Annotated in this window: 63 protein-coding genes and 1 pseudogene; 34 read left to right on the top strand and 30 right to left on the bottom strand. The window is 67.4% G+C overall.

All coding sequences use genetic code 11. The features are described from left to right. The 3 genes from L7N97_RS29595 to L7N97_RS29585 all read left to right on the top strand — a co-directional run. Nucleotides 1–851: family 8 glycosyl hydrolase (locus tag L7N97_RS29595; RefSeq protein WP_237483030.1), on the top strand; the 851-nt coding region annotated here is incomplete at its 5' end. After that, the gene (locus L7N97_RS29590) at nt 842–2,731 is read left to right on the top strand and encodes a tetratricopeptide repeat protein (protein WP_237483027.1); all 1,890 of its coding nucleotides are present in this window, start codon (nt 842–844) and stop codon (nt 2,729–2,731) included. The genes L7N97_RS29595 and L7N97_RS29590, both read left to right, overlap by 10 nt. A 418-nt stretch (nt 2,732–3,149) precedes the next feature. Then, nucleotides 3,150–3,725 carry a recombinase family protein gene (locus L7N97_RS29585; protein WP_237483025.1) on the top strand — a complete coding sequence of 192 codons (576 nt, stop codon included), beginning with the start codon at nt 3,150–3,152 and terminating at the stop codon, nt 3,723–3,725. A gap of 476 nt (nt 3,726–4,201) precedes the next feature. Here the strand turns inward: L7N97_RS29585 and L7N97_RS29580 are convergent, their stop codons facing one another. Together L7N97_RS29580 and L7N97_RS29575 are read right to left on the bottom strand one after the other, a co-directional pair. Beyond that, nucleotides 4,202–4,855, bottom strand: a complete 654-nt coding sequence (locus tag L7N97_RS29580) for a recombinase family protein (RefSeq protein WP_237482854.1) — start codon at nt 4,853–4,855, stop codon at nt 4,202–4,204. Nucleotides 4,856–5,029: 174 nt separating this feature from the next. Beyond that, a pseudogene (locus tag L7N97_RS29575) lies at nt 5,030–5,984 on the bottom strand (IS630 family transposase). Between the two features lie 218 nt (nt 5,985–6,202). Between L7N97_RS29575 and L7N97_RS29570 the strand changes: the two are divergent. Next, nucleotides 6,203–6,925, top strand: coding sequence for a Crp/Fnr family transcriptional regulator (locus L7N97_RS29570; RefSeq protein ID WP_237483023.1), 723 nt, complete (start codon nt 6,203–6,205; stop codon nt 6,923–6,925). A gap of 135 nt (nt 6,926–7,060) precedes the next feature. Further along, complete coding sequence (locus L7N97_RS29565) at nt 7,061–7,327, top strand: DUF6894 family protein (protein WP_237483021.1); 267 nt, start codon at nt 7,061–7,063, stop codon at nt 7,325–7,327. Between the two features lie 638 nt (nt 7,328–7,965). Here the strand turns inward: L7N97_RS29565 and L7N97_RS30425 are convergent. The 6 genes from L7N97_RS30425 to L7N97_RS29535 form a co-directional block, all read right to left on the bottom strand. Continuing rightward, nucleotides 7,966–9,183, bottom strand: a complete 1,218-nt coding sequence (locus L7N97_RS30425; RefSeq protein ID WP_237483019.1) for a sensor domain-containing diguanylate cyclase — start codon at nt 9,181–9,183, stop codon at nt 7,966–7,968. 226 nt (nt 9,184–9,409) lie between these two features. Further along, entirely contained in the window at nt 9,410–10,108 is a 699-nt protein-coding gene (locus L7N97_RS29555) for an HGGxSTG domain-containing protein (RefSeq protein ID WP_237483016.1), read from the bottom strand. 258 nt (nt 10,109–10,366) lie between these two features. Continuing rightward, complete coding sequence (gene tnpC / locus L7N97_RS29550; RefSeq protein ID WP_237483035.1) at nt 10,367–11,848, bottom strand: IS66 family transposase; 1,482 nt, start codon at nt 11,846–11,848, stop codon at nt 10,367–10,369. 105 nt (nt 11,849–11,953) lie between these two features. Beyond that, complete coding sequence (tnpB, locus tag L7N97_RS29545) at nt 11,954–12,310, bottom strand: IS66 family insertion sequence element accessory protein TnpB (protein ID WP_237480697.1); 357 nt, start codon at nt 12,308–12,310, stop codon at nt 11,954–11,956. Beyond that, nucleotides 12,307–12,756, bottom strand: a complete 450-nt coding sequence (tnpA, locus tag L7N97_RS29540; protein ID WP_237480698.1) for an IS66-like element accessory protein TnpA — start codon at nt 12,754–12,756, stop codon at nt 12,307–12,309. The genes tnpB and tnpA overlap by 4 nt, the downstream gene beginning before the upstream one ends. Before the next feature lie 144 nt (nt 12,757–12,900). Beyond that, complete coding sequence (locus tag L7N97_RS29535; protein WP_237483014.1) at nt 12,901–13,101, bottom strand: hypothetical protein; 201 nt, start codon at nt 13,099–13,101, stop codon at nt 12,901–12,903. An 874-nt stretch (nt 13,102–13,975) separates the two neighbouring features. Between L7N97_RS29535 and L7N97_RS29530 the strand changes: the two genes are divergently transcribed. Both L7N97_RS29530 and L7N97_RS29525 read left to right on the top strand, forming a co-directional pair. Further along, nucleotides 13,976–14,185, top strand: coding sequence for a cold-shock protein (locus tag L7N97_RS29530; protein ID WP_237483034.1), 210 nt, complete (start codon nt 13,976–13,978; stop codon nt 14,183–14,185). A 108-nt stretch (nt 14,186–14,293) separates the two neighbouring features. Next, a complete protein-coding gene (locus L7N97_RS29525) occupies nt 14,294–14,542 on the top strand; it encodes a hypothetical protein (protein ID WP_237483013.1) in 249 nt (82 codons plus the stop codon). Between the two features lie 201 nt (nt 14,543–14,743). Here L7N97_RS29525 and L7N97_RS29520 read toward each other — a convergent pair whose 3' ends face one another. Next, nucleotides 14,744–14,920: a hypothetical protein gene (locus L7N97_RS29520; RefSeq protein WP_237483011.1), complete on the bottom strand. Its 177-nt coding sequence runs from the start codon at nt 14,918–14,920 to the stop codon at nt 14,744–14,746. A gap of 429 nt (nt 14,921–15,349) precedes the next feature. On the opposite strand from L7N97_RS29520, the gene L7N97_RS29515 reads away from it, so the two are divergent. From L7N97_RS29515 to L7N97_RS29445, 15 genes are all read left to right on the top strand, one after another. Further along, on the top strand, nt 15,350–15,577 hold the full coding sequence (locus L7N97_RS29515) for a hypothetical protein (RefSeq protein WP_237483010.1): 228 nt from the start codon (nt 15,350–15,352) through the stop codon (nt 15,575–15,577). A gap of 203 nt (nt 15,578–15,780) precedes the next feature. Then, nucleotides 15,781–16,164 (top strand): hypothetical protein, encoded by a 384-nt coding sequence (locus tag L7N97_RS29510; RefSeq protein ID WP_237483008.1) that lies wholly within the window; start codon nt 15,781–15,783, stop codon nt 16,162–16,164. Beyond that, on the top strand, nt 16,161–16,364 hold the full coding sequence (locus tag L7N97_RS29505) for a hypothetical protein (protein WP_237483007.1): 204 nt from the start codon (nt 16,161–16,163) through the stop codon (nt 16,362–16,364). The genes L7N97_RS29510 and L7N97_RS29505 overlap by 4 nt, the downstream gene beginning before the upstream one ends. Further along, nucleotides 16,361–16,762 (top strand): hypothetical protein, encoded by a 402-nt coding sequence (locus L7N97_RS29500; RefSeq protein ID WP_237483006.1) that lies wholly within the window; start codon nt 16,361–16,363, stop codon nt 16,760–16,762. The genes L7N97_RS29505 and L7N97_RS29500 overlap by 4 nt, the downstream gene beginning before the upstream one ends. Before the next feature lie 44 nt (nt 16,763–16,806). Then, nucleotides 16,807–17,217 (top strand): hypothetical protein, encoded by a 411-nt coding sequence (locus L7N97_RS29495; protein WP_237483003.1) that lies wholly within the window; start codon nt 16,807–16,809, stop codon nt 17,215–17,217. Beyond that, complete coding sequence (locus tag L7N97_RS29490) at nt 17,214–18,443, top strand: hypothetical protein (protein ID WP_237483000.1); 1,230 nt, start codon at nt 17,214–17,216, stop codon at nt 18,441–18,443. The genes L7N97_RS29495 and L7N97_RS29490 overlap by 4 nt, the downstream gene beginning before the upstream one ends. A gap of 181 nt (nt 18,444–18,624) precedes the next feature. Beyond that, entirely contained in the window at nt 18,625–19,089 is a 465-nt protein-coding gene (locus L7N97_RS29485) for a helix-turn-helix domain-containing protein (RefSeq protein ID WP_237482998.1), read from the top strand. A 2-nt stretch (nt 19,090–19,091) separates the two neighbouring features. Continuing rightward, nucleotides 19,092–19,325, top strand: a complete 234-nt coding sequence (locus L7N97_RS29480; RefSeq protein WP_237482996.1) for a hypothetical protein — start codon at nt 19,092–19,094, stop codon at nt 19,323–19,325. Nucleotides 19,326–19,431: 106 nt separating this feature from the next. Further along, nucleotides 19,432–20,037 carry a helix-turn-helix domain-containing protein gene (locus L7N97_RS29475; protein WP_237482995.1) on the top strand — a complete coding sequence of 202 codons (606 nt, stop codon included), beginning with the start codon at nt 19,432–19,434 and terminating at the stop codon, nt 20,035–20,037. After that, nucleotides 20,034–20,291: a helix-turn-helix domain-containing protein gene (locus L7N97_RS29470; RefSeq protein WP_237482993.1), complete on the top strand. Its 258-nt coding sequence runs from the start codon at nt 20,034–20,036 to the stop codon at nt 20,289–20,291. The genes L7N97_RS29475 and L7N97_RS29470 overlap by 4 nt, the downstream gene beginning before the upstream one ends. A gap of 134 nt (nt 20,292–20,425) precedes the next feature. Continuing rightward, the gene (locus L7N97_RS29465; protein ID WP_237482990.1) at nt 20,426–20,743 is read left to right on the top strand and encodes a hypothetical protein; all 318 of its coding nucleotides are present in this window, start codon (nt 20,426–20,428) and stop codon (nt 20,741–20,743) included. After that, the gene (locus L7N97_RS29460; protein WP_237482989.1) at nt 20,740–20,970 is read left to right on the top strand and encodes a hypothetical protein; all 231 of its coding nucleotides are present in this window, start codon (nt 20,740–20,742) and stop codon (nt 20,968–20,970) included. Before L7N97_RS29465 ends, L7N97_RS29460 begins: the two co-directional genes overlap by 4 nt. A gap of 100 nt (nt 20,971–21,070) precedes the next feature. Beyond that, complete coding sequence (locus L7N97_RS29455) at nt 21,071–21,295, top strand: helix-turn-helix domain-containing protein (protein WP_237482986.1); 225 nt, start codon at nt 21,071–21,073, stop codon at nt 21,293–21,295. Between the two features lie 31 nt (nt 21,296–21,326). Further along, nucleotides 21,327–21,590, top strand: coding sequence for a hypothetical protein (locus L7N97_RS29450; protein ID WP_237482984.1), 264 nt, complete (start codon nt 21,327–21,329; stop codon nt 21,588–21,590). A gap of 92 nt (nt 21,591–21,682) precedes the next feature. Continuing rightward, a complete protein-coding gene (locus L7N97_RS29445) occupies nt 21,683–21,964 on the top strand; it encodes an SWIB/MDM2 domain-containing protein (protein ID WP_237482982.1) in 282 nt (93 codons plus the stop codon). Nucleotides 21,965–22,008: 44 nt separating this feature from the next. On the opposite strand, the gene L7N97_RS29440 is transcribed toward L7N97_RS29445, so the two are convergent. The 8 genes from L7N97_RS29440 to L7N97_RS29405 form a co-directional block, all read right to left on the bottom strand. Continuing rightward, the gene (locus L7N97_RS29440; protein WP_237482980.1) at nt 22,009–22,296 is read right to left on the bottom strand and encodes a ribbon-helix-helix domain-containing protein; all 288 of its coding nucleotides are present in this window, start codon (nt 22,294–22,296) and stop codon (nt 22,009–22,011) included. After that, a complete protein-coding gene (locus tag L7N97_RS29435) occupies nt 22,293–22,958 on the bottom strand; it encodes a ParA family protein (RefSeq protein WP_237482978.1) in 666 nt (221 codons plus the stop codon). The genes L7N97_RS29440 and L7N97_RS29435 overlap by 4 nt, the downstream gene beginning before the upstream one ends. Before the next feature lie 277 nt (nt 22,959–23,235). Continuing rightward, nucleotides 23,236–23,433, bottom strand: coding sequence for a hypothetical protein (locus tag L7N97_RS29430; RefSeq protein ID WP_237482976.1), 198 nt, complete (start codon nt 23,431–23,433; stop codon nt 23,236–23,238). Nucleotides 23,434–23,509: 76 nt separating this feature from the next. After that, the gene (locus L7N97_RS29425) at nt 23,510–23,758 is read right to left on the bottom strand and encodes a DUF6894 family protein (RefSeq protein ID WP_237482974.1); all 249 of its coding nucleotides are present in this window, start codon (nt 23,756–23,758) and stop codon (nt 23,510–23,512) included. Nucleotides 23,759–23,959: 201 nt separating this feature from the next. After that, nucleotides 23,960–24,169, bottom strand: coding sequence for a hypothetical protein (locus L7N97_RS29420; protein ID WP_237482972.1), 210 nt, complete (start codon nt 24,167–24,169; stop codon nt 23,960–23,962). A 60-nt stretch (nt 24,170–24,229) separates the two neighbouring features. Continuing rightward, nucleotides 24,230–24,451, bottom strand: coding sequence for a hypothetical protein (locus L7N97_RS29415; RefSeq protein WP_237482970.1), 222 nt, complete (start codon nt 24,449–24,451; stop codon nt 24,230–24,232). Continuing rightward, the gene (locus L7N97_RS29410; RefSeq protein WP_237482968.1) at nt 24,451–24,681 is read right to left on the bottom strand and encodes a hypothetical protein; all 231 of its coding nucleotides are present in this window, start codon (nt 24,679–24,681) and stop codon (nt 24,451–24,453) included. Before L7N97_RS29410 ends, L7N97_RS29415 begins: the two co-directional genes overlap by 1 nt. After that, on the bottom strand, nt 24,681–24,902 hold the full coding sequence (locus L7N97_RS29405; RefSeq protein ID WP_237482966.1) for a hypothetical protein: 222 nt from the start codon (nt 24,900–24,902) through the stop codon (nt 24,681–24,683). Before L7N97_RS29405 ends, L7N97_RS29410 begins: the two co-directional genes overlap by 1 nt. Before the next feature lie 385 nt (nt 24,903–25,287). Between L7N97_RS29405 and L7N97_RS29400 the strand changes: the two genes are divergently transcribed. The 3 genes from L7N97_RS29400 (at nt 25,288) to L7N97_RS29390 (ending at nt 26,977) form a co-directional block, all read left to right on the top strand. Further along, nucleotides 25,288–26,037: a hypothetical protein gene (locus L7N97_RS29400; protein ID WP_237482965.1), complete on the top strand. Its 750-nt coding sequence runs from the start codon at nt 25,288–25,290 to the stop codon at nt 26,035–26,037. A gap of 369 nt (nt 26,038–26,406) precedes the next feature. After that, the gene (locus L7N97_RS29395; protein WP_237482963.1) at nt 26,407–26,682 is read left to right on the top strand and encodes a BrnT family toxin; all 276 of its coding nucleotides are present in this window, start codon (nt 26,407–26,409) and stop codon (nt 26,680–26,682) included. Beyond that, the gene (locus L7N97_RS29390; protein WP_237482962.1) at nt 26,669–26,977 is read left to right on the top strand and encodes a BrnA antitoxin family protein; all 309 of its coding nucleotides are present in this window, start codon (nt 26,669–26,671) and stop codon (nt 26,975–26,977) included. Before L7N97_RS29395 ends, L7N97_RS29390 begins: the two co-directional genes overlap by 14 nt. A gap of 113 nt (nt 26,978–27,090) precedes the next feature. On the opposite strand, the gene L7N97_RS29385 is transcribed toward L7N97_RS29390, so the two are convergent. Both L7N97_RS29385 and L7N97_RS29380 read right to left on the bottom strand, forming a co-directional pair. Then, nucleotides 27,091–29,406, bottom strand: a complete 2,316-nt coding sequence (locus tag L7N97_RS29385; RefSeq protein ID WP_237482960.1) for an HWE histidine kinase domain-containing protein — start codon at nt 29,404–29,406, stop codon at nt 27,091–27,093. 240 nt (nt 29,407–29,646) lie between these two features. After that, on the bottom strand, nt 29,647–30,039 hold the full coding sequence (locus L7N97_RS29380; RefSeq protein WP_237482958.1) for a hypothetical protein: 393 nt from the start codon (nt 30,037–30,039) through the stop codon (nt 29,647–29,649). A 466-nt stretch (nt 30,040–30,505) separates the two neighbouring features. Here L7N97_RS29380 and L7N97_RS29375 point away from each other — a divergent pair, with 466 nt between their 5' ends. After that, the gene (locus L7N97_RS29375) at nt 30,506–30,817 is read left to right on the top strand and encodes a hypothetical protein (RefSeq protein WP_237482956.1); all 312 of its coding nucleotides are present in this window, start codon (nt 30,506–30,508) and stop codon (nt 30,815–30,817) included. A gap of 63 nt (nt 30,818–30,880) precedes the next feature. Here the strand turns inward: L7N97_RS29375 and istB are convergent, their stop codons facing one another. Beyond that, on the bottom strand, nt 30,881–31,624 hold the full coding sequence (gene istB / locus L7N97_RS29370; protein WP_237478215.1) for an IS21-like element helper ATPase IstB: 744 nt from the start codon (nt 31,622–31,624) through the stop codon (nt 30,881–30,883). Nucleotides 31,625–31,638: 14 nt separating this feature from the next. After that, nucleotides 31,639–33,153, bottom strand: a complete 1,515-nt coding sequence (gene istA / locus L7N97_RS29365; RefSeq protein ID WP_237480714.1) for an IS21 family transposase — start codon at nt 33,151–33,153, stop codon at nt 31,639–31,641. Nucleotides 33,154–33,563: 410 nt separating this feature from the next. Here istA and L7N97_RS29360 point away from each other — a divergent pair, with 410 nt between their 5' ends. Further along, a complete protein-coding gene (locus tag L7N97_RS29360; protein ID WP_237482558.1) occupies nt 33,564–33,776 on the top strand; it encodes a hypothetical protein in 213 nt (70 codons plus the stop codon). A 20-nt stretch (nt 33,777–33,796) separates the two neighbouring features. Next, nucleotides 33,797–33,991: a hypothetical protein gene (locus L7N97_RS29355; protein WP_237482954.1), complete on the top strand. Its 195-nt coding sequence runs from the start codon at nt 33,797–33,799 to the stop codon at nt 33,989–33,991. A 70-nt stretch (nt 33,992–34,061) separates the two neighbouring features. Here L7N97_RS29355 and L7N97_RS29350 read toward each other — a convergent pair whose 3' ends face one another. From L7N97_RS29350 to L7N97_RS29310, 9 genes are all read right to left on the bottom strand, one after another. Next, nucleotides 34,062–34,307: a helix-turn-helix domain-containing protein gene (locus tag L7N97_RS29350; protein WP_237482952.1), complete on the bottom strand. Its 246-nt coding sequence runs from the start codon at nt 34,305–34,307 to the stop codon at nt 34,062–34,064. A gap of 88 nt (nt 34,308–34,395) precedes the next feature. After that, on the bottom strand, nt 34,396–34,950 hold the full coding sequence (locus tag L7N97_RS29345) for a fasciclin domain-containing protein (protein ID WP_237483032.1): 555 nt from the start codon (nt 34,948–34,950) through the stop codon (nt 34,396–34,398). 179 nt (nt 34,951–35,129) lie between these two features. Beyond that, entirely contained in the window at nt 35,130–35,582 is a 453-nt protein-coding gene (locus L7N97_RS29340) for a hypothetical protein (protein WP_237482950.1), read from the bottom strand. A 66-nt stretch (nt 35,583–35,648) separates the two neighbouring features. Then, a complete protein-coding gene (locus tag L7N97_RS29335; protein ID WP_237482948.1) occupies nt 35,649–37,172 on the bottom strand; it encodes a hypothetical protein in 1,524 nt (507 codons plus the stop codon). Between the two features lie 78 nt (nt 37,173–37,250). Then, nucleotides 37,251–37,838: a hypothetical protein gene (locus L7N97_RS29330; protein ID WP_237482947.1), complete on the bottom strand. Its 588-nt coding sequence runs from the start codon at nt 37,836–37,838 to the stop codon at nt 37,251–37,253. Between the two features lie 268 nt (nt 37,839–38,106). Further along, entirely contained in the window at nt 38,107–39,495 is a 1,389-nt protein-coding gene (locus tag L7N97_RS29325; RefSeq protein ID WP_237482945.1) for an HD-GYP domain-containing protein, read from the bottom strand. A gap of 157 nt (nt 39,496–39,652) precedes the next feature. Next, nucleotides 39,653–40,060, bottom strand: coding sequence for a hypothetical protein (locus L7N97_RS29320; protein WP_237482943.1), 408 nt, complete (start codon nt 40,058–40,060; stop codon nt 39,653–39,655). Between the two features lie 784 nt (nt 40,061–40,844). After that, nucleotides 40,845–41,978, bottom strand: coding sequence for an IS5 family transposase (locus L7N97_RS29315; protein WP_237478193.1), 1,134 nt, complete (start codon nt 41,976–41,978; stop codon nt 40,845–40,847). A gap of 202 nt (nt 41,979–42,180) precedes the next feature. Next, the gene (locus L7N97_RS29310; protein ID WP_237482942.1) at nt 42,181–42,510 is read right to left on the bottom strand and encodes a four-helix bundle copper-binding protein; all 330 of its coding nucleotides are present in this window, start codon (nt 42,508–42,510) and stop codon (nt 42,181–42,183) included. A gap of 820 nt (nt 42,511–43,330) precedes the next feature. Between L7N97_RS29310 and L7N97_RS29305 the strand changes: the two genes are divergently transcribed. From L7N97_RS29305 to L7N97_RS29285, 6 genes are all read left to right on the top strand, one after another. After that, a complete protein-coding gene (locus L7N97_RS29305) occupies nt 43,331–43,783 on the top strand; it encodes a hypothetical protein (protein ID WP_237482940.1) in 453 nt (150 codons plus the stop codon). Nucleotides 43,784–44,728: 945 nt separating this feature from the next. Further along, complete coding sequence (locus L7N97_RS29300; RefSeq protein WP_237482112.1) at nt 44,729–45,793, top strand: IS630 family transposase; 1,065 nt, start codon at nt 44,729–44,731, stop codon at nt 45,791–45,793. A 79-nt stretch (nt 45,794–45,872) separates the two neighbouring features. After that, complete coding sequence (locus L7N97_RS30655) at nt 45,873–46,127, top strand: DUF6894 family protein (protein ID WP_428981074.1); 255 nt, start codon at nt 45,873–45,875, stop codon at nt 46,125–46,127. Between the two features lie 157 nt (nt 46,128–46,284). Beyond that, a complete protein-coding gene (locus L7N97_RS29295; protein WP_237482939.1) occupies nt 46,285–46,968 on the top strand; it encodes a recombinase family protein in 684 nt (227 codons plus the stop codon). Between the two features lie 314 nt (nt 46,969–47,282). Next, nucleotides 47,283–49,466, top strand: coding sequence for a UDP-forming cellulose synthase catalytic subunit (gene bcsA / locus L7N97_RS29290; protein ID WP_237482938.1), 2,184 nt, complete (start codon nt 47,283–47,285; stop codon nt 49,464–49,466). 40 nt (nt 49,467–49,506) lie between these two features. After that, nucleotides 49,507–51,780 carry a cellulose biosynthesis cyclic di-GMP-binding regulatory protein BcsB gene (locus L7N97_RS29285; RefSeq protein WP_237482936.1) on the top strand — a complete coding sequence of 758 codons (2,274 nt, stop codon included), beginning with the start codon at nt 49,507–49,509 and terminating at the stop codon, nt 51,778–51,780. The last annotated feature ends 324 nt before the right edge of the window (nt 51,781–52,104 follow it).

Genomic DNA, 52,104 nt, shown 5'->3' with positions numbered 1-52,104 from the left:
GCCTCCTCCTCGCGCTCGCGGCCGACGATCCGGACTGCTTCGCGCTGATCTGGCGCTGGACCTCGGATCATCTCGGGGTTCGCCACGACGGCCTGTTCGCCTGGAAGTGGGAGCCGGGGCGGGCCGTCGTCGCTGACCGGAACGACGCCACGGACGGCGACGTCCTCATCGCCTGGGCGCTGGCCGAGGCGGCGCAACGTTTCAACCGTGCGGACTACGGGGTCGAAGCGCGCCGCATCGCCGATGCCGTCGCGGCTGCGGCCGTTCGTCCGAACGCGCTCGGACCGGTCCTCCTGCCCGCCGCCGCGGGCTTCGGTCCCGCGGACCAGCCCGGCGGTCCGGTCGTCAACCTGTCCTACTGGATCTTTCCGGCGTTCCGCGACTTCGCGGCCCTGTGGCCGAAAAGCCCCTGGGGTGGGCTGCGCGCGAGCGGCTTCAAGCTCCTCGACGTCGCTCGGTTCGGGCCGCTCGGCCTGCCGGCCGACTGGGTGTCGGTCGCCGGCGCGATGCCGGCGCCCGCGCACGGCTTCCCGGCAACCTTCGGCTACGACGCGATCCGGATCCCGCTCTACCTCGCCTGGGATGGTGACGCGCCCCCGCCCCTGCTGTCCGCCTTCGCCCGCTTCTCCCCGGCCTCCGATCCGAGCGTGATCGAAGTGTCGACGGGGGCCTCGGGCTCGTCGATGGGCGGCGTCGGGTACCGCGCGATCTTCGCCCTCGCCCGCTGCGCGGCGCGGGGCGAAACGGTGCCGCCCGATCTCATGACGGCGCGTGACACCCTCTACTATCCCGAAACGCTCCGCCTCCTGTCCCTCTCCATCATCCAGGAAAGGTACCCGCGATGCCTGTGAAGACGACCCTCCTCCTGACCTGTGCAGCGGTCGCCCTGACGGTCGTGGTGCGCACGGAGGCGGGCTACGCCTCCGTCGGGAACGACGCCGCGCCCGCCCCGATCTTCGAGGACGCCCGTCCGGCCGAGCCGAAGCCGCTCCGCGCTGCCGTCCCGACCAGGGTCGCACCGACATCGGCACCGGCCGTCGCCCCCTTCGTCCTCGACGCACCGAAACCCGCCGCACCCACCGAGGCGACGGCGCCCCGCAAGGATGCGATCGACCTCGACGCCCTGCGCTATTTTGCGGCGCAGAACGACCTCGGGCGGGTGTCGGCCGAGATCAGGCTGATCCGCTCGAAGCACCCCGATTGGGAGCCCCCGCAGGACCTGTTCTCGGAAGTCGGGAGCGGTATCGACGAGCAGCCGCTGTGGGATCTTCTCGCCCGCCGCGACTTCGCCGCACTGCGGGCGAAGATGGACGACATCCGCCGCGACAAGCCGGAGTGGCAGCCGACGAGCGACCTCGCCAACAAGATCGCGCTCGGCGAGGCCCGCGCGACGGTGATCGCGGCGTCGGACGGGCATCGGTGGACCGACGTGATCGCGACGGCGTCGACGAACCCGTCGCTTCTCACCTGCGACGATGTCGATGCCCTGTGGCGGACCGCAGAGGCCTTGGTGCGCACGGGCGATGAGGCCCGCGCGGTCGCGGCCTACCGCTACGTCCTCACCACCTGCGCGGCGGCCGACGTTCGGCTCGCGACGGTGCAGAAGGCGAGCCTGCTGCTGACCGCGCCGGGGGGCCTCGATGGTCTCATCGCACTCGGGCGTCGCTCGGCCGACGGGCGCGGCGAATTCGATCAGGTGCGGCTCGACCTCATGCGCAAGACGATCGGCGCGGCGACCGCCGGCACCGTGCCGACTCAGCCGACCCCGGACGAGATCGCGGCCGTGACGGCCAGCGCGGCGAGCCCCGGCGGCCGGGCGGATGCCGCGCTGCTCGGCTGGTACGCCCGGTCGCGCAAGGATTACGACGGCGCGATCCGGTGGTTCCGCGCCGCGCTGGCGACCGGCCCTGACGCCAAGGCCGCCGAGGGGCTCGTGCTCGCGCTGCGCGACGCGGGCCAGATCCCCGAGGCGACCAGGCTGGCCTTCCAGTATGCGGATCTCGATCCACTCAATCGTAAGCTGATGGTGGAGGTCGCGGCGCTCGCCATGTCGGACCCGAAGGCCACGCCCCTCACCCGCGACGAGGTGAGCGCCGCTATGGCGGCCACGGACACCCTGAAATCGTCCGATGGCGCCCAGGCGCTCGGCTGGTATAGCTACAAGAGCGGCGACGTCGCCAAGGCCGAGGGCTGGTTCCGCAAGTCCGCGGACTGGCAGGCGAACGAGTCGGCCGCGATCGGGCTCGTCGTGTCGGCCCACCGCTTGCGCCACGACCGCGACTACGCCGCGCGCATCGAACAATACCGCGAGACCTACCCCAGCATCGCGGAGCTCGAAAGCCTGATGCGACCACGACAGGCCTCGCACCCGGCTGCGCGCGTCGCCGTGCAGGCGCACCGCGGATCCGGCAAGCGCGTTGCGGTCGCGAGGGCGAGTGCCCGCCGGGCAGCGCCGAAGGGCGACGGATGGGACCGCAGCGCCGACGACATCGTCAAGGTCTACAACGCGGGCCAGTACGACCAGGCCGTCGCGCTGCTCGAGCAGCGCCGGCAGAAACGCGCCGAGCCGCGCGGGCTGACTGTCGTCCGGGGCTGGGCCATGTACAACAAGGGAGACTGGGAAGGGGCCAAGCAGGTGTTCTCCGGGCTCGACGCCGGCAGCTACTCCCAAGAGCGGATGGAGGGCCTCCGCGTGATCCAGCAGGCCTATACCCCACCGCATCTGCGCTGAGACGGCGCGGCCCTGCCCGACGCGCGCGTCGAATCGGTCGAGCTTCATGGCTCATCCAATCCATAGGGCGTGATTACGATCGGCGATCCGGAGAAGGCGTCCAGCGAGGCGGACATGCACTGCGTCGAATGCCCTCCTGCGGGCCGACACGACCAATCGGCTGTGAGGGGATCTGGTCAGAGCAGGCCTTGATCGGCGTCATATACCTACATGGGTCGACCCCGGCCGGCTCTGGTGGTTCGGGACTGAACGTACCTCCCGTCTCTGTCGCACATCTCCTAAGTTCTGCGACACTACCCCGAGCCGGGTCCACGTCGAGGAGAGAACATGTCGCAAAAGTTTGTCGCAGAATGTTTTCGTTCTGCGATAAGTTTTGCGACATGCGCCGGCCTCTCCGGCCCTCGACCGGGGTGGACACATGCTGACCGGCTACGCCCGCGTCTCGACCGATGACCAGGACCTCACGCTCCAGCGCGCGGCGTTGAAGGATGCAGGGTGCAAGCGCACCTTCGAGGAGAAGGCGTCGGGGGCCAAGCGCGACCGGCCGGAGCTCGCCCGCATGCTGGAGCAGCTCCGGGATGGTGATGTGGTCGTGGTGACCCGCCTCGACCGTCTGGCGCGCTCGACCCGCGACCTCCTCGACATCGCCGAGCGGCTCCAGAATGCCGGAGCTGGATTGCGCTCAATCGCCGAGCCCTGGGCCGACACCACCTCGCCCGCTGGCCGCATGGTACTGACCGTGTTCGCCGGCATTGCCGAGTTCGAGCGTTCCTTGATTGGCGAGCGGACCAGCTCGGGACGGAAGGCCGCTCAAGATCGCGGCGTGCGCTTCGGGCGTCCCGCGGCGCTGACGCCGGAGCAGGTCTCACTCGGGCGGCGGCTGATCGACGAGGGTAAGAGCGCACGCGAGGTGGCGCGCGTCATCCTGAAGTGCCATCCAGCGACGCTCTACCGGGAACTCGCCAGGGTGCCGGTTTCAGCCACTCCATCCTGAACAGGGGCGGCTTACCAAGAAGAGGGGTAGTCCTGTCGCATCGAGCTGCTTGCTTCCGCGGCGACCGATTTCAAGCCACGGGTAAGGCTTCCTTGATCAGGGCCACAAGAGGCCACCGAGGGCCACTGAAAGGCCACAAGGGAGGGGAGGTCACACCTTACGCACTGAAGGTGCCGGGACGTCGCGAAACGCTTCGGATCGCTACGAAATGCTGCGGTTTGTTGCGGTCACACCTGTGCACCTCCGATGCGGGAAGCGGGAACCTGCCGATGACGAGCCCTGTCAACCCCGCCAGTACCGGCCTTGCGGGGCGAACAGGCCGCCCCTGGTCCGGTTGACGCCGCCCGGGCAGCGTCAGGCGCCACATCCTGAAAGGTGGTTCCATATGCAGAGGTTACGCGAACGGCATCGGCGGCAGACATCTGCGACGCCTCCCGTCCTCGACGCGGACCCGGCTCGGGGCGGTGTCGCAGAACTTAGGAATTGTGCGACACATCGGCGGCAGGCCGGTCCTCCATGGTGGCGTTCAGGCGCTTCCTCACCTTCGCGATCGTGCCCTTGCTGCAGCGGAAGGTGTCCTGGATCTGCTGCCAGGATGAGCCAGTCCGCAGCATGGTGGCGATGCCCTCGTTTCGGGCCGCATTCTCGCGCCGGCCCTTGTAGGTGCCGGCCGCCTTCGCCTTGGCGGTACCCTCGGTGTGCCGCCGGCGGCGGTCCTCGTAGTCCTTGCGCGCGACCGCGGCCAGGACGTCGAGCAGCATGGCGTTCACGGCGGCTAGCATGCGGGCCGTGAAGTGGTCGGCCGGGGCGGTGACGGTCCACGACGTCGGCAGGTCGAGGGCGACGATGCGGAGCTGCTTGGCTTCGATCTCGGCCCGCAGCTGGCGCCAGTCGGGCTCGGTGAGGCGCGACAGCCGGTCGACCTGCTCGATCAGGAGCACGTCGCCGGGATGGCAGTCGGCCAGCAGGCGGAACAGCTCCGGCCGCGCCAGCTTCGCCCCGTTCTCGTTCTCGACGTAGCGAGTCGCGATGGCCAGACCGTGGTCCTCCGCAAAGGCATCGAGGCAGGCCCGGGCGCGATGCGCATCCTGCTCGGCGGTCGAGGCTCGGAGGTAAGCGCGCACGAACATGGACCACCGCTCCATTTAAGGTGGTCTACTATGAAAAGTCTGTTTTGGTTTGTCAAGCGCCGGTATGGTAGACTCACGCCGAAACGGTTCGCTTGAGGCATACCTAAACGGAGCCATCTCACAGTTGAATTCCTTATTTTCTGGGTTCGGTGCAGCGCCTAGAGCTGTTGCCGCTCAGGTTGGGTCATAGGCATCGTAGCCTGCTGCAGCGAGATAGTTTCGGCACTCATCGGGTCTGAAGCGCGTGAAGGCGTCGCGGATGGCAGCCCACAGGTCGGGGACAGTGCGGGCCGCCGCGGTGCGCAGCAGGGCCTTCAGCTTTGCGAAGGCTTGCTCGATCGGGTTGAAGTCCGGGCTGTAGGCCGGAAGGTAGAGCAGCTTCGCCCCCGCCGCTTTGATGGCCTGCCGGACGCCGGTCACCTTGTGGGCCGCGAGGTTGTCCATGACGACCGTGTCACCTGGTTTGAGCGCGGGCACGAGCGTGCCGGTGACGTAGCATAGGAACCGCGTCCCGTTTGTGGCCCCGTCCATGAGGTCGATCGCGAAGGGACCGCTCGCCCGCAGGGCGGCCGTGACGGTGGTGGTCTTGTAGTGGCCGTGGGGCACCGCGATGCGGCAGCGCTCGCCCCGCGGAGCCCGCCCGTAACGCCGCTCCATGTTGGTGGCGGTGGCGGTCTCGTCCAGGAACACGACGCGATCAGGGTCGATGTCGAGTTGCCCTCGAACCAGGCCTCGCGTGCCTCCATCACGTCGGGCCTGTCCTGTTCGGCGGCGTGCAGATCCCCTTTTTACGGGTGATGCCGTGACGCCGGAAGAAGCGGGACAGCCCGCTCAGGCTTGCCGTGGCGCCGCTTTCCCCCAGCACGTCCCTCACCTCGCGCAGATAGATCTGCGGGCGCGCCTCGTAGGCCTTCAGGATGGCGGCCGAATGGGCCTCAGTTCGGTGGGAGTGCCGGTCCCCACCCATCGGCTTGGCCGCGATCTCGCCCTCGGCCCGGAAGCGTGCGCGCCACCGGATGGCCGTCGCCACCCCGACGCTGAAGCGCTCCGCCGCCTCGCGGCAGGACGCGCCCTCCTCGATGGCGGCAATCACCCGCTCGCGCAGGTCCAGCGACAAAGCTCGGGGCATCGGTCTTCTCCGTGATCCGGCCACCACCGAATCACAGCACCGCCCCCTGCGCTACCTCGCCCGAGCCAACCTGAGCGGCAGCAGCTCTAAATAGGTGTCATAGATTTTTGCCGGCCGCATGCTGACCGCAGTACGAGCGTGACGGGTTGATCCACATAAACTGAAGATATTATCGTGCGGCAATATCAGGAGCAAAGGTTGCCGTGTAGAACCGTACCATGGTGAACCGTTTCGTGGCCAAGCTTCGTGAGTTCGTCGAACTCACCGACAAAGAATGCAAGACGCTTGCGCGGGTGACCAGCAATCCTCGCGACTACAAACCGCGTCAGGATCTCATCCGCGAGGGCGATCAGCCCGGCCCTGTGTTCGTCATGCTGGAGGGGTGGGCTTTTCGCTACAAGGTGCTCCCTAACGGATCGCGTCAGATCATGGCCTTCATGATGCCGGGCGATGCCTGCGATCTCAACGTCGGCATGTTGGCGACCATGGATCACAGCATCCAAACAGCCACATCCGCTCAGGTTGCAACGATCTCGCGTCAGGTCATGGACGAGATGATGGATGCTCATTCCGGTATAGCTCGGGCCATGTACATCGCGCAGCTCGTCGACGAGAGCACGTTGCGTGCCTGGATCGTCAGCCTCGGCCGGCGCAGCAGCGCCGAGCGGGCAGCGCACCTGCTACTCGAACTCCATATCCGCGCCGTGCGCACCGGCGTAGCGGGCCAGGACGGCATGGAATTGCCCCTCTCTCAGCAGATCCTAGCGGACGCACTTGGGATGAGCACCGTGCACATCAACAGGGTGCTTCAGGAGCTGCGTCAATCGGGAGCCATCGCGTTGCAACGAGGGGTCCTGCACATTCGAGATGCGGCGGCGCTGACCAAATTTTCAGGGTTCGACGAAGGATATCTGCATCGGCGGTTACAGAAGCAGGGATGATGCTGCATTCCTATAACATTAACTGGAGATATTGTTTTCTGTTCACATCGTGGTACGAGAGGTCATCGTCGGCTCGATGTCCGGGGCGCTGGCGGCTGTGAGCTCATAGCTTGCGCCTCGCATGAGGCCGAGCCTATGCCGCTGTTCTCCATCCAACTTCGCAACTCGGAGTTTTACGCTCGCGACGACGAGGCCGAGCATGACAGCGCGGAGGCGGCGCTCGCTGCCGGTGTGTATAGTGCCATGCGCATGGCGACTGACGAGATTGCCCGTGGTTGCCGCAACGCGGCAATCGAAGTCATAGTCGAGCAGGACGATGGTGCGCGCTTGCTCAACTCTGTGGTGGCGATCTCTGTGTCACCTTTGATTGTGGCAGATAGACCGATCTTTAGGGATCTATGATTGGTCAGCTTTTAAGCTTTCTGAGATATAGCTCGTTTCTACGACGACGTGGCCACGTCGGGCAGTCATCGACGATCCCGGTAGTTCGCTTGAGGTGTACCCAAACCGAACCGGCTGGAGCCGCAATCTGACCGAGCCAAAGTCCGTCCGTCTCGGAAGCTAAACGATGCCCCAGCGAGACGCCATGCCCCGTTAAGGTATACCTTTGCGAGGCTGCACCGGATGCATGACCAGCTCGGTCGCGACCTCGTCGGCCTTGCTCGACCATCGCGCCCGGTGTCCCATGTCGGCCGGCGGGATCTCACCCACCCCGCCCGCCACGGTTCTGCGGTCGACGGGCGCGGTCCCGCGAGCCGTGGCGTTCATCGGCTCGGCGCCGCTCATGCGAGGTTCAGCGATTGCGCCTCATCGTGTCGGCCTTCCTGCCGCGTATTGCGCCCTATCGCGGGAGGGAGACCGGGGGAGTCGGGCAGGCTCCGGCTCCCCCGCGCATTCTCGGCGTCGATCGCCGGCATAGGGTGCGAACTTGCCCTGGTCAGAGGAGCTCAAGCCTGAAACGCTCGTCATAGGTCAAGGTCAAGCTCTGTCTATGACCGCCGATCGGCTTCGCCGCTTCGGAGATGACCAGAGCGGGGCTTTTACGCCGCTGCGGCCTGAAAACGGCTTCGGACACGCTTGCGCGCGTAGAGATCGGCATCGGCATCGTCCACCAGGCGAGCGATGTCGATGGTGATCGGCCTACAGGCGACGCCCACGCTCGCTGACACCGGCAGCCAACGGCCGCGGAACGCGAGGGGACGATGGAAGGCGCTCTGCAGACGAGCGCGTGCTTCCTGCGCCTCCACCTCGCCCGGCACGGGCAACACGGCCACGAACTCGTCGCCGCCGAGGCGGGCGCAGACCGCTCCTTCGGCGGTAGCGGCGAGCCGCCGTGACGCCTCGACCAGCACGGCGTCGCCCGCAGCGTGGCCATGAGCGTCGTTGGTCTCCTTGAACTGGTCGAGGTCGACCGCGAACAGAGCCAGGCAGGGCATCGGGCGCGAGGCGGCCAGCAGCCCGTCGATCTCCTGCCGCAGGCCGCGCCGGTTCAGCAGGCCGGTCAGCGGGTCATGGATGGCGAGCTCGGCCCAGGCTGTCTCCCGGACGCGCTCCTCCGTGATGTCCACCATGATGCCGAGCACGGTCTCGACGATGCCGGTCTCGTCCGTCAGGGCAGCTCTGGAGCAACGCGCCCAGCGCATCTGATTATCGATGGCGCGGAAGCGGAACTCTGCCGTGCCCTCCGGATCGGGCCGGCCAAGAAAGGACGCCAGGTCCTGCGGGTGCACTCGCTCCAACCACTCGGCCCAGGTGAAGGGCCGCGCCGTGTCCTCGCCGATCAGCATCGCGATCTCGTTTGATCCCTCGTAGACGTCGCTGCGGACGTCGTACCGCCATTCTGCCCCGTGGATGGCCTGGAGGGCGACCGACAGGCGATCGCTACCGCGAGAGTGACCGTGCTCAGATGCCCTGTCTTCGCGGCAGACCCCGAGGAGAGCTGCCACGCGGCCATCGTGGCCGACCAACGGGGTGACGGAGGCGCGCCAGAAGGGCGATCCGTCCGACGTCGGTGACGTCAGAGTGACGTCACGGGTCAGGCGCCTCGTGGCGCAGCCTCCCAGCAGGGGCCACAAAGACTCTTCATCACGCCTGTTCCGCCTTGAGCCAAGTTCATCACAATGTGCCCAGGGTGACAGCGTGTACATCAGCAACGGATGGGAACGACCCACAGCATTCAGGCGAGCCTCGGCCAGAGTGCCGTGCGACGTAACCTCGATCAGGAACGCAGGGGCGGCCAAGGTCTCGATATCGATCACGCGGGCGTCTCCATGTCATTTGTTGCTTCATCGAACGCCGGAGGTGGCCTGAACGATATGCAAGCTGGCGGTGCCCCTCCCGACTTGGTTGACCCGCGGTGAACGATGGGAGCCGTGGATTAACCTCGGTCGGTCGCAGGCCGTCAGCGACCTCCTGTCTGCAGATCCGGCTCACCATTTTTCGGTCCGATTGGCTGGGCATCGCCAGCACGTCGGAGGGGTCCTGCTATGTCACCTTGATCAAGCGCCGCGCGTCGACCCGGAGCTGGCGCATGAACGCGCTGAAGTCTCGCATGGCTTGGCTCCGTCCGCCGTGGCGGGTGACGGCCTCGCGGTGGCGCTCGATGCCCTCCGGGGTCCGCGGACCCGCAGACAGGCCTCTGTGCATTCGGCATCGCGCGCCCGCCGACACCGGCATGTTGCGGCAGGTCGCGCCGCTCCGGGTTTTCGCCCCGCCGGCCACCGGCGCGGTCGCAGCGACCACCGCATCGTATAACAGCTTTTGAGGTCGCACGGACACCGGCTCCCCTCGACGCATGGGGTTAACCGTTCGGTCCGGCATGGTGCTCCCCCTCCCCTGTCCGGCCACGACGGGCTCGGCGTCCAGCGGCGCCATCGGTGCCGCGCCCTGCCCGATGGCCGCTGGCGCCGGAGGCGAGGCGGGCAGCGCCGTCCCGGCGGTCACATTGCCCACCATGGCCTGTGCGCCCTCGTTCACGATGACTCGTTCGACCCGCACCGTCTGGCCCGTGCCCTTCCCGCGGCGGCGCTGTATCGCTTCGGTCAGCTTGATCAGGGTCCGGGCCGAGTTGACCGCGTCGCGGCGAAGCTTCGATGAGACGTCGCTCTGTTGCTGCGGCAACATCGCCCTGCGGCTGCATTCCACGGTTGCGACGTGCATGGCGACGGCGGCGGAGGCGAGCATGGACTCGACCTCGTCCCGCGGCGCGAAGGCCCGCAGGGCGAGGCCTGCGACACCGGCGTTGTAGTTGTCCAGCGCCGTGCCGTCCGGGCCAGCATCGTGCGCTGGAGCAGGGTGTCGTTCCACAGCGCCCACTCGCTGCAGCCGATCTCCCGCATGGAGTCGGTCGATGTTTTGCTCACCGTGATCTCGATGTTCCGTAAGCGGGGCGCCGAGCCCACGTTGCGCCGGGCTGCCTGGTGAGGCAAGGCGCCGGACGGCTCAGGCGGCCGCCTCGAGCCCCGGGATGGTCGGGTAGGCCCAGGGCAGGAGCTCGTCGAGCCGGCTCTGGGGGTGGCCACCCACGATGCGGCTGATCACGTCGCAGAGGTAGGCTTGTGGGTCCACGCCATTCAGCTTGCAGGTTTCTACCAGCGAGGCGATCACCGCCCAGGTCTGGCCGCCCCGATCGGAACCGGCGAAGAGGGCGTTCTTGCGGGTGAGGGCGAGGGGCCGGATCGAGCGCTCCACCGTGTTGGAGTCCATCTCTACCCGGCCGTCGTCCACGTAGAGCGTCAGCCCGTCCCAGCGCGAGGTCGCGTAGCGGATCGCCACGGCGAGCGTGCTCTTCTGGCTGAGGAGGGCCAGCTTTTCGCGCAGGAACAGGTCGAGCGCCGTCAGCAGCGGCCGGCTGCGCTCCCCGCGCGCCTGGCGGCGGGCCTCGGCCGGCAGCCCGGCGATCTCGTCCTCGATCCGGTACAGCGCCGCGATGCGCTCGAGCACCTCGGCGGCGATCGGCGACGCGCCCTTGGCGGCGAGGTCGATGAACCCGCGCCGCACATGGGCCCAACAGAAGGCGAGCTTCACCCGGTCGCCCTTCGTCAGGGCGCGGTAGCCCTCATACCCGTCCACCTGCAGCACGCCGGCGAAGCCGGCGAGATGTGCCATGGGCCGCTCGGCCTTGCGGTCGGGGGCGTAGACGTAGGCCACCGCCGGCGGATCGGCGCCGCCCCAGGGGCGATCGTCGCGCGCATAGGCCCACAGCTGCCCGGTCTTCGTGCGCCCACGGCCGGGGTCGAGCACCGGCGCGGTCGTCTCGTCGGCGAAGAGCTTCGTCGACGCCCGAAGGTGGTCGAGCAGCCGCCCGTGCACGGGTTCGAGCAGCAGCGCCGCGCGCCCCACCCAGTCGGCCAGGGTGGAGCGGTCCAGGAGGACACCCTGGCGGGCGAAGATCTGCGCCTGCCGGTACAGCGGCAGGTGGTCCGCGTATTTCGACGCGAGCACCTGCGCCACGGTGGCGTCGGTGGGCAGCCCGCCCTCGATCAGCCGCGCCGGTGCGGGCGCCTGGACCACGCCGTCCGTGCAGGCCCGGCAGGCGTATTTCGGCCGGCGCACCACCAGCACGCGGAACTGCGCCGGCACCACGTCGAGCCGCTCGGACACGTCCTCGCCGATGCGATGCAGCGGGGCCGAGCAGCACGGGCAGCTGTCGTCGGCGATGTCCACCACGGTGTCGATCCGCGGCAGGTGGGCCGGCAGCGAGCCCCGGTTGGCCCGGCGCTTGGCGACGCGGGCGGCGCGCACGGTCGGAGCCGCCGCCTCGGCGCTGGCCTCGTCGGCCGCCTCGGCCTGCTCGGCCTCCTCCAGCCCGAGTTGGAGCTGATCGAACGGCAGGCTCTCCGCCCGGCGGCCGAAGCGGTGGCGCTGGAGTTCGCGGATGATCTTGCGCAGCCGCTCGTTCTCGGCCCGCTCGGCCGCCAGCATGGCCTGCAGGGCGGCGGGGTCGTCGGAGGGGGCGGGCTCGCTCGGGATCACAGAGGGATCAGATCACACCCGAGCCCCGCGCGCGACGCCTTCGCCTGTTCTCGCCTAACCGGCCAGCCGCGGCACGGCCACCTCACGCGGCACGTGCACGCGCCGCCAGTCGAGCCCGTCGACGAGCGCCGCCATCTCGGCGGCGGTCAGCCGGACGGCACCATCGCCCGGCTTCGGCCAGCGGAACGCGCCCGCCTCCAGCCTTTTCGCCACCAGCACCACGCCAGTGCCGTCGAAGAACAGGAGCTTGAGCCGGTCCGCCCGTTTCGAGCGGAAGGCGAACACCGTGCCGCAGAACGGGTCGGCGCCCAGCTGTTCGCGCACCAGCATGGCGAGGCCGTCCATGCCCTTGCGGAAGTCCACCGGCCGGGTGGCCAGCATGACGCGTACCGCGCCCGCGGGACCGATCACGTGCCGGCCCTGAGCGCGCCGATCACCGCCGCGATCGCGCCGGCGTCGGCATCCCGGCCCACCCGCACCACGACGCCGGCGATCTCCAGCTCGATGCTCGCCTCCTCGATCCGCTTCCGGCGCCTGCGCGGCTTCGGGCCAGTCGGCGCCTCATCACGGGGCGGCGCCTCGGGCTCGGAGGCCACGATGACGGGCACGAACAGCGGTCGCTCGGCGGGCAGAGACGACGATGGCCCGAGGCGAGCCAGTCGGCGCCAGCCGAACAGCTGCTGGGACGTCAGGCCGTGACGGCGCGCGACCCCGCAGACCGAGGTCCCGTCCGCGTAGCTTTCGTCGACGATCGCCGCCTTTTCGGCCGCGGTGAAACGGCGTCGGCGCCCTCCGCCGGTGAACACGTCGAAGCGCTGCGGCCCCTCCGACACGTGCATATGCTCAGGTATAGACATGGATCGAAGCCTCCTGCGGCCTCGATCATCCATCACCCGGTCAGGCTCCAGAAGGTGGGGCCGGGGCGACGCTTACGATGTTCCGGGTGGCTCCCGGCGCGGTCATGTCGATCGACGCCGCCTTGGCCTTCGTGGTGCTCTTGCTCATCGCCCCGCCGCTCCCTCTGTCTCGACCATCGCCGCCCCAACCTCGCGCTGAAGCACCTCCAGCAGCGCCGCGAGCTCGGCGTCGTCGAGCCGCATCATGCCGGGGTGCGTCCCCTTCGCTCGCCGGGCCGCCTCGCGCTCCAGCAGTGCCAGCGTCGAGCGGAGCGGGTGCGGCGCGTCTTGGTGCTTGTCCGTCATCGTCCCGCCTCCCGCGTCAGTCCCGCAACCGCGATCAGGCATGCCTCGGCGCGACTATCGTCCTTCTTGCGGGCGAACCTGTCCGCCATGGCGGGCCACCGCGCGATGACTTTCGACCTCGCCTCGTCCTTCCGGTCCGTGCCGGGCCCGATGTCGACGCGTCGCTTCCACCACGCCGGCGCCAACATGACGATGGGGACGCCGAGCGCGCCGAGCGTCCCCGCCCGGATCGCGTCACAGAACCGCCCCACTGAGCAAACGACACTGAGGACAAGCTGCGCGCGCGCGTCGAGACGATGCTCAGCCTGTCGCTGGTAGAGCCGCAGAGCGCAAACCCGGCCTAGCCTGGCAGGGCTCACCACCCCCGCCGCGCCCACACCGCCACCATCCGAGGAACCAAGCCGCGACCATTGGCGGTCAGGGCGCCAGGGGTGCGACCCCTCGCCCATTCGGGTGATGCAGTTGACCGCTCAATGTGGTGGAATGCGATCGCCGGGCGCATCGCCCGCCCCGCGGCCCGCACTATCACCCTAACCCGACGTGGGCCGCGGGTCTTTTCGCGAGGCGCTCCATGCCGGTCCGCCGCATCGCCCTGCCCAGCCCCGAGCGCCAAGCTGCGGTTCTCTCCGAAGCCCTGCGCCGGATCGATGCCGCCATCTCCGGTGAGGTCGACCTCGACGCGCTCCGGCAGGCCCTTGAGACCGAGATGGCCAAGGGCCCGTGCCTCCTGGTGAAGCTGATGAAGGTGGGCCGGCGCCGCGCGATCGACCGCATCGGCCGTGCGGCACGGAAGGGAACGGATCGCCCCGACGGCCAGCGCGGAACGCCGGCACGCCCTGCCCGTTGTCGCCCGATGAAATGCGAGACGACGACGATGGCGACAGGCACCGTGAAATGGTTCGACCCGGTCAAAGGCTTTGGCTTCATCCAGCCCGACGCCGGCGGTTCGGACGCCTTCGTGCACATCTCCGCTGTGCAGCGCGCCGGCCTGACCGATCTCGCGGACGGCTCCAAGGTTTCCTACGAGCTCGTGGCCGACAAGCGGTCGGGGAAGATGTCCGCGGACCAGATCAAGGTGCAGTGAGGCAGCGGCCACCCCGACATCTGCATGACACCGCTTTAACCAACGGTTAACCATGCTGATCTTTTCTGTCGTCGCAAGCACCGTTGAACGGTGGCGACGGGGAGAGGCATGGACCACAGCAAGGAACAGGTGCGGTTCCACCTCACCATGCGTCCGTCGGACGACGGCCGAGCCGTGGTGCTGCTCCGGCTCTATCGTGGCGGCCACTTGGCCTCCGAGACGGTAATCTCCACTATTAAAGAGACCAAGGCGCGCATGATCCTGCTCATGTCGCGCATGCAGCTGTTCCGCCTCGGCTATGAGGAGCACGTCCCCGTGATGCCTCGAACCGCGGACTTCCAGTTCAAGGCGGCCTGACCCTTTCAGGGTCAGCGCCGGTCTCTTCGGCCGAGCGACGGATCGCTCCTCTTGCTTGATCTGAGCGTCACGCATCGCCGGTGCCCCCCCGTCAGTGACGAACAGGCGGCCGACCTCGGCCTCCAGCGCCGCGACCTCGCGCTTCAGCTTGGCAAGCCGCCGCAGCACCGCGGCGACGCGCCCCTCCAGCCCCGTCGAGGCTCAGCCGTCTTCCCGGTCTCGCCACGCCGCGTAGCGCCGTCGCAGCTCGTCCAGCGCCGCCGCGGACCAGGACTCGGCCCGGCCGTACCACGCCTCCCGCACGCGCCAGTCGTCCGCCGCGTAGCCGAGGTGCCTCGCCGCCTGACGGACCTGTGCCGCCACGGTCTTGCCCGCCACGTCGCCCGCGGCCCGACGCACGATGTGGGAGGGGGAAAAAGGTCCGGCTGCTGCCGGTCAGGAGATCAGGATGGCGCGGACTGCCGGAAGCGGCCTGCCCCGACGGTGGCGCGAGCGAGGACGAAGGGGCGGCCGGCGCCGAGCGACCAGAACGTGGCTGGCGGGGGAGCCGGAGCAGAGCGGCAGCAAAGCCGGACACGATGGTTCAGCGCAGGATCTCAGCGATGTGCATGGCGAAGACCTTGGGAAGATGTCGGGAGTGGACGTCGGCCCAGGCTACGCAGGCCGTCACAGGTGAGGGGGCGCGCGTCGTCGTTCATGCGGGAGCGCGTGTCGGCGGCAGCTAAACGGGAGATGAAGCGGCGGTTCAGCCGCGGATCAGGAGCGGACCCGCACAGGGATCGGCAGGACGGACCGGGAGAACCGACCATGCCTGCGCTGACCGAAGCCCGTTACGAGGCCATTCGATGCGCGAGGGCGGCCGCCCGCGCCGTTCTGGCGAAGCACCCGCGCGTGACGCTCGGCGGCGTCTGGGGACGCGGCATCGAGGCGGTCTCAATCGACCTGCGGCCCGAGGGCGACCGGCAGCGCCTTCGCCACAAGGGCGGGAAACTCGGCGGTGGTCAGGATGTGGCGGGGGTCGGTGGCTCGAAGTAGGCGTCGAGCGGGCGCGGATGTGCTATCGGTGGCGGCAGCCATCGTGATCTCCGTGGGATCGTGGTGGTCAGGGCCGAGGCAAGGGTTCCAGCCTTGCTTCGGCCCGAGGTTTATGCCAGCATAAACGTATGTCGTCAAGCGGTGCTAGCAAAAACCTTGGGGGTCGCCCGGCGACTGGCAAAGGCCAGCAGGTTGTCGTGCGGATGCATGATCCTCTGCTCGCGGCATTGGACGCTTTCGCAGGCGATCATGAAGGCGAGATCGGCCGTCCTGAGGCCGTCCGCCGTGCTCTCACCGACCACCTCCGCGCTAAGGGCTACCTGTCCAGCGGGAGCCCAGAGGAGATACCGGCCGCATCGCAGAGCGCGGCAGCAACAGACCGCTACGCCGACGCCGACCCGAACGAGGCCGTGATTGTGACGGGCGTCGGCCCGATGATCCTGCACAGGGCGGTTCGCAAGCGCGTCGACTGGCGCGAGCACCACGGCCTCGGCTTGGTCAATGTCTTCCGCGGCGCCGACAAGCAGCCGAGCGTGTTCGACATGGTCGACCTGGGCCGTCTCGCCGACATGGAGCGGTTCCGGTGACAACCGACGTGACCGCTCACCATCGACCCTTCCTGGACGTCACGGAAGCGGAGACGGCGGTCGACCTCGGCATGCTGAAAGACGTCCTGACCGAAGCCGCCCTCAACGCCGAAAAGCTCGGGCTTCACGCCGTCAAAGAACACCTCGCCGCGGCCCTGGCCCATGTCGCTGAGCAGGCCGATGGCGATGCCGAAGCGTGACTGAGGATCTCGCGATGACTGAAGGCGCCTGCCCGATCCCCACCCCCGAGCAGGCGCGCTTCGGCGCGGCGCTGGCGGCGATTGAGCGGGCCATGCTGGACAAAGTTGCGGCGGTCATCGCCGAGGCGCACGAGACGGCCGAGCGGCTGCAGCCCGTCCAGGACGGTCATCCATCGGCGCCTCTCGGCTACTTCCAAGCGGTCGCGCATCATCGGCTGTTCGCGACGCTGTGCGGTGCGGACAGGGAGACGGGCAAGAACGGTGACCCGGCCATAGCGGCCGCGGTGCTCCGAAACTTCCAGGGGCTCGCGAGGAGCTGGGAAGCCGTGCGGCCGGCGCCGGCGTTCATCCCGGAGAACGGCGGAGCCGGCGTCCGCTTGCGGAAGGCCGAGCCATGATCCTCTCAGGGCGCCAGTTCCGAGAGGGGCGCATCCTCGCCGGCATGGAACAGGCCGACCTCGCCAGGGAGGCCGGCGTCGCGCTGGCCCTCGTCGCCAGGGTCGAAGCGGTCGATGGAATGGCGATGATGCGGAAGCCTGACGCCTTGGCGGTCCGCTCCGTTCTCGAAGCCGCCGGCGTCGAGTTCATCCCGGAGGGCAGCGGCGGGGCGGGGGTGCGGCTGCATCATATGACGGCTTTCGAAACAGCCTTGGCGTCGCTGACCGCTTTGCACGGTTCCGCGGATCCGCTCGACCGTGTCGACGTGATCGCCGTTGGATTCTCGGACGAGGATCGGAACGCGCTGTCCTTGGCCTTCGGCGATCGCGTTTGGAGGGTCCCGAACCTGCCCTCGGATGCTCGTGGCGCAGAGATCCAGGATCGACTTGTGTTCCCGGAGCGGTTCGGCTCGTGAGCGCCAGCGTCGTCCTGTCGAAACGCGCCGGGGCAGGCCTCGTCGCGCTGGCGACCGCGCTGGCCGTGGCGCTCTACCTGTGGCGCAGCGGCCAATCGGCCGTGCATCCGCAACTGGTGGCTGAAGATGGGCGCGTCTTCTTCGTCGGTGCCAAGCTGGGCGGCCGGGGCTCTCTCGTCACGCCCTATGCGGGCTACCTCCATGTCCTGCCCCGGCTCGCCGCGCTGGCGACCTCGGCCTTCCCATCACCCCAGGCGCCCGGTCTCTACCTCCTGTTCGCCACGGTCGTCGTAGCCTGGGCGGCCGCCACGGTGGCGTCGACGGGGCAGCGCCACGCCTGGGTGCTGGCGCCCCTCATGCTGCTGCCGCCCACCGACGGCGAGGTCTTCGGCACGCTGACCAACGTCCAATGGCTGACCGGGCCGGCGCTCGCCCTGGTTCTGGCCACGCCCGCGCCGGCGGGGCGGCTGGCCCGCGTCAACCAACTGGCCTTCGTCGCGGCGGCGAGCCTCACGGGCCCGTTCTCGATCTTCGCCGCGCCTTTGGCGCTGTGGCGCCTGTGGGACCGCAGGCGGGATGGCTTCGCCGTCCTACTATGCGTTCTGGCCCTGGCAGGGGCATCCGTGCAACTCACCCTGGTGCTCTTCGAGCCTAAGCCCGCCACAGCGCCGGATGCTTTGGCGCCGCTGCACTTCGCCGCCACGCTGCTCGACCGTTGGATTGGCCAAGCGGCCCACGTAGGGCGCACCTTGCGGTCCGCCCACGTGCGGGATGACGTGGCGCTGGTTGCGGCCGCCGTTGTCGCGGCCTTCTCCGTCCCGCGGCTCGCTGCTCGGCTCTACCTCTTCGCGGGCCTCGGCCTGCTCGCAACCTTTCTGCGCTTCATCGGCGATAACGCATACTTCGACAACATCTACGCGGCAGAGCGCTACTTCTACATTCCTCGCCTCGTCGTGCTGTGGACGCTAACGCTGTGCCTCCTGCGGCTTCGCCCGTCCTCGCTGGCCGGGGTGGTCGGCATGGCGCTGATGCTCGCCGCCGTCGACCCCTGGACCAAGGAGCCCTATCCGCGCATCCCTTGGGCCGACGCGGCGCGGGCGATCGACCGCGGCGAGGCGGTCCGGATCGTCATCAACCCGTCGCCGGCCGACGAGAAGGCACCGGACGCATGGGCAGTGACTCTGGCTGCCCGCCCGTCAAAACCAGCCGCCGACAGGCCGCGCTGACAGGCCATGGCGACAGAGGACGCGCGATGACCAAGCTGTCGAAGACGAGTGATGCAGTGAGGTGGGGCAGAGCAGGTTGCAAACCCGGTGAGGAAGCCGACCTTCCTGTGAACGCCGGTGCCGAGTCCATTCTCGAGAATGGTGGCGGCGCCGGGGTGCGGTTGCGGAAGGTCGAGAGCTGATGGCGCGCGTACCCCGAGCCCCGAAGAAGGCCGCCGGTGATCAGCCGCCGCCCGCCCCCGAGCGCCTCAAGCGCGTCAAGCGCAATCCGGAATTCGACATCTCTCTCGGCGCCCGAATTCGCGCCGCTCGCCTAGCTGCCCACATGAGCCAAGGTGCACTTGGCCAAGCGGTCGGCATCAGCTTCCAGCAGGTGCAGAAGTACGAGCTCGGCAGGGACCGTGTCGCTGTGAGCACCCTGCATGCCATAGCCGTGGCCCTCGGCGTTCACGCCGGATCGTTCTTCGACGAGGACATGCCAGCGGCGACCGGCCCTATTCCTGACGTGAAAGCCGTCATCAAGCTTGGACAGCGCATCCAGCGCGTGCGCGACCCCGTCGTTGCGAAACGCCTGCTCGCGCTCGCCGACATGCTTGCGGGGTCGGAAGACGAGCAGTCCACCGTCACCGGCGACGGGGCGCCCTGACGATGCGTCGCCCCCACGTCTTCGAGCGCTCGGCACCTCGCGCCCGGCGCGACGTCGAGCAGGAGGCCGGCGCCGACTACATCCCGGCGGCGCGAGCCGCGATCGTGGCCCTGCCGGCGCTGTTGCGGGAGGCCGAGGCGGCCGGTGCCGTGACGTTGGCTCGCCACCTCGGGCATGCGCTCACCGAGGCCGAGGGGATCGTGAGGCGGGCGCCGTGTCCCTCTTCCCCAAGCTGACGACCCTCCATTTCCTCACCGGTCGTAGCTGCGACAGCCTAGATTTTGCTTCAACTCCTGAGCGCGTCATGCATCTTATGGCTGATCGCAACCGAGGAGCTGAAGCGTGGGTCGTCGCACTGAGTTTCAGCCGCGAGATGCGAGTAAGAGCGGTCGCGACATCGAGTTCGAGGTGATGATCGGCGCTCGCATTCGTGAGGCGCGCGTCGCTGCTCAGATAACACAGAGGGCGCTCAGCGACGCTGTCGGCATCGCGTATCAGAAGCTGCAGAAGTACGAGCTTGGCAAAGATCGGATGGCAGTGAGTACCCTGAACCGGATCGCCAGAGCGCTGAAAATCCATCCTGGATCGTTCTTCGATACGCATATGGCGACGTCGACCGGCTCTACCGGAAAAGGGGCTCGGAGATCGGCAGAGTTGTTTCAGCAGGTCCGTGATCCCCGTGTCGCCAAGACGCTTCTGGCGCTGGTCCGAGAACTCGGAAAAGGGGACGGTGCGGAGCAGCCTGTCACCGAGATTGTGCCCCCACCAGCACCGGCTTCACGGGTAGAACGCCAGCGCGTCTCCCTTGAACCGACACGCGCCGTGGTCGATCCCTTGCTGGCGCTGCTCCAGCAAGCCGGAACACACGATGCAGGTGCCTTGGCACAGCTGCTCGGGCGTGCGTTGGCTGAAGCTGGAGAGATCATGAAAAGCTCAACGAAGGCGTGACCCCCTCCCCCGAACTCGCCATCCTCCATCACCTCGCCGCCCGCACCACCGCCAGCGCGGCTGAGATCGGCACGGCCTGCGCCATGTCGCCCGGCGAGGTCCGCGGCCGCCTCATCATGCTGGAAAGCCAGCGCCTCATCGCCGGCCGCAGCGGCAAGGCCGCTGGCGAGAGGTCGCCCCGCCGCGTCTACGTCATCACGGGTGAGGGGCGCAGGAGGGCCGGCATCAGCGACGCGAGGGCAGCGACGGCGTGACCGACGCGCATCGATGTATTCTGAAGTAACGATCTCTGGATTATTCCTGCTCTGGCGAACAAAATTATCATGTGATGGTTGATGCGTGCCTGTAACGTGCCGGGATAGCCGACGCTGGGCGCCGTGGAACCTTCATGCCTTCCAGCGAACAGCAGATGACCACAGAGCAGCTCGTCGCCTTGGTCGACGCGACACTCTGCAGCCCCCACCCCCTCGCGTTCCTCGACGCTGTCGTGACGGTGTTCAAGTGGATCGGACGTCACCAGGACGGCACCGCGACGGCGTGGATTGGTTGTCTTTACGCAGAGAGTGAAATCGAGCTGCTGCTGGGCCTTCGGGCGGCGTGGGAGCGTGGACAGCGCTTGTCGCCGGGCGAGGCGGCACGGAACGCGGCGCGGCGCCATCGCGTGCTGGACGATTCCTTCCCTCCTCAGTCCGGGGGGCGGGCATGACGTTGACCGGCCAACAGGTGCGCGACGCCTGCCAACTCCTTCGCTGGGGGCGCTACGACCTGCAGCGCCGAACTGCACTTCCACTACACGTGATTGATAGAGTGATGGCGGCCGAGACCGTGATCGAGGCGACCCTGGTGCGCGAGATCGTCCTCAACGATGGGTTCCACCGTGCCGGCGTCGAGTTTGCGCCGGAAGGCCCGCGCCTGCGAGAGAAGCTGGCCTGATGCGTCTCCCGACGATCGCCCTCGCGACTACGCCTTCCGCGTCGGAGCGAGGGAGCGCTGAAATCCGACCGGATCGGCCGCTTGGTTGGGGAGGTGCATCATGGTGACGGGCCGGCAGATCCGCGCGGCGCGCGAGTTGCTGGGCTGGGACCGCGCCGACCTGAGCCGCCAAGCCTTCCTGCCGCTCTCGGTGATCGAGGTCATTGAGTATCAGGAGAGCGCCTCCATGTTGCTCGACGGACAGATGCTCGCGCTCAGGCGGACGTGCGAGCGCGCCGGCATCGAGTTTGCTGCCGATGGACCAAGGCTGAAGGTGAACACGTGACCTCTGCCTGCGCCCTCTCGGCGACGACGGCGTGACCGCCCCGCCGACACTCACCGCCGCCCAGGTCCGGCAGGCTCGCGCCCTCCTCCGGTGGTCCTCGCCCAAGCTCACCAAAGCCTCCAAAATCAGCTTCGACATGGTCATCAAAGCCCAGGACGACGCAGACATGGCGACGCTGTCGCACTCCGACGTGTGGGCCATCCGCACGGCGCTGGAGCGGGCCGGCGTGCGCGTCGCGTTCGACGCCGAGGGGCGGCCGGGGGCGGAGGTGGCGACCAATCAGCAACGCTCGTAGTGCGCCAGCGCACTACTGCAGCACATCGCTATCGTGCTAGCTCCGTATTACACAATGCCGCTGCATCCGCACGGTACAACGAGGATAGCATCATGTCCCGCACCGTCGCCCCGAAGAAGCCCCGCACCGCCGGCGCGCTGGCGAAGCCGCTGACGCCCTCGCCCGAGCTGGCGGCCGTGGTCGGCGCCGAGCCGCTGGCCCGCACCGCCGTGGTGTCGAAGCTGTGGGACTACATCCGCAAGCACGACCTGCAGGACCCGGCCGACAAGCGCGGGATCATCGCGGACGCCACGCTGCGGCCGATCTTCGGTGCCGAGCGGATCACCATGTTCGAGCTCGCCAAGGTCATCGGCCCGCACCTCACCGCGGCGTAGAGTGCTACTCTGCTATCACGCTATGGCAGCATCGGCCCAGCGCGCTACGCCGTTGGCGGCCTGCCGTGCTTCGTCAGTAGGTCGTTGATCGCCTCCGTCATCACCTCTTGCAACGTGATCTCACGGTCCAGCGCCACGAGCTTGAGAGCCTTCCACGCTTCCGGTCGGGCCCGGACCAAGATCCCCTTGCGTCCGTCCGCGGCGCGCTCGCGCGGCGCAGCAGGGTCGGCCTGGATGGCGTCAGGCTGCGTCGGCGCGGGGTCGACCGCATCCGCCGGTTTCTTCGCCAGACGAGCCCCGAGGCCCGACAATGGGGTCCGCTTCGCGTTCACTTCCGACCCTTCCGCTTCGGCGCCGGAGCCGCGCCCGTGGCGCTGCGGACGGCTTCCCACAGCTTGCCCATCTCGGCCGCCGCCGGGCTCGACGGCTCGAACTCGTGCACGGCCTGCCCGCTTGCCAGCGCGTGAGCGAAGGCCGCCCGATGGGTGATCTGCCCGGCCCACGCCGTCGCGTCGAGCCCGGCGAGCGCTTGGCGCGCCTCCGACACCACGGCCGGCTCGCCGAGGATGCGCTTGGCCGGCGCGGCGTTGATGACCGGCAGCGCCGACTTGTTCAGCGCCTTGGCCATGTCGAGCGTCGCCGCCACCGCCGCGATGTCGAAGACGGCCGGGCGCAGCGGCACCACGATGAGGTCCGCGGCCCGCATGGCCTCAGCGATGGCGGCAGCGTTGTGGGGCGGCGTGTCGATGAACACCCACTCGATGCCCTCGGCCTTGGCCTCGTCGATGACGGTCGGGAGATCCTTGGCGGTGCATTTGACCAGGATCGGCGTCTCGGCCGCGCGCAGTTCGTGCCAGAAGGCGAGCGACGCCTGCGGATCGGTGTCGATCAGGAGCGCCGGCTTGCCGGGCGCGTCCGCGAACACGGACAGATGGGCCGACAGGGTCGACTTGCCCGAGCCTCCCTTCTGCGAACTGAACGCGACCACGCGCATATGGCTGTCCTCCTACGGCGACACGACTACATCACCGTAGGCTTGTGCTGCGCTGCCGCGCTGTGCCCATCGCACGGCATGCCACAATGGGGACAGCGAAATACGCTGATAGCAGCCTACGGACGTAGCGGTGCACGCCAGATCGGCAATACGACAATAGCGGATCGGACGCCGTTTGGTCCCGTCCGGCCCTCGCCCTGAACACGGCCTCCTGAACCGCGATGGCCCTCTCCCGCGCGTCCTTCCCCCCCGCTTCCCACCCGCCGGCTTCGCCGTCTCACCCCTCCCCGAACCGCCTCGCGACGTGCTCCGGCCTCCGCGCAGGCTGGTCCAAGATCTGTCGCGCCTCCCCGCTGGCGACGTCGATCGCGTTGTTGAGCGGCTTCCCAGCGACCGTCTTGCCGGTGACCTTGCGGAGGCTCAGCAGGGTTTCGAGCGCGGTCCTGGCCGCGGCGATGGCGTGGGCTGTCGGCATCGGCAGGTTGTAGTGCGGTGCAGGTTGTAGGCAAGGTGCGGCGCCAAGGGCGAGTTGCGTCGCCTGATCTGTGCGGTCAAGCGTCAGAGGCTGCCTGCTGAGCGAAGACCTCGATGGTCACGCGGACGTCGCAGAAGGCCTCACCGTGGTCGCCTCGGATGCGGCAGCCGTGCCGAGCAGGTCGGAAGACATGAGCTTCGGACAAAACGTCGAGCACGATGGCGACAGCCTGCTCTCTGGCGTCGCCCAGCGTCGCGAAGACCTCGCCATGTTCGTCCGATATGGACGATGATTCGTCGTACAAATCGAAGTAGAACCGCGGCATTGCAATCCTCCATCGTCGAAATGAGGATGGGGCATGCCGGCTGTGGTTCAAGCCGGAGTCGGGTACGATGGACTCAATTTCAGGCCTATGCGCGCCCTGTCCTTCGTCCTTTTGCTCCTGCTCCTCTCCGGCTGTGCGTCGCCGGGAGGGGTGCCCTGCAGGGTGATCGATGTGACAAATGCGGGGCGGGCGCCGTGAGGGTCAGTTGACCGTCCGCGTGCCTCGACTCGGCATGATGTGCCTGATGGCCTCAAGGCTCTCCGCCACATCGTATGCATCCTGGATGTCGAAGCCGACCTGAGGAACGCCGTCGAGCACGACGACAGTGTCCGTGCCGTCGTAGACCACGGCGTAAGTTTCATCTCCGACCTGCATGACGTCGTAGAATTCGGGGGCGGGCTTGTCGGGCATGGCGAAGTCTCCGGCAAAGGAAGCTACTCCTTCAACCGATGAGCGCAACAGCCCACGCCTTCAACACCCCTCCTGCTCCGCCACTACGAGGCACGTCAGGTCGGGCCGACCCCGCCTCGCGTCCTCGGCCCGGATCGCGGCGAGGACGGGCATCAGCGCCGCCGCCGAGCGTCCCACCAGGGCCGCGGCCTCGCCGTAGGTGATGACGCGCCGGGCCCGCGCCAGCCGCTCCAGATCATCGCAGATCGCGGCCTTGTCGCGGATGAAGCGTTCGGTCGGCATCAGCCCATGTTCGACCGCGGCGCCATCTCCGCGAACCGCCCCGGATGCCCGAGGTCGGCGGCGAGCTGCGCCAGTGCCTCGACGGCCCGCGCCACGGCGCCGTAGTGCGCCCCTCCGATCGTCAGCTCGGCCATCTCGGCGCACAGCGCGCGGTGGATCGGCGCGACCTGGTCGAGCAAGGTCAGGGGCGATGTGAGGGCCGGCAGACGCCCGGAGCGGCGGGCGGACATCAGAACGGCGCCCCGTCGAACGGCCGGTCGGCCACGAACTCTGACGCCAGCACCGTCGACAGGAACGGCCCATGCTCGCCGTACATCACGTTGAGCCGCGGCGGCGTCATGTCGTCGAATATCGCGACGACCCTGCCGGTCGCATCCTCCCATGGGTCGAGCCCCTCACGCATCGCCGACCCATCGCGCAGCCGCACTGCATCCCCGAGCTTGTAGAGCATGGCACCCTCCGCTTTGTTCCCTTTCTGTTCTAGGGCGGGCCGGGTGATTCGGGGAGTGAGGGCCGGCGCGGCTGCACTCCGGCGGCAGAACGGGCGGCTCGCCCTCGACGTCGCGCCAGTTTGACACAAGGGCCCGGTCCGGGCTCGATGGAGTGTCGCGGCGGGGCTGATTCCCGCCGCCAGGAGATCGCAGCCGCCGCAGCAGGCCACAAACGGAAAGAGCCCCCAGGTTGGCGCCTGGAGGCTCTTTGGAATCGATAGGTGCTCTCGCAACCCTAAGCAGTCGCGAGATCACCACAGCGGCCACTGAGTCGTCAACGCGGAAATTGGCGTTTCCGCGAACGACCCCGCTTTGCCCCGGTGCGGCCCATGGGACGGGTCGAGAATGTTCGCGGACGACATCAGGCGAGCCCTGCCGGGCACGCCACGGGAGCGGCTTGCCGAGCTGTCGGCGGCCGTGTGGAAGGGCTTCGCCTGCGGGGCGCTGACGGAGGGAGAGGCGCAGGGGCTCGCCGAGGAGATCGCGGCGCGCAAAGCGATGCCGGTCCGGCCGGTCAAGCCCAAGCGCTGCGTCGGCTCCCGGCCACGTTCGCCGGCCGCGATGGAGCGTCGCCGGCGCTGGACGTCGTCGGGGTGGCTCCCGCCGCAGCTCGCCGCGCGCTTCACCATGGGCGAGGCTGCGGCCCTGTCGGCCATCGCCGCCGAGGTGGCGCGCCGGGGCCTGTGCCGGCTGACCATCGGCCACATCGCGGCGCTGGCCGGGGTAGGGCGCACCACGGTGCAGAACGCCATCCGGCAGGCCGTGGCGCTCGGGATCCTGACGAGCGAGGAATGGAGGCTGACGGCGTGGCGATCGGCGCCCAACACGGTGCGCGTCACCTCGCCGGAGTTGCGCGCCTGGCTGAAGATGCGCGACCGCAGGCGGGCTGGGGACCACCCGCGGCAGGCGGAGAGCACCGCCCCGCGGGCCAGCGCCGCCAGCGGCTTAGGCGCGAAGCCGGCCCCGCAGGGCACCGCCCCAACTACCGGGAAGTTCCCGGTGGTTGATCGGGGGCGCTGGATAGGCGGGGCGAAGGGGACATGGACCGCGCGTGGTGCTCGCTGTGCAAGCCAGCGCCACGGTGTCGCGCGATGAGCGCGGCCGCGAGTTGTCCGGAAATTCCGGACAACTGCCCATCGTCGATCAGCTCCCGAGGGGGTGGGTTCAGAACCCCGGGCACCCTTCGGATTACAGATTCTTCTCTCCCGTCCAGCAATCGACAAGACGCACTGTCGGGGGACAACGGAACGCAGAGGGCGGTGGTGTGGTGGAAGTGATCAAGGCTCCGCGCCGCCCCTACGAAGCCCGCTGGCGGCGTTTTCGGCCCTTCGGCGCGGAGTGGCGGCGCAAGTGCGGGATGGCTACCCACGGCGCCCGCATAAGACACGGTTCACGCCGTCGCACTGTGCTTTATGTAGCTACAATCAGAGTTGACACTCCCTATGTTGTATCTACAATCTGTCCATGATGATCGTGTTCGACGAACCGAAGCGCCTATCCAACCTCCGCAAGCACGGGTTGGACATGGACGGCTTCGCTGACGGGTTCGACTTCCGTACGGCGCGCCAGTTCGAGGCCTACACCAGCCGCACCGGCCGGACGCGCTTCGCCCTCATCGGGTGGATGGGCGGCGAGCTCGTCGTGGTCGCGATCGTCTCCCCGCTCGGGTCGGAGGCGCTGTCCCTGGTCAGCCTCCGGCCCGCCAGCCTTACGGAAAGGACCCTCCATGGCTTCGCATGAACACGCCCCCGGCTTCGAGCCGGGCCACGGCTACACTCAAGAGGATTGGGACGACGTGAGCGACAATCCCGAGCTGACGGCCGAGGACTTCGCCAAGTCGCGCCCGCTCGCCGAGGCCATGCCGGAGCTGGTGGCCGCCATGGAGCGCCGCCGCGGCCCGCAGAGGGCGCCGACCAAGGATCTTGTTTCACTCCGCCTCGACAAGGACGTGCTCGCGACGCTGCGGGCCAGCGGCTCGGGCTGGCAGGGCCGGGCGAACGAGATGTTGCGGAAGGGGCTCGGGCTGGACGCATGAGTCGTCAACCCGCCATCAACCATCCCGCCCCATGGTGTCCCGGTCGGCCGCGCGATCCGCCGCGGCTGTCGGGTTGGGGGAGGCCGCGTCCGTACTGGCCTCCCCCGGGCGCCTCAAGTTCCAGGCCGAGCCACGAGGTCGATGGTGCAGCGCACGCCCGAGGCCGTCAGGGCGTAGCTGGTGCGGGCACCGAGAGTGTGCGGCAGTGCGTGCTCGATCAGCTCGCGGCCGTAGCCGCCGCCCGGCCTGTTCAAAGCAGGCCGTTCCGTAGCCTGTTCCAGGCCGGTCTCGACCCATTCGATCGCGAGACGGCATTCACCGGCCTCAGCCCGTTTTCGCCACGTCACGGCGAGGCGCCCACCTTCGTGCGACAGCGCACCATGCTTGCGCGCATTGGTGGCGAGTTCGTGCAGCGCGAGCGCGAGCGTCTGCACGGTGGACGGGCGCAGGTAGACCTCCGGTCCTTCGGTGGTGACGCGCGCCCCGGAGACAGTTGCCCCGACCGCGTCGAGTTCCAGGCGCAGCAGGTTGCCGATGGTGATCGGCTCGGCTTCGGCGCGCGACAGCAGACCCTGCACCCGCGACAGGGCCGACAAGCGGTCGGAGAAGGCGGCGCGGAAAGCGTCGGTTGGGCCAGTCTCCTCCATCATGTCGTTGGCGATGCCCTTCACCACGGCGATGAGGTTGCGGGTGCGATGCTGCAGCTCGGCGACCAAGACGTCCTGGCGGTCCTGAAGCTCATGCAGGTCGTGAACGTCGATGGCGGCGCCGAACCAGCGCGTGATGGCGCCGCTTTCGTCGCGCACGGGGACATGTCGGACGAGGTGCCATCGGTATCCGTCCCCGACATGATGGATGCGGTGCTGTCGCTCGATCGGCTCGCCCGTGGCGTAGGCATGCGCGAAGGCCGCCTGCGTGGCTTCCCTGTCGTCGGGGTGGACCGCGTCGAGCCAGCCGAAATCGTTGACGTCGGCGTCACCCAGCCCGGTCGATGCCTTCCATCGCTGATCTGCAGTGATGAGGTGCCCGGCGGGATCGGCCGACCACAGCATGGCGGGGACGAGCTGCAGCGTCAGCCTCTGCTGCTCCTCGCTTTCTCGCAACCGTTCCTCGGCGATTGTGCGGGCGGTGATGTCTGTGAAGAAGACCGCGATTCGACGATCCACCGATTTGCCGATGCGGAAGGCATAGACCTCGTAAATGCGACCGAAGGCAGCGGCACCGCCGACAATCCGCTCGGGCACGCCGGTCGCCGCCACCCGCCCATAGGCCGCGGGCCAGACCGGCTCGATCGGCGCGATCTCCGACATCAGCCGGCCGGCGGGGTCGAAGCCGCCCTGCCGCACGAACGCCGGATTGGTCTCGAGGAAGCGGTAGTCCACTCCGCGGTCGTTGTCGTTGAGGATCACTTCCAGAATGCAGAAGCCCTCGTTCATCTCAGTGATGAGCGAACGGCGTTCCTCCTCGCTCTCGCGCAGCGCCGTCTCGGCACGGGCACGCTCGACTGCCGTCCAGGTGCGTTCAGCAACATCGCCGGTTATCTCGATGTCGTCATCGGACCAATGCCTGGGCGTGGCTTGGTTGACGCCGAGCAGCGCCACCAGCCGCCCCTCTTTGATCAAAGGAACACCGAACCCGGCGCGCGTCGACACGGACGCGTAGGCTTCGCGCTCGGCGCGGCTGTAGCGCGTGTCGTCCTCGACGTCGTCGGTGCTGGCCGTCCGTCCGGCGCGCCATTCGCGGAGCGCGGAGGACGAGAAGGCCTGCAGCGAGTAGCGGCCGACCCGGCTTGGAACGCCGTCCGTGTAGTCGTGCAGGATGTCGGCGGTGTCGCCGTCGCTGCCGACGGCCACGTAGAAGACGCGCGTCGCCCCGAGGTGCTGGCCCAGCATCCGCGTGGCGATGCGCTGGACTTCGACCGGGTCGCCGACCGGCCGCAGCGCGTCGCTGAGCCGGAGCAGGAAGGCCTGCCGCTCCTCGCTGGCGCGCAGCCTCGCCTCGGCTTGCAGGCGCTCGCCGACGGCGAAGCCGGTCATGTGGGCTGCGATGACGCCGCCACCGACCTCGCGCACCGGCGTCAGATAAGCGTCGAAGACCTCGGCCGCGCCGCGTCGGCCCGGATCGAGCGGCTGCGCGGGGACGTGCAGGCTTTCCCCGCCGAACACGCGGTCGTAGAAGGGGGCGATGTCGGCGAACTCGTGCGCGAAGGCCTGCGCCAGCGGAAGGCCGAGCACGCCCGGATGGCTGCCGCCGTAGTGGCGGGCGGCCTCGTCGTTGTAGAGGAACACCCGCTCGGGCCCGACCGCCAGAGTGGCCAGCATCGGCGATGCCAGCATCATCTCGACAGCCGTGCGCAGCGGCAGCGGCCACGCCTCGCTCGGCCCCAGCGGCGTCGTCGACCAGTCGAACGCGCGGGTGTGCCCGGCCATCTCGCCATCGCCTGCTGGCCAACCGTGAAAGTGTGCGCCTGCCATCGCAGACAAGAGGCGCACGTCCACCTCGGGCTGTCGAGGGGACTGAGCGACCGGCAGCCCTACGCTTACCCATACGGCCCCTCGAACAGGTCCCCGCACGCCCGCCGAGCCTGCAGCGCCACGACTTGGCGCTTTCGGTGCTCCGGGACATCGTTCAGCGGGTAGCAGCGACGGCTTCGATCGGCGGAGAAGCGCTCAGATGTTCGGCAGCCCAGGCTGCACGACGATCGTCACCGGATGCGAATCAGCCTGCCCCGTATCACGATCGACGATGTCGAATGTTACCTCGTCCTGGCCGACGAACCCCGCTGCCGGCCTGTACGTCACCCGATGGGCGAGAGCCACTACGGGCGCGCACCGGTCGGAACCCCTCCCTGCCAGCCGGACATCGTCGACCATGATGGCGCCGTGCGCCGGACGTCGGATGACGCGGATGTCTGGTGCGGCGCCGACCGAGCAGTCGCTGCGGACCACGGCGTAAACCCCGATCGGCGCATCCTTGCCCGGCGTCGTGCTGATGAGGCGAGGAGAGGCGGCCCATCCCGATCCTGCGACCAGCATCACTGAGGCAGCAAGGGCGAGGCGCATCAGTTATTCTCCCATGGGCATATCCTGCATCGAGGCGGGGTTGCTGCTCATGGCCGGCAAGCTGGAGCAGCCTGTCCGAGTTACCGCGATTGGGGAACGTCCAAGCTTGCGTCGTGAAACGAGGCGGCAGGGCGGAAGAAACCGGAGCCCGAAAGAGGGCCGCTCCACCTTCCGGCGAGCGGCCCAAGTCTGGGGAGGAACGCCCAAAAAGGGCATGCGCCCGAAGGCGCACGGATTAAGGACAGTAATCCAACCCAAGTTCCGTACAAAAACTCACCGAGATTACATATTTATCAATAATGACCTATCATTGCATCGTTTGTTGGTAGCTTATGTTAGATGTCAGGAGAAAGGCGGAGCGCATCGCCGATCTGACAAAAGCGATTTTTCTGAAAAATGAACGAAGAATTAACTTGAGATGAGGGCTGGAGCGGGTTGAGCGTGCCACATGGACGCGTGTCCATCGTTGGGGCTCGACGACATGCCGCTCACCAGACCAACGCGACGTCATTTCACGGAAGCCGCTCGTGCGGCCGCGATCGAGGCGAGGCGGCGCAAGAGGGAGGCGGCCCTGCCCAGAGACACGCTGGAGGTATTCGTCGTTCGGCGCCCCACCGGTGGCCTGGAGTATGGTTGGGAGATCCGCCGTTTCGGGGCGCTGGTGTTCGACAAAAGCCTCAAGGACTACTCCACTGCAGATTCCGACGAAGCCGGCCGGGTATTCCGATTTCAAGCCGGCCAGCATTCCAACATGAAGCCGGCCACCGTTCCGATCTGAAGCCGGCCACGGCGATGGCGCCCCGCTGGTCGGGTTCGTAGATCGGTCGAGGAGTGTTTCGGGTCAAGCCAGCTGGTCGGCAGGGCGGTGCTTGCGCAGGCTGTCGCCGGACAACGCGATCCGGTAGGCGTTGTGGATCAGGCGGTCCAGCACGGCATCGGCCAGGGTCGGGATGGCGATCATCTCGTACCAGCGGTCGACCGGCACCTGGCTGGTGATCAGCACCGAGCCGGCGTCGTAGCGGTCCTCCACGATCTCCAGAAGGTCGCGCGCCTGCTCGGCGCTGAGGGGCTCAGGGCCCCAATCGTCGAGGATCAGCAGCCTGGCGCGGGCGAGCTGCTTGAGCAGTTTGGCATAGCGGCCGTCGCCGCGCGCCAGACCGAGCGCCGCGAACAGGCGCGGCACACGGTAGTACAGGACCGACAGGTCCTCCCGGCAGGCCTTCTGGCCGAGCGCGCAGGCGAGCCAGCTTTTGCCGACACCGCACGGCCCGGTGATCACCAGGTTGCGCCGGCTTCGGATCCAGTCGCAGCCGGACAGCTTGAGGAACAGGGCACGGTCGAGGCCGCGATGGGCGCGGTAGTCGACATCCTCGACGCTGGCCGGATGGCGCAGGTGGGCGGCGCGGGCGCGGGTTTCGAAGCGCTTCTGCTCGCGCAGGGTCTTCTCGTGCTCCAGGATGATGCCGAGCCACTCGGCGTGCGTCAGCGCCTGCGCTTCCGGGTTCCCGTCCAGGGTCTTGTAGCCCTGCGCCATGCCGTGCAGGCCGAGGCCGTGCAGAAGTTCGAGTGTGGGATGAGCAAGCATCGTCAAGTCTCCTATCAGTGGAAGTAGCCTGCGCCGCGCAGGTTCGGATGATCGATGATCTTCGTCGTTTCTGTTATTCGAGACTTTCGGTCGAGGTTGTTGGCAATGATGGAGGCGATGCTCTTGTAGGTGAGCGCACCGATGGCCGTGGCCCGGGCGGAGATGGCCTCGGCCCGAGCTGGGGCGAGGCCGCGAAACAGGCGCAGCACGCCCAGGCAGGTGCGGAAGCCCTGCTCGGGATGGGGACGCCCGCGCAGGATGGCGATGACGAGGCCCTCGGTTTCGGGGCCGATCTCCCGGCCCCAGCGCTCGAAGCGGGCCGGCGTCCATTCCGCGTAGCGCCGGTGAGCGCTCGGCATGTGCTCGACGTCGGTGCCGTGCCGGGCGCCGCCATAACGCCGGTCGTGGGCGGCGACGCGCTGGCCGCGGTGGAACACCTCCACGGTGCGCTCCGTCAGGCGCACGTCCACCTGCTCGCGGATCAGCGCATGGGGCACCGAGTACAGGAAGCCGGCAGCCTCGACGTGGTAGTCGAGGTTGACCCGTGCCAGCCGCCACTCGGCAAAGACGTAGGGTGCCGACGGCAGGGGTAGCAGGGCGGCCCGCTCCACGGCCTCGAACAGCGCCCGGCGCGTGGTGCCGAGGCGGCGCATGGGGTGGGCGTTGATGCGCTCCACCATGGCCGCGATGGCGGCGTTGCACTCGGCCAGCGAGAAGAACGTCTGGGCCCGCAGGCGTCCCAGGATGTAGCTCTGGGCGAAGCGGACGCCGTTCTCCACCTTGGCCTTGTCGCGCGGCTTCCTCGGCCGGGCCGGCAGCACGCCGATGCCGTAGTGCTCGGCCATGGTGCCGTAGGAGCGATTGATCTCCGGATCGTAGAAGGACGCCTTGTTGATCCCGCTCTTGAGGTTGTCGGGCACCACCAGGCGCGGCACGCCGCCCAGAAAGTCGAACAGGCGCACGTGGGCGCCGATCCAGTCCGGCAGCGCCTGGGTCCACGTCGCCTCGGCGTAGGTGAGGTTGGAGGCGCCCAGCACCGCCACGAAGATCTCGGCCTGTCTCACCACGCCGGTGGCGGGATCGACGATGGGCACGCGCTTGCCGGAATAGTCGACGAACACCTTGTCGCCGGCGGCATGGTGTTGGCGCATCACCGGCGTGACACGGCGTTCGAACTCCCTGTAAAGATCACAGAAGCGCGAGTAACCGTAGCCGCCGGGCTCAGATACACGATACTCTTCCCAGAGAACCATCAGGTTGACGCCGGGCCTGCGCATCTCGCGCACCATCGACGGCCAGTCTGGCTCGACGCGTCGTCTGACGCCCTGCTTCACGCCGACGCGGTCGAACAGCCGCTGTTCGAGGACGGCGTCGGTGATCTCTTCATCGATCGGCCAAGCCAAGCCCGCCGCTGACGCACGGGCGAGGTTGTCCTGGACGGTGGACCGCGCGATGCCGAGCGTTCGGCCGATCTCGCGGGCGCTCACCCCGTCGCGGGCGAGCCGGAGCATGTGTCGGATCTGTCGCATCGTCAGCTCTCTCCTGGCCGGCATCCCGATCTCCTCGCGTGGGGGGCGAGGCAGGGTGCCGCGGTTGCTGACCTGCGGGGACGCTATTGCCGGATCAGGGTGGCCGGCTTCATCTCGGAACGGTGGCCGGCATCAAATCGGAATGGCGGCCGGCTTCATCTCGGAATCAGTGGCCGGCTTCGATCGGAATCCGCACTCCACGACGCAGAGCGCCCGGTCGGCCGGGGAAGCCGCGCTCAGACAGAGGGCTGTCGAAGCATGACGCCTATCGCGCCACCGCCGAGCCCGAGGACGTCCTCTGTCCCGACACTGCCGACCGCCCGTATCACCACCCGGCAGGAGACGCGCGAGCGCCTTCTTCGTCTCTGCGAGGTCGTGCTCTGGAGCATGGCGCGACGGAGGATGCATTGATGTGGCCTGGGTCGGCCTCGCCCCAGCGTGAGACGATGTGCGAGCTGTTTCGCAAGCTCGGCGACGAGCAAGAGGCCGTGTGCCTGGCCTACATGGAGGCCGAGCGGGACGGCAGGGTCGCTCGGCCGCGGGGAGCTGAAGACATGACGCCCGGCACCCACGCCAGGACGCTATGGCGCGAGGGCAAGCTGAAGGGCTGGCTCGCGAGGTGAGGGCCGCGGCACCCCGCCCCATGTCGTTCAATGTGCGGCTCGTCGAGAGCGATGCATCGGGCCAGCGGTGGCACTGGACCGTCTACGACGACCCGCACGGCTGCTTCGTGCGCAACGGCCAAGTGTCCGGCGACCGCGACAAGGCGGAACGGGCTGCGCGTGCCGCTATCGCGATCATGGGTGGCCGACTGGTGGATGACGAACAGGATGATTGAGGGCCGTCATCCTTCCGGCCGCAATTTGGCAATTTCCCGGCATTGTCGGCGCGCAGCAGGCCGAGCCGCGTCAGGCGCCGATGGCACCTACCATGAGACGAGCGGCCGGCTCACTGCCGACGGGCAGGAACTCGATGCCCTGTCGCTCCAGGTATCCCTGGATCTGGCGCGCCCGAGCGACCGTGACGGGGCACTCACCGTCGCTCGACTCGGCGAGCCTGATGATCAGCGTTGGGAGGCACATGCGCTCTGCCAGCTTGGATCGTTGCAGGCCCAGCAAGGCGCGGGCTGCTTTGAGCTGCGTGCCTGTCAGCATTCCGGGATACCCATCCATCGACGGTCGGGGTGACGAACCGAGCCGCCCCAAGGCAGCCCGGCCCGTCGATCTCAGTTCAGCGAAGGGGTCACTTCGGCATCAGAACGGAGTCGATCGTGTAGGCGACGCCGTTGGACTGATAGACGTCCGCCTGCTCCACCAGGGCACCCCCACCCTTGGCGTCGATGAGCGCGATCTTGTCGCCATCCATCTTGGCCGTGAGGGTCTCACCCTCGACGGTCTTCATGTTGTAGGAGCCGCCGTTCGCCTTGATGTCCTTCTCAAGCTCGGCCTTGTCGATCTTGCCCGGCACTACGTGGTAGGTCAGGATCTTGGTCAGCTCCGCCTTCATGTCGGGCTGGGTCAGCTTCTCAACCGTGCCCTTCGGCAGCTTGTCGAAGGCCGCGTTGGTGGGCGCGAACACCGTGAACGGCCCGGGACCCTCCAGGGTGCTCACGAGCCCCGCCGCCTTCACGGCGGCCACCAGGGTGGTCAGGTTCTTGGCCTGAGAAGCGTTCTCGACAACGTTCTTGCTGGGCGACATCGGCGCGCCGCCCACCATCGGGTCCGCCGCGTAGGCGACCGAGGCCGTGCCGGCCGCGAGAGCTGCAGCGAGGGTGAGCGCGCGCAGGCCCTTGGTCATCGTCGTCATGGTCTACTCCTGTATGACCCCGCACGGGCGGTGACGCCACGCGAGGGATCGGCAGAAGCTACGCAGGCTGCTGGGAGGAGTTTCGAAGGTGGACGATCTTTAATCGTTCGGCTCGATTGGGGGAGACCGCATCCGCACTGGCCTCCCCTGGATTGCCGGCTAGACAGATATCAGCGTGCCCCACCACGTGATGCGAAGGTGCGCTGAAACTCGTCGATGATCGTGTCGTGGAACTTCGACAGCCAACCCTCGGCCGTCTTGGCGCGGTTCTCGGCCGCGTCGGCACGCTTCTCGGCAGCGGCGATGCGGGTCTCCAGTACCTTCACGTGGTCGGCATGGCGCTGGACCAGCTCGGCTTGGTATTCCTCGGAGGCCGCGGCCCGTTCGTCCGCCATACGGATAGCCTCGAAGGCTTCGCTGACGAGGTCGAGCGCGGAGGACCAATCGCGCTTGCCCGCATTCGTGCCGTCTGCGGCGCTCTGGAGCAGCCGGTCCTTCATCGAGGCCGAAAACTCTACGACCCGGTCGGACGCCGCGCCCGGCCCACCCGCGGGCGTCGTCGGCACCACAGCCAGGGCGGTCGACTCGGCCTCGTCACGGCTCTGCATCGCGGCTTCCACCATCGCACTCTCCTCGGGGAACTCGGTTAGGGACTCGGCCATCAACACGCGGCCGGGATTGATCGATCGTCACGCGCTCGCGTCGGGCGGCACAAACGCCATGACGTTGCTGTCAACCGCGCGGGCCTCGTCGCGAGGCTCGTCCGACGGCCGCGGGTCGGGCGCGCCGGTGCGACGCTTCAGCTCCGTATATTGGGCAAGCAGCGCCGTGCGGCTGCGGCGCGCTATGTCGAGCGCGCCGTGGGCCAGCGAGCGCTCGGCCCGCTCGTTCTGCAGCTCTTCGATAGTGCGCCGGTGCGTCGCCTCGAACTCCGAGCGTTCCAGCGCGAAGCGGGCGTTCAGCCCCTCGATGCGATCGAGCAGGTTCGCGGCCTTGCGGTTGGCGGCGTCGAGTGCCTGGTCTTTGGCGGCCACCGCCTTGGCCAGCATGTCGGCGCGGTCGGCGAGCCCGGTCCCCACGCGCTGTGCCTCGGCGAGCTGCGCGTTGGCACGGGCCGCCGCCTCCTGTGCCGCGTCGAGCCGCCGCTCCAGCGACAGGCGCTCGGCGGTGGCATCGCGCGAGGCCTTCTCGGAAGCGCGGTGGGCCTCGGACTTGTCGTGGAGCTGGTCGCGCAGGTGAGCGATCAGCCGGTCGGTGTTGGCCACGTGCGCGTTGAGCCCATCGATCTTCATCGCCTGAGAGGCGAGCTCCATCTCGTGGGCGGCCCGCTCGGCGTCGCGCGACGCCTCGATTTTCTGTCGGGCCGCTTGTTCGACCGCGTATTTACCTTGCACCAGCGCTGCCGTGCTGCGCGCCATCTGAAGTTGGGGTTCCAGATCCGCGACCGTGCGGTTGAGGCCGGCAATTTTCAGAGACTGTGATTCTGCCAGCGCTTGCAGGCGCGACACCTCGGCCTCCGTCAACCCCAGTGTCTCGCGCGTCTCAGCGAGGGCACGGTCGGAGGTGGCGCTCGCTTCCTCGGCGAGCGCCACCTCGCCGCGCAGTGCGGCGTTGTCCTCGGCTAGCCCGCGGCTCCGGTCGGCCTCTGCGAACAGCCGCGCGTCCAGGCTATCGGCGTGGGTCTTGAGGTCGGCCGCGCGGATGCGCAACTCTGTCACCTGCACGTCCTGGCGGCGCAGGACCTCCTCGCGCTCGGTGAGGGCCGCCAGTGCGTCCTGGAAATCGCCGAAAGTCTTAGCGCTCGTCACTTGCAGAGTGGCGAGTTCCGCCCGCGCGGCCGAGCCAAGCTCGCGCTCGCGCCTGAGCAGCGCCTCGACCTCCATCAGCCGGGCACGGGAAGCCGCGTGCTGGTCGACGAAGTCGTTGAGCGGGCCGATGATGAGCCCGAACTCCGCCGACAGCGAGCGCATCTCGTCGAGGCGCTCCGCCATTCGGTTCACCCGGTCACGCACGCTCTCGCTCTGCTGGCCGAGCGTGTCGAGCGGGCCGCCGCCGGTGAGCTGCGCCGGGCCGGGCTCGCGCTCCACCTGCTCCGTCCGCTCGCCGTGTTCGACGCGGCCGGCCGGCCTGCCCAACTCGGAAGCATGCGTCCGCGGCGAGGTTTCGTCCCCGGTGGATATGCGCCTCCTCAGCAGCGACCAACCTTCGAACATGGACCTCACCACCTCTGCACCGTCACCGGGCTTTCATCGCACCGGCCAAGTCGGCCGCATGGAACGGCTTCGAACCCCTCAAGCGCTGGGAGCTTTGGAAGCCCCTGGGGCATCGTCGACAGCGACCAGCAACGCCCTGTGGGCCGTGGAGCCGCGGCCGAAGGCCGAGATGATCTTAGAATGCAACCCCTGAGACAGGCCTAGCGCCTCGGCGGCCTGCCGTTCGGCGGCGTCGGCCCGGGCGCGCTCGGCTTCAAGCTGTGTTTCAGCCAGCTCGGCGCGTTGCTGCATAACGGCTAGACGGCGCTCCAGCTCCTGATTGTCGTTCTTGAAGCCGGCCGCGAGCTTTTGCCAATCGAGCACCTTGGCCTGAGCCGCCACCACGGCGCTCTCAGCCCGCATGGACACGTCCTCGATTGAGGCTTCGAGCTGGTCGCGGCGGTCGTACAGGATTTCCAGCGCCTTGGCGGCGCATTCGAGCAGGCTCAACGCCGTCTGGTAGTGGCGCGGCGTCAATGCCACCGGTTCGGCGGGGTCCGGCGTGGCCAGCAATTCCAGCCGTCCCTGTCCCATCGCCGCCTCGGATGCTCCGCCCTCGATGACCGAGATGATCCCGCGATCCGGGCGCAGCGCCGTCGTCCTCGAAGCGGATGGAACATTGCTCAAGGCGCGCTCTCCCGTGCATGCGTGGCTATGGGTCACCATACGTTGAGGTTATGCTTCATGTACATGCAGGGAGACAGGCTATCCTCACCCATACGGCCCCTCGAACAGGTCCTCGCCCGCCTGCCTGGCCCGCACCGCCATGACGCCGTCGGTGATGCTCCGGCGCGTCGTGCATGAGGTGACACCGCTGGCACAGTGCGGCGAGTTTGCTTGGCGCGTCGTTCTGCGGGTCGTAGTCCAGGTGGTAGGTCGAGAGCACCACGCGGACTCAGGCCGCTAACCCGAGCTGCGCTTCCATGGCGACAAGGGCGCGCTCAAGCGCTGCAAAACAGATCGGGTCGAAGGCGAGGCCAAGGTCCTTGCGCATGATGCCGAGCGCCCTCTCGACCGGCATGGCGGCCCGGTAGGGGCGGTCGGCCGTCAGCGCGTCGAAGACGTCGGCTACCGACACGATACGCGTGTCGAGTGCGATGGCGTCGCCGGCGAGGCCGCGCGGGTAGCCCCGCCCGTCGAGACGCTCGTGGTGGGCGCCGCCGATCCGCGCCATGTCGCGGAAGGCTGCCACGCGCCACAGGATGCTTTCGGACAAGGTGGCGTGCTCGCGCATCTCGCGCCACTGCTCGTCGTCGAGCTTGCCGGGCTTGTCCAAAACAGCGTTGCTCACGCCGAGTTTGCCGATGTCGTGCAACAGTGCCGCACGGCGCAGCCAGCGCCGCCGCGCAGCATCGTAGCCGAGCTCGGCCGCCACGAGGTCGGCGTAGACGGCGACCCGCTCCGAATGGCCCGAGGTGAAGGGGCTCTTGGAGTCGATGACATGCGCGAAGGCGCGGGCGATGTCGTCGAGATAGTCCTCGTCGATCGCCGCCGCGGGGCCGGCCGGCTCCATATCGAAGACGGCGGCCTCGAGATCCTTCGCCTCCAAGCCTGTCCAGAACTCATCGGCCTCGGCCAGATCCAGGAAGACGGCTACGAGGTCGGGATCGAACCACGTCCCGGATCGCCGGCGCGCCTCGGCTAAGGCGGCCTCGTGCCCGGTCGAGCGGTGGAATACGTCTACCACCTGCGCCAAAAGCGCGAGCCGTGACGGGAGCGGGATGGTGTCGCCACGCAGGCGGTCGGGCCGCCCCGCGCCGTTCCAGTGCTCGTCGAGCGACCGGATGCCGTCGCACACGGTCGCGGGCAGGCGCAGGCTCGCCGCGACGGCGGCGCCACGCTCGCAGCGCGTTTCGATCAGCCCATCGACGATGGTGCCGCCGTTCTGCAGGATGTTGAGGATCGCTTTCAGCCGTTCGGCGAGCCCCGCCTTCAGCCCCGTGTGGGAGAACACGAAGCCGAGCACGCTCGGCAGGCTTTCGCCCATTGTCTTGCTGTCGCGCTTGAAGGCGATGTCGTCGGACAGGTAAAGCTCGCAGATCCGCGCCGCGTTGGACGAGCAGCCCAGGTCTTTCATCAGAGTCGTGAAGTAGACGTCGCGGAGCTGCTCTTCACCGAGCGCCATAGCATGGCCGATCTTCACGGCGATCCAGGTAGCGCGGACGCAGTGCCCCGACGGCTGGCCCTCCGTGAGATCCAGGGCATGGCTGAGGGCGCCGAGTATCTCGGACAGCCGGACGGTGTCCGTTGCTCCACCCTCGTTGACTACACTCGCCAAGTGCATCGGCCGCTCCTCAATCGAGGCCAGCCTGTGCCGTGAAGGTTGAATCACTGACAAACCTTGAACTACATTCAGGCTGCATGCTGCGTTCAGGGTGAACGAAGCATCATCCGGGACTCGGCCGGATCGCGGCCGACAGCATCGCGGGCAGCCTGAGCCATCAGAGCACGATATCGGGGCCGCACTCCTCGGGCTTCAGAGGAGTTTGAAAGACGAGCACGATGCCGTGCGCTACACGCCGACCCGGTGTCACAGGACGGCTGCCGACCTTGGCGACATCGTCGGCGCGGAGATCTGCCGCTTCGGCCTCAACAGCTACCCCCGTGGCGGACACGTTGATGATGCGCGCCGCCAACCGCTTGCCGCTTTTGGTTGTAAGAATAGTTGTGGTTTTTCCGGGAAGGAAGCGGGGTGCAGCGCGTGTGTCGCTTGGCTCGATAGCATCGAGTGTTGTAAGCTGGACGTCGACGGCGGCTCTTCGAGACAAGATGTCCCGCGGGATGGTCGAAATAGGTGCATGAGGTTTTCCGCCGCTGATGCCGTTCCAAGCCTTCCTGATGCTAAACATCTTACGTCATGTCCCATTCGAGGCTGCTATAGCCTCGCATGGCAAGACTTACCATTTTGTAATCTTGCCTACTCACCGGAACGGTACCGAGGCGAGAAGCTGAAGGCTTCAACGTCAGGACGTCGTGGTGAGCGGCAGAAGGCCAGTATGTGGCGGCTGTAGGAACGTACAGTCCTTCGAACGCTTGGCGTCATGCCGCCCGTCTCACCGCTGCGGGACGCCTCGATGGCGATACGTTTCGGGTATGGCGGCCATCAAGGATGGAACGGATCTTGGCAAGGCCTGACGTGGTAGACCCGTCCGGACACGATCGGCGGAAGGGACAAGGATGGTGGAAGGCCGGGTCATTCGGGGCTGCGAGATCACCGTTCACCCTGTCGATGCAACTGCCGAGCCTGTCGGATCCGCAGACCCTGGAGTTCGGCTAATCCCGACGCTCGGCGAGATCGTGGACAGGCTGGCTATTGAGTACCCGGGCAGAGTCTGGGATTGCGACCCGGCGCACCGCGGTCTGCGGGTCAGGTCGATCGTGGTTCACGAGCGCTGAACGGACCGTCGCGCCTGACCCCGACAAGAAAAAGGCCGCTCCACCTTGCGGCGAGCGGCCCAAGTCTAGCAGGTCGCTGAAAAAGGTCGACGTTCAGCCCCTGAGCTTCATCCGGCGTCGTTTTTGGCGGGTGGACGATGGAAAGCGTGAGGGTCGGTCTTTTTGCTGTCCGCTCCTTTGCCGCCGCGACGGGGCTGGCGCTCGTCGCGACGGGACAGGGCCCCATGTCACGCCACCTCACGCCACCGCTGGTTCGGCCAGCAGCTTTGGCAGGCGTATGAGGTTGCAGGCCGCGGCCGAGACGGCGAAGGCCATGTCGACCCGCTCGCGGCCGCGCATCCGGATGCGGCGCAGCAGCCCGAACTCCTTGCCCCAGCCGAACCCCTCCTCGATGCGCTTGCGGATGCGCTGGCTCACGGCGTAGCCGGGGTGACGCGTCGTGCGCCCGTCGACGGCCGAGCGGCGCTTGGCCGTGTTGCGGGCGATGTGCGGCGTGACGTTCATGCTCCGCAGCTCGTTGACGAAGTCCTCGGCGTCATACCCCTTGTCGGCCCCGAGCGTGATGCGGCCCGGCCGATCGGCGCGTTTCTCGATCATGGCGAGGGCCGCGGTGCGCTCGGCGTGGCCGTTGGCCTCGGTCACGCAGCCGTCCACGATCAGCCCATGGCGGTTCTCCATCAGCGCATGCCCCATGAAGCACAGCCTGGCTTCCCGGCCCCGTCCCTTGCGGTAAAGCCGCGCCTCGGGATCCGTGACGCTCCGATGCGTGTCGTTGCTCAGGCGCTCCCCGTGGAAGTCCGCCTCGGCATTGCGTCCACCGCGTCCACCGCGCCCGCCCGCGGGCGGCTCGGCAGAAGCGGGCGGGTTCGGCGGCGTGTCGCCGTGCCTGGGCCTGAAGCTCTTCATCGAGGCCCAGGCCTGGATCAGCGTGCCGTCCACGCTGAAGTGGTCCTGCGACAGCAGCCGCTTCACCCGCGGGATGGCCAGCACCGCACTCAGGAACGCCGCCGCCACGCTGCCGTCGAGCAGGCGGTCGCGGTTCTTGGAGAAGGTCGAGGCGTCCCACACGGGATCGTCGATGCCCAAGCCCACGAACCAGCGGAACAGAAGGTTGAAGTCGAGCTGCTCCATCAGCTGGCGCTCGGACCGCACCGAATAGAAGACCTGCAGCAGCATCGCCCGCAGCAGCTGCTCGGGCGGGATCGAGGGACGGCCGATCTCCGAGTAGATCTCGCCGAAGCGCCCGTCGAGCGACGCCAGAGCTTCGTTCACCAAAGCCCGGATCGTACGCAGGGGATGATCCGAACGGACCCGCTGCTCCAGGTCCACGTAGGAAAACAGCGAGCCGCTCCGGCTGTCCTGTCCGCGCACTCGATACTCCCCCCATGAGCAAGGCGGAGTGAATCACGAACTGGCCAGACCCCGAAGCCTTTTTCAGCGGCCTGCTAGGGAGGAAACGCCCAAGAAGGGCATGCAGCGTCTCCACTGCCCTCCTGAGATGAGTCGACTAGGACGAGCAGGCAAGCGCTTGCCTGCGCATGGCTGCCTTTCAGTCGACGTAGCCTGATGCGCCTCAGCCCATCGCGGCGCAGGAAGCCGCGCAAGCGCGACAGGTCTTCACGCACTCATCCATGTCGCCGACCTTTTCACAGCTCTCGGCGCACTTGGTGGCGATCTCGGCGCACTCCGGTGCGAGGTGCTTGGCGTGGGGCGAGCCCAGGAGCATCAGGTGCGCGTGGGTGCGGCACACCTCGGCGCAGGCCAGCATGAGCCGGAAGTGGTCCTGCTCGACATGCGGGCCGCCGACCTTGAGGCAATGGTTCGAGGCCATGCCGAGGCAGGTGCTGTAGCACTTGAGGCAGGTCTTTATACAACTATTAGTTTCATTTGACAGCATCTGCATCGCGCTCTCCGCGGGTTCGTAGACGACCTGACCTCCGGCAGTGAGCGGAGACGGGAGCGGGTTCAGACCAGCTCTACCACCCGCTCCAGCGCCGTCCTGACCCGTCCGGGAACGCGACTCCGGCGAAGAGGAACGGTAGAAGCCGTGGGGCAGGGCGAGGATCGTCGTGCCACAGAAGGGTCTCGACCTGATTCTGTCTTGCTACCAAGTGTCGAAAATGGTTGAAGTCTACTGCAGCTCCCTGCAGTGGGTTGAGCCCGCGTCCCACGGCCTCGCTTCCGAGGTCATCACAGCGCGAAAAGCGAGGCCGTGGTCCGTTCAAAAGCGGCAGGGTCTTAAATGTGGCGATCCTGTGGTCAGGATTGTGAAGCGCGTTCAACAGGAGTCCAGTCCTCAGCGACACTGGAAGTTGAACGGTCGTTCACATCGCACGACGGACAGCCTTTCCAAAGCCTCGCGCAGCCGCTCGACCTCGCAGCGGAGCGGCGGATCGCCGTCGAGCCCCAAGCGATCGAGCATGAACCGCTCGGCGCCGGCGGCGTGCAGCAGGATGGAAGTTCGGCTCCTGTCCTTTAACCAATGCGAGGGAGGCTGATCGGAACGGCACGAGCGGAGTTCAGATGAGCGACACAGCGCAGGCCCGACGCGGAACCGATCATACGACGATCGCGCCTCCAAGCTGGGCTCAGTGCTTCATGGCCCTGGCCAGCGTCGTGCTCCTGATCGGTCCGACGCTCGGGGCGCTCTGGCCGCGGTAGGTTCAGTCCCCGCGCAAGCTCACCGCGTTGAAGTGCTGGGATCAGCCGGCCGAGACATGTCCATGCGCTTCCCCCTCGCGATCGTCACCCTGATGGCGGTCGCCACTTCAGCGCAAGCGGAGCAAATCCGATGCACGGCCCAGGATGAGGCTCCCGTGTCGATCTCGCTCAAGGCGCAGCGGTATGCCGGGCGCGATCTGAGCTGCATCTCGGGGAGCTTCGTCGCCGGCCTGATGCCGTGTGCGCCCACGAAGGCCTTCAGCCTTTCGGCTCCGACCGGGCCAGCGGCTATCGTCGGCATCGTGGACCGGTGGCAGGACTATGCCAAGCACGACGGCGGCGTGGTCGGGTATTTCAAGTCGCACACCACGATCGCCTTCACGGGCGGCTTCAACACGCCCGGCTCCGGCTACAAGGACGCCTGGTCGTTCACGATCGACCGGCACATCAAGGTCGGGACGCTGATCCAGAAGGACGGACCCAAGGTCGTGTTCGCGTGCGTGGGAGCGATCTGAGGGACCGTTTTCTCGCGAAGGTGGAGAGGGAATAGCGTCGAGCTACCTCGGCCGGATTGGGGCAACCTTAGTCGGTTGAGTGTTTGAAGGTGCGCACGCGGCGGAGCTTGCCCGTCATGCAGGCGAGGCCGGGGTCTCGGTAGTGAACACGTCCGGGCAGATCTGCACGGCCTCGTTTACGCAGGTCAGGGCCTTCTGCTGTATGGCGTCGGGGATCGCTGCCGCTGAAGCGGCCTGCAAGGCCGCGCTCGCCGCCGCTGCGCACCGCACTCATGGCCTGCGTCCATGGCATGAAGTGGCCGGCTGGCCCCGGGCGGGGTAGAATAGTGTCATGGTCAGCCAGCCGGCGCCGGCCCGGCGGGCCGCCCGGACGTTCGGGTAAGCCGCATTATGGAACGCTATCAGCCAACCGGCGCCTAGTTAGACCCGCAGAGCCATGCATTGGGGCTGGTTCGTTTTAGGTACACCTTAATCGAACCGTTACAAATGTGGTGAAACTACCCGCAATTGCCCGCCGCGTCGCTTATTACGAGGGATTGAACTGCAATCCGATACCCCTGCCCTGCTCGGTTATGAAGCGCACGCCGGTCTTTTCAAGCGCGGTCTGGACCGCTCTTGCGCCCCCAACCGAACAAAGGTGACCGCCTCGGCCTTCGACGTTCAGGACGGTTGAGACGGAAACCTGGGCCGCGCGGGCTACATCGACGAGCGACCAACCCAACATTGCACGGGCCGCACGGAACTGCGCAGCGGTCGGGACGGGAGTTGTCTGCTCCCGGAAGTGAAAGATATCCGCTGTTAGCCCGACCATGGCGCTCACCGGCTTTAGGGTCACATAAGCTACAGCATATGATATGACATTTTCAGGCTCAACGCGATGTATAGCCCGATTCCGTGAGGATGCGGGGTTGACGGCGGGGTCGCTTTCGATTCGGTTTTGTGTCGATGATCAAGCGCCATTTCCTGAGCAAGGACGATCGTGCGCGGCTGACGGGCATCGCGCGGGATGGGCTTGAGGAGCATCGGGTCGCCCGGCGCGCCAACGCGATCCTTTTGTTGGACAAGGGCTGGAGTTGCGAGCAGGTTTCGGAGGCTCTCCTCCTGGACGACGACACGATCCGGAGCTGGTTCAAGGTTTATCGCGAGGGCGGCGTACCGGCTCTGGCGCGCTTCGACTTGGCGGGCGGGCACCGCGCCTTGACGGTGGAGCAGCTCACGGCCCTGAAAGCCTGGGCCACGGAGGCGCTTCCGGCGTCGACACGCGCGATCGGTCATCACATCCGGACGACGTATGGCATGTCGTACACGCGATCCGGTTTGATCAAGCTGATGGCGGCGCTGGATTTTGTCTGGCGCAAGCCTGACCTTGTGCCCTCGCATCTCGACCTTGCGGCGCAGGAAGCGTTCATCGAGCAGCATGAGCGGCTCCGCAACGGCCTTGGGGCCGACGAAGCGATCGTCTACGGCGATGCCGTTCACCCGACCCATCAGACGCGACCGGCGGGCGTGTGGATGCCGCGTGGCGCCGACGTCGCGGTTCCTGCGGCGTCGGGCCGTGATCGCATGAACATCCATGGTGTGATCGACCTGGAGACCGGCGCGACGCGGATGAAGGAAGTGCTTTCGGTCGATGCGCAAAGCACGATCGAGCTTCTGACCTCCATCGAGAACGCCTACACGACGATGCGTCGGATCCATGTCTATCTGGACAACGCCCGCTATCATCATGCCCGTGCTGTTCAGGATTGGATGAGGCAACCGGGACGGCGCATCGTGCTTCACTTCATCCCGAGTTACTGCCCTCACCTCAACCCGATCGAGCGGCTCTGGGGCGTGATGCACCAGAACGTCACCCACAACCGGTACTATGCCACATTCAAGGACTTCGCGGAGGCGATCCTGACATTCCTCAAGGAAACGGTCCCGAAGCACTTCAGTCGCTTCTCATCCCGAATCACCGATAACTTCCGCATCCGAGACCCAAAGGATTCTCGGGTCGTCGCGTCGTAGATGTATAGCTCGAAAAAATTGGGCCCTTAATAGATCATGAAAGTTGCCGTCATGCGAGTTTAAACAAGGCGAATGCAACGTGCTAAGGTATTTTTTCGACGTCACCCACAACCAAAAGCTAGCGTCGGACCCGACAGGTCATGATCTGCCCGGCCCAGACGATGCTCGTCTCTATGCGATTGGCCTGCTGCCTGACATCGCTCGCGCCGAGCTACCGGACGGCGACCATCACGAAATCGTCGCGGAAGTCCGTTGCCCGCCAGACCGGATCGTATATCGGGCACGTCTGACGCTTGAAGCTGGCGCGGTCGATGAACCCGCCCGAACGCCTTAATAGACGCTCGACGGTGGCCGTTGCGGCCATGGTCTTAAAGTCTAGTTCGCTTTGAGTATGCCCCAAGCGAACCGCCCCTAGCGAGTCTACCATGGTGGCGCTTGACTGACCAAAATAGACTTTTCATAGTAGACCACCTTAAGTGGAGTGGTGGTCCATGATCGTGCGCGCCTATCTCCGAGCCTCGACCGTCGAGCAGGACGCGCTTCGGGCGCGTGCTCGCCTCGACGCCTTCGCGGCAGAGCACGGCCTGGCCATCGCAGCTCGCTATGTCGAGAACGAGAGCGGGGCGAAGCTGGCACGGCCGGAGCTATTCCGCCTGCTCGCCGACTGTGAGCCTGGTGACATGTTGCTCATCGAACAGGTGGATCGCCTGTCTCGCCTGACAGAAGCCGACTGGTATCGCCTCCGAGCTGAAATCCTAATGCGTGAGGTCCGCATCGTCGCCCTCGACCTGCCGACGTCGTGGACCGTCGCTGTCCCGACCGACGAGTTCACCGGCCGCATGTTCGCTGCCGTCAACGCCATGATGCTCGATGTCCTGGCCGCCGTCGCGCGCAAGGACTACGAGGACCGCCGCCGACGGCAGGCCGAGGGCACAGCCAAGGCGAAGGCCGCGGGCGTCTACAAGGGCCGGCGCGAGAACGCGGCCCGGAACGAGGGCATCGCCACCATGCTGCGGACCGGCTCGTCCTGGCAGCAGATCCAGGGCGCCTTGGGATGCAGCAAGGGGACGATCGCGAAGGTCAGAAAGCGGCTGAACGCCGCCACGATGGACCAGCCTGAAGCCGACGTGTCGCTTATGTCCCAAGTTCCGAACGTCTCAAAAAAACTGCCGTAGAATTCTTCACCAAACGTACTATTTCTCGACAACCTGCTTCAGAGGTAGCCGAATCTGCCCCAATTTGCTTCACCAGCTTGCCGCAGGCCGCATGCACCCTCCTAGCTTCTTAAGGAAGTGAAGAGCGCGATCTTTCCAGTCAGGCCTGCACCCCGCTACTACGAGGTCCGTCCGTTATCCAAGTTTTTCAATCGAGGGATTGTTTACACTGTTTTCGGTAGAAATCGAGAGCGAAAAACGTCAGAGCTCCAGTGAGAAGCGCATATCCCGCGCGTCCGATCTTCACGCTTGATCGTTTCCTTTAAGGATACCTCATGAAAGCGACGATCCTGTTGCTCTGGATCATGTCGAGTGGCGTCATGCTGCTGCTTGCTGGTCTGCCTCTCGGCGTCGAAGCCCAACTCGCCATCGCGGCTACGGCGCTCGTCGCAATGATGGCGATGAAAGTGCTTAACCTGCGTGGACCCTGGCGGGCCGTGTTCCTGGGTCTCGGCACCTTCGTCATCCTGCGCTACGTCTTCTGGCGTTTGTCGAGCACAATCCCGTCGTTCCAGTCCCCGGCGGACTTCATCGCCGGCTCGGTGCTCGTCATGGCCGAACTCTATTGCGTCGCCATGATGTTCCTGAGCCTGTTCACCGTCGCCGATCCGATCGATCGCCCGAGGGCGCCGCAACTCGCCGACGAGGCGGCGCCGACGGTCGACGTCTTCGTGCCGTCCTACAACGAAAGCATCGAGATCGTGGCGCCGACCCTCGCGGCCGCGAAGCGGATGACCTATCCAGCGGGCAAGCTCAACGTCTTCCTGCTCGACGACGGCGGCACCGACCAAAAGCTCAACTCGGACGATCCGGTCGCGGCCGCGCGCGCCGCGAATCGACGCCGCGACATGCAGGCGCTCTGCGCCGAGCTCGGCGTCCGCTATCTCGCCCGCGAGGAGAACTCTCACGCCAAGGCCGGCAACCTCAACAACGGCTTGGCCCACAGCGACGGCGATATCGTCGCCGTGTTCGACGCCGATCACGTGCCCGCCCGGGACTTCCTGTCGGAAACCGTCGGGTTCTTCGACGCCGACGAGAAGCTGTTCCTCGTCCAGACCCCGCACTTCTTTCTCAACCCCGACCCGATCGAGAAGAACGTCGCCGCCGCCGGGCTGCCGGCGGAGAACGAGATGTTCTACGGCCTCGTGCAGAAGGGGCTCGACAAGTGGAACGCGGCCTTCTTCTGCGGTTCGGCTGCGCTGCTGCGCCGGGCCGCCCTGGAGCAGGTCGGGGGCTTCCACGGCTCGTCGATCACGGAAGACGCCGAAAGCGCGCTCGAGCTCCATTCGCGCGGCTGGAACAGCCTCTACGTCGACAAGCCGATGATCGCGGGGCTCCAGCCTGAAACTTTCGAATCCTTCATCGGCCAGCGCTCCCGGTGGTGCCAGGGCATGGTGCAGATCCTTCTGCTCAAGAACCCCCTCTTTAAGCAGGGCCTGACCCTGGCACAGCGCCTCTGCTATCTGTCGAGTAGCATGTTCTGGCTGTTCCCGCTGTCGCGGATGGTGTTCATCTTTGCCCCCATGCTGTTTATATTCTTCGGAATGAAAATATATATCGCTAACGGACAGGAGTTTCTGTCCTATACTGTCACATATATGCTCTCTGCGCTGCTGATTCAGAGCTACATTTTCGGTCGATTCCGCTGGCCCTGGACGTCCGACCTCTACGAGTACATCCAGTCCGTCATGCTGTTCCGGGCCGTGATCAGCGTCTTTCTGGCCCCCCGCCGCCCGAGCTTCAACGTCACGGCCAAGGGTCAGACGCTCGACGAGGACCGGCTGTCGTCCTTCGCCTGGCCCTATTTCGCGATCTTCGGTTTGGTGGCGGCCAGCATGGCTTTCCTAGGCTACAGGTTCGTGCACGAGCCCAACGCCCGCGATCTCATCACCGTCGTCGGTGTGTGGAGCGGCCTGAACCTGGTCCTCACCGGGATCGCCCTCGGGGCCGTGTCGGAGCGCCGCGAGCGGCGCAGCATGCCGCGTGTGGCGAGCCAGCTCCGGGCGAGCCTCGTCGTGGGCCAGGAGGAGGTGCCGGTCGTCATTGACGACATGTCCTTCGGCGGCCTGCGCGTCCGCACCCTCGGCGCGGTCCAGCTGCCGGCGCGGACGATGGCGACGCTGCGCCTCGCCGACGACGACGGCGGTCCCGTCCTCGAGACCTCAGTGGTGGCGGCCGGCCGCCGGACCCTCGAAGGGGGGCGCGGCTTCGGCCTCAAATTCTACGGCTCGCAGAGCGACCGCTTCCGCATCATCGCCAAAGTCGTGTTCTCCGACATTGCGCCCGTCTACGCCCACCGAAGTGCGGGCTATCGCCACCTCGGTCTGATCGGCGGAACCGCGATGTTCGCCCGCTGGTGGGCATCGCAGATCGTCCGGGGCTTCGTCTACGCTCTCCTACGCCGCTCCACGCCCGCCCCGTCCCGCGTGACGTCACCGACCGAAACCTCCGCCATCTGATGGCGGAGCCGTCGTCCCCCGACCACGAGCGAGCTCGACCATGATCCTCTCCCACAAGTCTCTGACGAGAGTGTCGGCCGCCGTCGCGGCCGTCCTCGCCGGCACTCCCACGGCCATGGCGGCACCCGCCACCCCGGCCCCAGCCGTCGTTGCGCCCGCCCCCGCGCTCGTCGTTGCGCCCGCCCCCGCGCTGGCCTTGAAGCACCTGCCGGCCGGGCAGGAGCAGCTGACCTTCCGGGGTGAACTCAGCCACCGCACCTTCTCGATCTATCTCGGGCGCGGCGAGGTGGAGCGTGCAAAAGTGTTTCAGCTCGCGCTGAAGAACGCCGTCGCCCTCCTGCCGGAACGGTCGACCCTGAAGCTGTCGGTTAACGGGCGCGCCCTGGCGACGCTGCCGGCGCGGTCGTCCGAGGGCCTGTCCATCACTCCCGTGGCGATCCCGCCCGGCGTGCTCGTCCCCGGCTTCAACACAGTCGAGGTGTCGGTCGCCATGGCGCACCGCGTCGACTGCTCGGTCGCAGCGACCTACGAACTCTGGACGCTGCTCGATCCGGCCCAGACCGGCTTTGTCGTGCCAACGGCTCCCTGGGGCGGATCGCGCTCGATCAGCGACATCGCTGCCGAGGCTCTGGCCGCGGACGGCACGACGCGGATCGCGCTGCGGATCCCGGACAGTGGAGACGCCGGCGCGATCGAGCGGGCCTCGCTCTTCATCGACGCACTCGTGCAGCGCGCGGGGCTGGTGCGCCCGATCGTGGAGACGGACGAAGGAGGCGGCCGCGGGGCCGGGTTCGACGTCGTGATTGAGTCCGCGGGCACCCGCGACGAGGCGACGCGCAACCTGCGCATCCTGGGGCGCGAGGACGGAGTCACCCTGGCCCGAGACGCGAACACCGACCGCCTCGTCGTGGCGCTGTCGGGCACCGACGACGCCGACCTCGACCGGCAGATCGTGGCCTTCGCGGCGAGCGGCGCGGGCCTGCCCCCGCCGAGCCCGGCCGGCGAGATGATCGTCGCCGGGGAAGAACGCCGCTCCTTCGCGTCGCTCGGCCTTCCGACCGAGAGCTTCTCGGGGCGTCGCTTCGCTTCCGCCCTCGACGTCGTGCTGCCGAGCGACTTCTACCCTGCGAACTACGACAAGGCCCAGGTGCTGATCGACGGATCCTACGCTGCGAGCCTCGACCCGGGCAGCGACCTCGTGTTCCGCGTCAACGGCGCCCTTGTGTCGTCGCTCCGCCTCGGGCCCGACCGCGGCGGCCTGCTCGATCACGAGACCGTCGACCTGCCGCTGCGCTTCTTTCACCCCGGCCGCAACGCCGTCGAGATCGAGGCCATCACGTCGACTGCGGCGGACCGGCAATGCGACACCACCGCCATGGCGAACGACGTCAGGTTCACGCTCGGGAAGACGTCCGAGATCGTCTTCCCGAGCTTCGCCCACCTCGGCACCATACCGCAGATCCCAGGCGCCATGGCCGACGGGCGCCGCGGGGACGGCACCGCGGTCGACCTTTACCTGCCGGGGACCGGCGCGGCGTCGGTCGGCCCCGCGCTCACCGTGATGGCCAACCGTGCGGCCGAGCATCGCGGGCTCGAAAGGATCGCCGTCCATCTCGGGGCGCCGGCCGCCGACGCCGCGCCCGGCATCGTCGTCTCATCCTTCAACGAGCTGCCGGCCGACCTGCGCGGCGAGGTTCGGGCCGAGATGGCGAACGCCGCCGAACCCGCGTCGAAGGTCGAAACGAACGGGGCCGGGCAGGACGATCAGAGCACGGCCGGACAGGGCGTCGTGAGGGCTGCAGGGAGCGGGGATCTCCGTCACTGGGCGGGAGAAGCGCAGCGCCTACTCCGGCGGCAGGGCTTCTTCTTCGGCGTGGACCGCGACGCACGCACCGTGCCCGTGTCGGCCCGCTCGCTCGTGGTGACGGCCCTCGCCCCGCGGCCGCAGGATGCCGGGGCGGGCGGGATCAGCCTGCCGCGCTTCACGGCCAGTTCCGCCCAGTGGCTCGTCGTGACCGCGGCCGACGCGCCGACGCTGCGCGACGGGCTCACGCGCCTCGTGTCCGACGGGCGCTGGGGCGACCTCGACGGGCAGGCCGTCAGCCTCGACCTCGCGGATGGCCGCATGGCCTCGATCCAGCCGTCGCGCGTGCTCTACGTCGCGCCCGACCACCTCGTCCTGTCCGACGTCCGGCCGATCCTCGGCGGCCTCGTGTCGAACCACATCGAGCTGAGCCTCGCCTTCCTCATGCTTCTGATGACGATCCTGGGTCTGTCGACCCATGCCCTGATCCGACGCTCGGGGACGAAGTGAGCCCGTCCCTTCGTCTCCGGACCCTGCTGTTGTCCTGCAGTCTCCTCGGCGCGGGGCCAGCCGTGGCGGCCCCCGTCGAGGTGCCGAACGGACCAGGCACTGCGACCGTCTCAGCTCCGTCAAGCACAGCAGGGCTCACGCATCTTGCAGGACTCTCGGGCCCGGAGGTGGCCGGAGGGGGCAGCGACGGCGCCGTGAGGCGGGCCGCCAAGAGCTGGTTCAGGTCGCAATGGTCGGCCTATCGGGCGAGCTTCGTTTCGCCGGACGGCCGCATCATCGACAACGCCAATGGCGGCGTGTCGCACAGCGAGGGGCAGGGCTACG

The organism is Lichenibacterium dinghuense, from assembly GCF_021730615.1.
Taxonomy (GTDB): Bacteria; Pseudomonadota; Alphaproteobacteria; order Rhizobiales; family Beijerinckiaceae; genus Lichenihabitans; species Lichenihabitans dinghuensis.
Note: the sequence above shows the minus strand (reverse complement) of the source record. Positions and strands in the feature narration are given on the sequence as shown.

What these genes read in the sequence shown, in the direction of transcription:
- L7N97_RS29590 (WP_237483027.1), top strand. Translation starts at nt 842, where the DNA reads ATGCCTGTGAAGACGACCCTCCTCCTGACCTGTGCAGCGGTCGCCCTG.
- L7N97_RS29585 (WP_237483025.1), top strand. Translation starts at nt 3,150, where the DNA reads ATGCTGACCGGCTACGCCCGCGTCTCGACCGATGACCAGGACCTCACG.
- L7N97_RS29580 (WP_237482854.1), bottom strand. Translation starts at nt 4,855, where the DNA reads ATGTTCGTGCGCGCTTACCTCCGAGCCTCGACCGCCGAGCAGGATGCG.
- L7N97_RS29570 (WP_237483023.1), top strand. Translation starts at nt 6,203, where the DNA reads ATGGTGAACCGTTTCGTGGCCAAGCTTCGTGAGTTCGTCGAACTCACC.
- L7N97_RS29565 (WP_237483021.1), top strand. Translation starts at nt 7,061, where the DNA reads ATGCCGCTGTTCTCCATCCAACTTCGCAACTCGGAGTTTTACGCTCGC.
- L7N97_RS29555 (WP_237483016.1), bottom strand. Translation starts at nt 10,108, where the DNA reads ATGCTCGCCTCCGCCGCCGTCGCCATGCACGTCGCAACCGTGGAATGC.
- tnpC (WP_237483035.1), bottom strand. Translation starts at nt 11,848, where the DNA reads ATGCTGGCGGCCGAGCGGGCCGAGAACGAGCGGCTGCGCAAGATCATC.
- tnpA (WP_237480698.1), bottom strand. Translation starts at nt 12,756, where the DNA reads ATGTCTATACCTGAGCATATGCACGTGTCGGAGGGGCCGCAGCGCTTC.
- L7N97_RS29535 (WP_237483014.1), bottom strand. Translation starts at nt 13,101, where the DNA reads ATGACGGACAAGCACCAAGACGCGCCGCACCCGCTCCGCTCGACGCTG.
- L7N97_RS29530 (WP_237483034.1), top strand. Translation starts at nt 13,976, where the DNA reads ATGGCGACAGGCACCGTGAAATGGTTCGACCCGGTCAAAGGCTTTGGC.
- L7N97_RS29525 (WP_237483013.1), top strand. Translation starts at nt 14,294, where the DNA reads ATGGACCACAGCAAGGAACAGGTGCGGTTCCACCTCACCATGCGTCCG.
- L7N97_RS29515 (WP_237483010.1), top strand. Translation starts at nt 15,350, where the DNA reads ATGCCTGCGCTGACCGAAGCCCGTTACGAGGCCATTCGATGCGCGAGG.
- L7N97_RS29510 (WP_237483008.1), top strand. Translation starts at nt 15,781, where the DNA reads ATGCATGATCCTCTGCTCGCGGCATTGGACGCTTTCGCAGGCGATCAT.
- L7N97_RS29495 (WP_237483003.1), top strand. Translation starts at nt 16,807, where the DNA reads ATGGAACAGGCCGACCTCGCCAGGGAGGCCGGCGTCGCGCTGGCCCTC.
- L7N97_RS29485 (WP_237482998.1), top strand. Translation starts at nt 18,625, where the DNA reads ATGGCGCGCGTACCCCGAGCCCCGAAGAAGGCCGCCGGTGATCAGCCG.
- L7N97_RS29480 (WP_237482996.1), top strand. Translation starts at nt 19,092, where the DNA reads ATGCGTCGCCCCCACGTCTTCGAGCGCTCGGCACCTCGCGCCCGGCGC.
- L7N97_RS29465 (WP_237482990.1), top strand. Translation starts at nt 20,426, where the DNA reads ATGCCTTCCAGCGAACAGCAGATGACCACAGAGCAGCTCGTCGCCTTG.
- L7N97_RS29460 (WP_237482989.1), top strand. Translation starts at nt 20,740, where the DNA reads ATGACGTTGACCGGCCAACAGGTGCGCGACGCCTGCCAACTCCTTCGC.
- L7N97_RS29455 (WP_237482986.1), top strand. Translation starts at nt 21,071, where the DNA reads ATGGTGACGGGCCGGCAGATCCGCGCGGCGCGCGAGTTGCTGGGCTGG.
- L7N97_RS29445 (WP_237482982.1), top strand. Translation starts at nt 21,683, where the DNA reads ATGTCCCGCACCGTCGCCCCGAAGAAGCCCCGCACCGCCGGCGCGCTG.
- L7N97_RS29435 (WP_237482978.1), bottom strand. Translation starts at nt 22,958, where the DNA reads ATGCGCGTGGTCGCGTTCAGTTCGCAGAAGGGAGGCTCGGGCAAGTCG.
- L7N97_RS29430 (WP_237482976.1), bottom strand. Translation starts at nt 23,433, where the DNA reads ATGCCGACAGCCCACGCCATCGCCGCGGCCAGGACCGCGCTCGAAACC.
- L7N97_RS29425 (WP_237482974.1), bottom strand. Translation starts at nt 23,758, where the DNA reads ATGCCGCGGTTCTACTTCGATTTGTACGACGAATCATCGTCCATATCG.
- L7N97_RS29420 (WP_237482972.1), bottom strand. Translation starts at nt 24,169, where the DNA reads ATGCCCGACAAGCCCGCCCCCGAATTCTACGACGTCATGCAGGTCGGA.
- L7N97_RS29415 (WP_237482970.1), bottom strand. Translation starts at nt 24,451, where the DNA reads ATGCCGACCGAACGCTTCATCCGCGACAAGGCCGCGATCTGCGATGAT.
- L7N97_RS29410 (WP_237482968.1), bottom strand. Translation starts at nt 24,681, where the DNA reads ATGTCCGCCCGCCGCTCCGGGCGTCTGCCGGCCCTCACATCGCCCCTG.
- L7N97_RS29405 (WP_237482966.1), bottom strand. Translation starts at nt 24,902, where the DNA reads ATGCTCTACAAGCTCGGGGATGCAGTGCGGCTGCGCGATGGGTCGGCG.
- L7N97_RS29400 (WP_237482965.1), top strand. Translation starts at nt 25,288, where the DNA reads ATGTTCGCGGACGACATCAGGCGAGCCCTGCCGGGCACGCCACGGGAG.
- L7N97_RS29395 (WP_237482963.1), top strand. Translation starts at nt 26,407, where the DNA reads ATGATGATCGTGTTCGACGAACCGAAGCGCCTATCCAACCTCCGCAAG.
- L7N97_RS29390 (WP_237482962.1), top strand. Translation starts at nt 26,669, where the DNA reads ATGGCTTCGCATGAACACGCCCCCGGCTTCGAGCCGGGCCACGGCTAC.
- L7N97_RS29385 (WP_237482960.1), bottom strand. Translation starts at nt 29,406, where the DNA reads ATGGCCGGGCACACCCGCGCGTTCGACTGGTCGACGACGCCGCTGGGG.
- L7N97_RS29380 (WP_237482958.1), bottom strand. Translation starts at nt 30,039, where the DNA reads ATGCGCCTCGCCCTTGCTGCCTCAGTGATGCTGGTCGCAGGATCGGGA.
- istB (WP_237478215.1), bottom strand. Translation starts at nt 31,624, where the DNA reads ATGCTTGCTCATCCCACACTCGAACTTCTGCACGGCCTCGGCCTGCAC.
- istA (WP_237480714.1), bottom strand. Translation starts at nt 33,153, where the DNA reads ATGCGACAGATCCGACACATGCTCCGGCTCGCCCGCGACGGGGTGAGC.
- L7N97_RS29360 (WP_237482558.1), top strand. Translation starts at nt 33,564, where the DNA reads ATGTGGCCTGGGTCGGCCTCGCCCCAGCGTGAGACGATGTGCGAGCTG.
- L7N97_RS29355 (WP_237482954.1), top strand. Translation starts at nt 33,797, where the DNA reads ATGTCGTTCAATGTGCGGCTCGTCGAGAGCGATGCATCGGGCCAGCGG.
- L7N97_RS29350 (WP_237482952.1), bottom strand. Translation starts at nt 34,307, where the DNA reads ATGCTGACAGGCACGCAGCTCAAAGCAGCCCGCGCCTTGCTGGGCCTG.
- L7N97_RS29345 (WP_237483032.1), bottom strand. Translation starts at nt 34,950, where the DNA reads ATGACCAAGGGCCTGCGCGCGCTCACCCTCGCTGCAGCTCTCGCGGCC.
- L7N97_RS29340 (WP_237482950.1), bottom strand. Translation starts at nt 35,582, where the DNA reads ATGGTGGAAGCCGCGATGCAGAGCCGTGACGAGGCCGAGTCGACCGCC.
- L7N97_RS29335 (WP_237482948.1), bottom strand. Translation starts at nt 37,172, where the DNA reads ATGTTCGAAGGTTGGTCGCTGCTGAGGAGGCGCATATCCACCGGGGAC.
- L7N97_RS29325 (WP_237482945.1), bottom strand. Translation starts at nt 39,495, where the DNA reads ATGCACTTGGCGAGTGTAGTCAACGAGGGTGGAGCAACGGACACCGTC.
- L7N97_RS29320 (WP_237482943.1), bottom strand. Translation starts at nt 40,060, where the DNA reads ATGTTTAGCATCAGGAAGGCTTGGAACGGCATCAGCGGCGGAAAACCT.
- L7N97_RS29310 (WP_237482942.1), bottom strand. Translation starts at nt 42,510, where the DNA reads ATGCAGATGCTGTCAAATGAAACTAATAGTTGTATAAAGACCTGCCTC.
- L7N97_RS29305 (WP_237482940.1), top strand. Translation starts at nt 43,331, where the DNA reads ATGCGCTTCCCCCTCGCGATCGTCACCCTGATGGCGGTCGCCACTTCA.
- L7N97_RS29300 (WP_237482112.1), top strand. Translation starts at nt 44,729, where the DNA reads ATGATCAAGCGCCATTTCCTGAGCAAGGACGATCGTGCGCGGCTGACG.
- L7N97_RS29295 (WP_237482939.1), top strand. Translation starts at nt 46,285, where the DNA reads ATGATCGTGCGCGCCTATCTCCGAGCCTCGACCGTCGAGCAGGACGCG.
- bcsA (WP_237482938.1), top strand. Translation starts at nt 47,283, where the DNA reads ATGAAAGCGACGATCCTGTTGCTCTGGATCATGTCGAGTGGCGTCATG.
- L7N97_RS29285 (WP_237482936.1), top strand. Translation starts at nt 49,507, where the DNA reads ATGATCCTCTCCCACAAGTCTCTGACGAGAGTGTCGGCCGCCGTCGCG.